We start from the raw sequence: 57,671 nt of genomic DNA on the forward strand, positions 1-57,671 counted from the left end.
TTCACGGAGCCCTCCGACTACCCTCGGCCCTTGTATCGGGAGCATGGACATCACCCCGATGTCGCGGGCCGAGACCAACAGGCTCATCCGCGCTGGACCGCCAGTTGCCGGATAACGGTCGGGTCGGACTCGGCGACATATCGGTAACTCTGCGGCGGGTGGAACCGTCGGCTACTTCTCAAGTCACTCAATGGCAGCGGGGAGTTCAAGGGAGCCGGTTTAATCAGGAAAAGCAGACAGGCGATCTCACTCCCGGACAGATAGTCATCGAACTCGCTTCGGGTAATGCCCATCGCGTGTCCGTAACTGCTCCAAGCATCCTCTAGGTGGAGAGTCTCCAACCGCTCGAGCTGCGCGGTTCCCACGACGGCCATCACCGGTGAGCTGGCGTACAGGAAAGAGCAGGGCTAGACGGTTGGGGTGCGGGAGAGAATGAGGCGTGTCTGTAGCCGCACCGCTGGTTTTCCGTCCGGTGATGGTGCCCGTCTTCGTGAGCTGACCCGTTCGTCTACCGCTCCGGCTGGGCATGTACAGCGGGCGCGGATGGTGTTGCTGGCGGCAGAGGGGCTACCCAACGCGGAGATCAGCCGGCGGGTGGGGATGACCCGTCAGACCGTCATCGCCTGGCGTGCCTGGTACGTGGCGGGCGGAATTGATGCCCTGGCCGACCTGCCACGCCCGGGTCGTCTGGCGGTCATCGACGAGGCCGCCGTGGTGATCGCGACCCTGAATCCGCCACCGGCGGACCGGGGCATCACACACTGGTCGGCCAGAACTTTGGACGACCAGTTGACCAGGCAGGGCGCGCCCATCAGTCTCGCCGAGATCGCCCGGATCTGGCGGGACTGGGGACTGCAAACCCACCGGGTCGAGACCTTCAAGTTCTCCATCGACCCGCATTTGGAGGCCAAGATCCGTGACGTGGTCGGACTGTATCTCGACCCCCCTGTCCAGGATCAGATGTAGCGTCTGCCCTGGCCATCGTCCGCACAGGCTCTTGCGGAAGGCAAGGAACTCGAGCGAGCCCCTTCTCCATTTTCGGTCCAGCGCGTCGAAACCCTGCTCGTTGAACGCGTGGATCACATCGCGATCTGGCCCCTCCCCTTTTGCGCGATACATTGGGCTCGGAGGTCGTTCTCACCTTCCACCTATCGCCGAATGCAACCTACATGCTCAGCCAGCACCTTGTGAGCGCGCCCTGATAAGGGCGGCAAGGAATTGGTGCTGCAGATCGTCAATGTCGATCGTCAGCCGCTCACGGATTGAGGTCTCCTCCCGCTCATCCATCCATCCCGGACGGATTGAGACAACCCGCAACTCCGGGAAGTGCTGGGCGATCTGCTCCTCAGACTCGGCTACGATGTATGCCCATACACCCCCCGTGCCGTAGTCATAGACCACTAGAAATTCCTGTTTCATGACGCCGGAATCGGGTGCCACGGTAGGCCGAACACATCGATGGGAGTGTCGGTCCAATATTCAACGCCTCCGCCGCTGTTCGATCCCGGTGGCCATGCTCGAACCACCTTCGGCCCGCGAGGATTCCTAATTCGATCGATCGGGATTTTGAAATATCCCGTCGACCTTACCCGAGTCATAGCCAATGCTGACTGCGCTTCGGCCGTGGTGGAATAGCGATCCGGGGACAGATAGATTTCGCCTTCACCCTCACCCACAGGTCGGATCGTACCACTTAGTGTAATACCTGCACCGCCGGCATCATCCGTGTAGTGGTATAGAAACTCTGGGTCGTCGCCACAGTTGGAGTTGTGGGCCAGGACCGCCGTGTTGCCGGCGACCACATAATACGTGTGAATGTCGTCGACGGTCAGGTTGTAGACGGTGGCCGTCTCGGTCCAGCGCTTTATGGCGGTGATCTGAACCCAGGTACCGGCCGCGGTCTGGACGAGCTGGCCAATCTGCAACTCAGTCGCCGGCAGCCATGCCTTCAGCTCCGGGAGCCAGAACGGGTGCCCGGCCGTCGCCACCACTTCGCCAGTGGCCCCGCCAGCCGCACCGTCGAGATCAACGGAGATCTCGACCAGTTTTTTCACACCCTGACCGACAATCGTGGCCACAACTGTCTTGACCGCCGTCTCTCCGGTCTCCGGGTCGGTTGCGACGACCTGATCGCCAACCTTTACCTCATCGATCGGCTTTGAGGTCCCATCGGCCATACGAACCCGACTGCCGCCGGTGAAGCTGTTGCTCTCGCACGAGCCACCACTCTTGCCGCCTTTTCGGCCCCCGCTCTTGCCGCCTGCTCCTCGACCAGAGCCGGTGCCGAATTCCTCCGCGTTCGCAATAGCATGCAGCTTGATAATCTGCCATTCATAATCGCCGCAATCCATTGCGCCACAAGCAATCATAAGGACGCTCGTGGCATCCCAGGAACATTCGAAGTTGCAATAGTCGCCACCATACATTCGGTAGTACGTACCCTTGGCCTCCCGGTATGCCTCTTCGAGGCCCGGAGGCGCCCCTGGCGGAATTCGCAAGCCGTCGAACGGCACGGGCACCTTTGTTTCAGCCCGGTCCTGGCGCCAGGTGGCCTCGCGAAGCCGCCGCTTCTGCTCGTTGATCCGCTGCCGGCGCTTCCGATCCCGCTCCGCGGCGATCTTCGCACCGTTCCGGTAGTGCTTCTTGTACGGGCTGTTCGAGTACGACGCCGCCTCCAGCGAGCCGATCCGACCGGCGTACACGTCGTCGGGCAGCAAGCCTGTCGGGTCGGAACGGGTTACCGGGTCGTTGTTGGCATAGCTGTAGCCGTTCCACTGCTGCGGATCCATCAGGTCCTGCACGGGGTCGACGCTGATGAACCGGCCGATCGCCGGGTCGTACTCCCGGGCCCCGAGGTGGGTGAGACCCGTGGTGGAGTCCTGGGTGCCGCCAACGAAGCCCTTCTCCGTCGGCCAGCTCGTGCTCGGTGGCTGCACGCCGCGCGGACCGCCGAACGGCGTCGACCTGCGGTGAATGATGCTCCCGTCCTCGGCCACCACCGCCTGCCCGGTACCGTGCTGATCCGCGGCCAGGTACGACAGCCCGTCGACCTTGCGTACGATCGAACCACCGCCCGGCACCGGGTAGTACCGGGTACCGTCGACCGCCCTCGTCGCGTGGTCGAGCCGCAACTCCATCCCCGGCAGGTAGAGCGTTGTGGCGTCCGGCTCCTTGCGCAGTATCCGCCCACCGTCGACGTCGTAGAGGAAGCTGGTGGTCCGGCCGGCCTTGGTGACCGACTCGACCCGCCCCTCCGGGTTCCAGACGAGGTTCTGGTCTTCGCCGACGGCGGTACGCCGGGTCGTGTTGCCCGCGTCGTCGTACTCGTAGGTGTGCAGCCGATCTCCGGCCGAGGTCCGCTCGGTCACCTGGGTCAGCGTGTGTGGCTGCGGCTGGCCCGGTTCCGGGTACTCGTAGTCGCGCTCGACCAGAGACGAGCCGCCCGCCGGATGTTGGGTCTCGGTTGTCCGGTTGCCGACCACGTCGTAGGTGTAGGAGTGGTGGTACGGCGCGACTCCGCCGACCCCGCTGGTCGCCGGTCCCCCGGCGCACGGATCGGTCGCGGTGCTGGCCGTGGCCCACGCCCGGACGAGCTGGCGCAGGTAGTCGTAGTTGAAGCACTGGATGTCACGAACCCCGCTGGGCGTGTCCGCGATCGACGTGACGTTGCCGGCCGGATCGTAGCCGTAGCGGGCATCGATGTCGACGACCGGTGCGGTGCTCCGGTGCAGCCGGTGCCGGCTGAGCCGCTTCGAGCCCTGCTCGTACTCGTAGGTTGACCACACCAGCCCGGATCCGAGCGCGATCTGCGACTGGAGTACCTCGCCGGTCGACGTGTAGTCGACGGCGGTCAGGTACGGCACGACGCCGTCGGTGCCGATGAGTCTCCGCAGGCTGTCGTACTCGTTAACGACGACCTCGAACGGTAGGCCACCGCCGTCGGTCATGCCGATCGACTGGACAGTGCCGTCCCAGTTGTATTCCGTACCGAAGCCGTAGGACCCGGCCAGTTCCGCACCGGCCGCCGCAGGCACGTCGTACCAGGTCTGGTGCGGCCGGTAGAACTCGTCGTAGTCGGTGTAGTAGGTGGTGTACTCGGCACCGTCGGCGTGTCGGGTGGTGCTGGCGAGTTGCCCCAGCGTCGGGTCGTCGTATCGCCACTGGCTGAGTAGTTCACCGGTCTCGGCCGCACCGTGGTAGGTGGCGGTCTTGCGGCCGATCTCGTCAAAGGTGTGGCTGATCGTCTTGCCGGCGCCGTTAGTGCTGCTGACCAGCCGGTCGAGGTCGTCGTAACGGTAGGTCGAGGTGCCGGCGTCCGGGTCGACCGTCTCGATCTTCCGGCCCCGCTGGTCGTATGTGTGGCGCCAGATGTTGCCCGCCGGGTCCTTCATCGTCGCGAGGTGGCCGGCCGACGTGTAGGTGTACTCGGTCTTGTCGGCGTCGCCGGATGGACCGCTGCCCTTGTACTGGCGAATCTCGACGACCTTGCCGAGGGCGTTGGTGACCGTGGTGCGCGGCGTTCCGCCTTCCGGCGGGTCGACGGAGACCCAGTCACCTCCGTAGGTCGTCGTCGTGCGCCATTTCTCCACTCCGGCGACGGCGAAGATCTCGTGTCTGACCCGGTCCGCGCCGTCGTAGACGAAGAGGGTCTGCCCGTCCACGTCGCCGTTGTTGACTGGAAGTATCTCGGCGCGTGGGGCACCGACCGCCGGGTATGGGTCGTAGGTCTTGTCGACCTGCCCGGTAGACGTGTAGAAGGTGTCGGCAACCAGGCGGAGCGTGCCCGGTCCCACGGTCTGGGACTGCCTGGCCGGCAGGAACCCGTCGTACAACTGGTAGCTGACCCGGTAGGTGGCGTCGACGCGCCGCTCCTCCGACTTGACCGCGACCGCCTTGTCGGTCTCGATCAGATAGGTGTACTTGAAGTTGGGCGCCAGTCCCGGCACCGTGCTGGTGTTTGGAAGCCACACCTTCGCCAGCCGGCCGAGCGGGTCGTACTCCGAAAGCGTTTGGTAGTCGTTCGGATCCTGCACGCTGATCTGGGTGCCCCAGGCCGGGTGGTAGTCGGTGACGGTCTCATGCTCCAGCGGATTGACCTGGACAACTTTCGTCGTCAGGCCGTGCGTCTCGGTATAGGTGGTGCGGGTTACCTCACCGAGCGCGTTGGTCGCGATCAGTGGCCGACCGTAGCTGTCGAACGTCCCTTCGGCGACCCGCACGTAGGTTGGAGTGGTGCCGTCGTGGCTGGCGAGCCGTTCGGACCGGGTGGGATTGCCCGTCGTCGGCGGGATCCCGTAGGCCTTGCCGTCGTACCAGGTCCGGATGTCGTTGAGGACCTGCGTCCGGCGGTCCGGTGTGGCCGAGCACAGCACCGACACCGTCTCGGTCCGAGCGATGAGGGAATAGAGGTGGACCGCTGGGTTGTCCACGTAGGTCGACCGGGTGCAGTCCTCGTCACCGTCTTTGCTGACGTCGCCCTCGTTCTCGCTCTGGACGATCCGGCCGTAGGTCGTTTCGAAGACCGAGGAACTCCTGGTCTCCCGCCACTGGCCGGAGCCCAGTGCGGTCAGGCTACGGGTGGCGGTGGTGTTGACGAAGTACGCCCGCTTGGTCATCCCACTGTGCGACTCGGTCGCGGTGTTGTGTCGCCACGGCGTGCTGAGCGACTTCGTGACCTCGGTCGAGCCGTCGAACGACTTGCTCTCGTACTCGAAGCCGGAGTACTCGTCGTGGTCGGCGTGAGCGGTCCCGGTCGAGTCGGTGACGGTGACCGAGCGGGTTCCGCCGGCCGGGTTCTTGTCGCCGTGCATGCCGCGCAGGTAGTAGTACTCGTTCCTGGTGGTCATGGTCTGGCCGCTGCCGCTGGTCACCTCGACCCGGCCGTAACCGCGCCACTCGCTCCAGGTCAGGTCCTCGGCCTTGGTGATCCCGTCTGGCTCGCTGTGCCGCCAAGCCGCGTCGCCGTGGTACCTGTAGCGGGTGACCATGTCCGGGGCGCCACCGGTCCGGTCGGTGCCGATCACCTCAGCGACAACGTACTTGTGGAACCAGTCGGTGATGTCGTTCTCGGTACCGGTCGGATCCCACTTCACCGGATAGCAGCGTCGGGTGCTGTTGCCCGGGGTCGGGAGGTTGCCCTCGTCGCAGTCCTCGTCCGCGTAGGTGATGTCGATCTGGCCACCGGTGTCGGTGTAGACGGTCGCCAGCCGGAACCGGACCAGTGGCGCGACCTGGTCCCCGGTCTTGTCGATCCGGTTCGGCTTCTGTAGGCCGGCGAATTCGATGTACGGCATGTCGATGCTGCCGTTGACCAGACCGGTGTGGGTCAGCTTGTAGAGCCAGAGGGTCCGGCTGCCGTCGCCGTTGTCGGTGAACAGGTGCTCAATCGACCGGCGTCCATCCGCTGGCTCCCCGGACCTCCGTCGTGACGGCGGTGAGCCGCTTCCGGGTCCAGAACGTCGGACTGACCTGGTCCAGCTTGCACTTGGTGTCCTTGACGCAGTTGCGGTCCCACGGCACGTCGTGCCAGCGTGCGGCGGTGGCATCGGTCAGGTCTTCTGGATCGCAGTCGGCGGGCGTGGAAAGGCACCGCTCCGCGGTGTCGAACCGGACCCGCGCCGGAGCGTTGGTGCTGTAGACGGCGCCGTCCCGCTGGCCGTAGTCGATTCGCTTGAGCCAGCCACCCCGGTGGTACTCGTCGCCGTTGACGTCGGTACGCCCGCCACGCGCGTAATAGTTGCTCTCCCGGCCGTAGAAGTACGAGACGACCTGCCCGTTGCGGTCCTTGACGTAGTCGAGGTTCCACCGCCATGCCTGGTCGCAGTACGACTCGGCGAAGGTGGGCTTCTTGCAGGGGTCGTCGACGCCGTTCACGGTGTCGTCCCCGTAGACCGGCACGGTCCAGGTGGTAGGTTTCTGCCGTGGTCACCGGGCTGGCGTGCCCCATGTCGTGCTGGATCATCTTCAGGTCCACCCCAGCCGCCGAGGCCAGTCCGGCAGCGGCGTGCCGCAGGTCGTGCAACCGCACCGGTGGCAACCCGAGTTGCTTGACCAGCTTCGCGAACCGGTGGGTCAGCCAGTCCGGGCTCACCGGGCGGCCATTCGCGTGCACGAAGACCCGTCCCTTCGGTGTCACCCCGCCGTTGCGGCGCCGCTGCTCGTGCCACAACTCCCACAGCAGTTTCACGGTCGCCTCGTCGAGAGCCAGGGTTCGCACCCCGGCTGCCGACTTGGGTGGGCCGATGTGCTCCCTTCCGCCGATGACGATGACCTGTTCCCTGATCGTCAGCTCCCCGGCGGCCAGGTCGATGTCCTCCCAGCGCAGGCCCGCCATCTCGCCTCGCCGTGGGCCACGCAAAGCCACCAGCCACCACAGAACGAACATCGGATCGTCGCGTACCGCCTCCAGGAACTGCGCCAGGTTGTTCAGGTCCCACACGGCCACTCGCGGACGCAGGCCGGTCTCACGCCAGACCGCCTCGTGCTCGTCATCCCAGACCACCGCATGCGGACGCGCCCCGTTCGGTAGCCGCAGGTTCCGGGCAGGGTTGTAACCGACGATGTCCTGCCGTCTCGCCTCCGACAACGCGCTGCGCAGGACGGCTCGGATCCGGCTTACGCTGCCCGGCGAGATCAGCCGGCCACCACGTACAACCTGGCGAGAGATCGCGTCCATCGCCCGCTGAACGGTCTTTGTGCGCAGCTTGCTCAACCGGAAGTAGCCCAGGTGCGGGATCAGGTACTTCTCCACGATGCTGCGGTAGTTGAGCACCGTTGTAGGCCGCAACCGGCCGTCAAGCTCAGACAACCAGAAGCGCAGCCACCGTCGCACCGTCCAGGTCCGCGCCACCGCCTCCGGCCCCGGTAACTGCGCCAGTTCCCAGCAGGCCCGCTCCGCCTCAGCCAGGGTGGCGAATCCGCCCCTGCGCGCCCGTTCACGGCCCCCGTCGGGCCCGGGTACCTGTAAAGAGAAGTACCAGCGGCCGTGGCTGAAGTCTGCCAGCCGAGCACAGCCGGCCCCGAACTGCTTACCGGTCACTTCGTCACGGCAGCCGCACCGTCGGTATACCCGACCCGGCCCCTCGGAGACGCGCATCACCGACACCACCCGAAGGCGTCGTCGCACCCATGGGGGAGGTGGCCCCAATCTCTTGGGCTGATCGGGCCTTCAATGGTCCGACCCCAGGAACGGACATTACACTCGTAGTCCTTGATCTCACCGTTTCGCTGCAAAATCTATCCCAACAGTTAGATATACATCTAACTAGGGATCAAAGGCTAGAGATTGAATTCTCTTCGCATGCGCCTTCTCGATCCGCTGCTCGCTGGTGGGATCGACCAGCTCAGCGGGGCTACACCGAGCCTTGTACGTGGGTCACAAGCGTGACTCACACGTGACTCACATTGCCCCAGGAAAGATAGCCGATTGGCTATCTTCCCTGTTCATGAAGGCGCGCCCGAAGGGATTCGAACCCCTAACCTTCTGATCCGTAGATCAGAAAATCTGTCCGGCCGAATCCAGTTCAGGCAGCCAGCGTCCCGCCGCGTCCCCGCAGGTCCATGCCCCTACGGCCCCACGTATCCGCGCACCTCGATCCGTTAGACGCCCTCGTTTCAGCCTTGAATCCGGCCGCATCCCGGTACGTCCGTGCCAGTTCCCCGACGTCCGAGCACCCACGGAGCACCACCTGGTCCCCGGAACACCCGTTCCTTGCCGACGTGTAGCCCGATCGGCCACGTTCGAGTGGCCAACGTGCCTATCCGCCCTGCTTATCGACCAGTGCGACTCACGCCGGCACCCCTCATCCGGGCGGGCGCCCTATGGCTGACGCGCCGCTGACCGCCATCCGTAGCCGCGGATCAATACTCGTCGCCGCCAACGGGGCCTACTAGTGCCGCGTCAGGCAACGTTTGCGACGTTCGTCGTTGACCCTGAGCCGGCGGTAGGGCGGCGTGGCACTGTGCATCGAAGTCGAGCGTTATGGGCGCCGTCCGGTTGCGAACCTGAACGCCCCGAGCGCCGAATCGGTCCCGCGCTCGGTCTGCGGTCTGGTTCGCATCACGACGGTGTTGAGTAGGTGCGATCGGGGCGCCGATGAGAAATGGCGCCGGCAGTGGTCTAAGTATGGACCGGTGAACGCGGGGCGCGCATCAAGGGAGAGCAACGAGATGAGACCACTTCGATACTCGATCAACGTCACGCTCGACGGCTGCTGCCACCACGAGGCAGGGCTCCCGCCGGACGAGGAGTCGATGCGCCACTGGACCGCTGAGATGGAACGAGCCGATGCCCTGCTGTTCGGCCGGGTGACCTACGAGATGATGGAGTTGGCGTGGCGGAAGCCGGCCACGGGCACGTGGCCTGACTGGATGAATGAGTGGCAGATCCCGTTCGCCGAGACCATCGACCGGGCGAAGAAGTACGTCGTGTCGAGCACGCTGAGCGGGGTCGATTGGAATGCCGAGCTGGTGCGAGGCGACTTGGGGCAAGCGGTTCAGCTGCTCAAGCAGGAGCCAGGCGAGGGCTTGTGGGTGGGCGGCGTGACGCTCCCCCTGGCGTTGGCAGATCTGGGACTGATCGACGAGTACGAGTTCCTTGTGCAGCCGGTCCTTGCCGGACACGGGCCGACGTTGCTCGCCGGTCTACGCGAGCGCATCCAGCTCGTGCTCGTGGACCGCCATGCGTTCCGGTCGGGGGCGATCGCCCTGCGATACCGACCCACGCGAGCTCCGGCTTGACGTGATTTGTCCTGGCACGTTGGCCGCTGCCTCGCGACGGAACGACGGCTCGGGGTCGCGTTGCTCCGCGCTGGCCGTGCCCCCGAACGCGCGGGCATATCGACAGGGGACATCGCCCCGAGGTGCCGGTAGCGGACAGGGCAGACGTTGCCTGACGTGGCACTAGTAGCCGGGGCCGACGTTGACGTCGGGGTCCTGGTTCGCGAGACGTTCCTGACGAGTGAGGTCTTCGAGCCGTTGCCGGAAGGTCGGGAAGTCGATGATGGTCCTGGTCGGGTCGGTCCGGAGTGAGAAATCTCGCCGTAACGCTGCGATCTTGATTCTGAGGTCGTCGTGGGCGGCGGAGTCATCGAGGCTGCTCTCGATCTCGCGCAGGCGGCTGTCAGCGACCGTGCGACTTGCCCCGTCGCGGTACAGCGGGTGAATGGTTGGGGTCTGGTCCGGTCGATCGCCTGTGATCAACCACTATGGACGTCCGGTCGGTGTCGATCTATACCTGGGGTGTGAGGTACGCCGATAGTGGTGGCCTGTCCGCTGCGGGACGGGCCAAGCGGGAACAGGTACGGATGCAGGCCGCGCGGTTGTTCGCCGTCGATGTGCCAGTGACGCAGGTCGCGGCCCGGTTGCGGGTGTCGACGAAGTCGGTCTACCAGTGGCGGCGTCGTTGGCGTGCGGGTGGGATGACCGCCCTGGCCTCGACCGGGCCGGGTGGAAACGTCTCCCGACTCTCGCCGGATCAGGTTCTGCGGCTACGCGCCGAGTTGGACCTCGACCCGGCCGCGCACGGCTGGACCGAGGACCAACGCTGGACCCTGGCCCGGGTCGCCACCCTGATCGGCCGGCTGTTCCACGTCTCCTACACCCTGCGCGGCGTGTCCTACCTGCTGCACCGCATGGGCTACACCCCGCAGGTACCCACACACCGGGCCGTCCAGCGGGATGAGGACGCGATCGCCGAATGGCGGGCCACCACCTGGGCCAAGGTACGAGGCTAGCGGCGGCGACCGGAGCGTGGATCGTCTTCGAGGACGAGGCCGGACAGACCCTGCGCCCGCCCAGGGCCCGTACCTGGGCCCGTCGTGGACACACTCCCATCGCGCGGGTGTCGGGCAAGGGCTCGGGCCGGGTCTCGATCGCCGGACTGATCGCCTACAAGCCCGGCCAGCGCGGCCACGTCTTCTACCGCCTGCGTGTTCACCGCAACCGTAGGGGCGAGCGCCGCAGCCTGTCCGAGGACGACTACGCCACCCTGATCACCGCCGCGCACCACCGGCTCCACGCCCCGATCATCCTGATCTGGGACGGAGTCAACACCCACACCAGCACGGCGATGCGCCAACTCACCGCCACCCGCCACCGGTGGCTGACCGTGGTCCAGCTACCCGCGTACGCACCCGACCCCAACCCCGTCGAGGGCCTGTGGTCAACGATAAAGGCCAGCCTGGGCAACCTCACCGTCGACGGCGTGGATCACCTCGCCGCGATCATCCGCAACCGGCTCAAGCGCGTTCAGTACCGACCCGACCTGATCCCCGGCTTCCTCACCCAGACCGGACTCAACCTCGAACCGGAACCGCTATGACCGAAACAGACCCCGGACTTTCAACCGCTTGTAGTCGTCGAGGAATCCACGGACGATGCGGCCCATACGCTTTTCGCGACGGCGTCGGGTTTCGCCGATCGCGGCGTCTTCGAGGAGGTGGGACTGTAAAAAGATCGGCTCTGGCTCACATTCGGTGGTAGCAGCGTGTAGCGTATCGCTCGCGGGAGCGACGATCGTGACCAAATTGGACGAAACGACATAAAGCTTCCTGCGGATCATGGTTGAGTCTTCTCCCTCGAAGCCGACCAGCCTTGAAGAGTCAGCGCCGGAGGCTCGCGAGCACGGCTCGGCGGCGCCGCTACCGACCGTTACCACCGAATGTGAGCCAGAGCCGTTCGTTTGACAGAGCCCTGCTCCACCACGGACAACCCAACCAGCGCCAATCCCGGCCCCCTGACCACGCGATGCCCGCAAACAACACGCGATCAACGAACCAACTCGGGATCATGTCAAGCATCAACTGGGACGCAGGTGTAAAGCATCTACCGGGACAGGACACTGCCGTTCCCGCAGCATGGCGTCAACTGCTCTACGGGATCAAGTACGGCCCGGCAGAGCCGGGCCGCGCGCACGCGCTACGGCTTACGGCTCCGCACGCCCAGCAACACCGGGCCGCCAGCCAAAGCTGGGATGATTCCACCCCGTGGCCGGGACGATCCCTGGACCTGACGCTTGGAGTGGGTGGTTCGGGGGATCGACGCCGCACCCGCTACGCGGCACGCCACCGAACGCCCTGCCCACCTGTCGATCTCGGCGATCGTCCTTTCGTCGACGCATCTACATGCAATGCCGGCACTTGACGGCAACCGTGACGGCAACCCGGGCAGAGTAGGGCCCATCGGCACCTCGCCGTCACGAACTGCGATCGGTTCCACGCCAACACAAGAGCGAGCCAGCGACGCAATACCGTCCAATCTTGCCGCCCAACCCGGGCGCTATTCGCCACTCTTCTCAGCAAAACGGTCACATGCTACTAGGAGCTCCAGGAACTCAACAAAAGAGTCGGCAATTCGCCGAGGGATGCGGTCCTCATCGATGTATATGACGGCGGGCTCGCCTTGAGGTCCAGATTCAGAGTAGTCAAGCATAACCGCATCATGACCAGCCGAGGGCATATCACAAATGACAACGCCGACATCTGGGTAGCCCCACTCAGCAATCATGTCAGCACTTCCGAGACCGGAGTTTGTTTCGATTCCCCACTCTCCACCGATTCCACGAATTGCACTGATCTGAATGTGGTCGGGTGCCCAGGTGGTCCCGAATTCAGTCGGGCAGCACCGGCTCCTTGGAACCCCGCCGTTTCTGCGGTACAGCAGGTCGATGTAGGCCGGAGGAAGCCGCACACCCAGGAGATACTCGGCCCGCTGAACCATCGGAGCCTCCAGTTGTGGGCCAGTGTAGAAGTCGTCTTCCTCGAAAATAATGTTCATAACATCCACCCGCTACTTGAAGCCACCGGTGTGCCCAGTCTTTGCGTGAACGGCTCGATCGATGAGCTGCATGAGCCCCTTGTCTTGATGATGATGCCAAGTGTACCCAGACGGCGTACTGGAGAGCCCAGCCGCCCGATTGGCGAGGGCTTCATCAGTCGAACGATTACCCGAAAGCGTGATCCGAACATCCGGCACAGATGGATGCCGCACGGACGAGAAATCGGGGAAACCGTGCCTGTCGAATGGGATACCAGTGACCGGATGCGTGCTTCCCGCCAATGCCCCGTTGCGGACCTGCGGCACGCCTCCCGTCGCGCATGCACACGTCGACGGATGCCCTTGAACCGAACCACCACAATTGTGCACCAGCACCGGTGTTTGCCGGCGAGCACATAGTACGTGTGTATGGCAGCGACGGTGAGGTTATAGACGGTCTCGGTCCTGTCGCGATTGACCATCGGTCCGATTACAGCGAGGGTTCCGTCCGCCGCCAGCAGCTGGTCGCCAGGGTCGAGGGCGTCCGCTCGTTGCCAGCTCTGGTCAGTGTGGTTCCAGAAGGGATGGTCTTCGGTGGTGGTTAAGCTGCCGCCTTCAACGTCAAGGCGTACGGTGATGTCTTTGTGTACCCAGACCCGCGTGACCTCCCGGGCACCTTGCTCGCCGGTTTCTGGGTCGGTCGCGACAACCTTGTCTCCTGGCCTGATTTCACTTATTGGTTTGGTGCTGCCGTCTGCCATGAGGACTCGGGTGTCGCCGCTGAAACTGCAGAAGGCGTTGGCGGCCTTGTAGCCGAAGGCGTCTACGTCTCCGATCGCCCCCTTGCCCTGCCCTGCGAGGGCTTTCAGTCGGGCGAGGAGGGCGGCTCCTCCGGGGAGGGATTTCAGTCCTCCGACGAGGCCGCGGCCTCCCATGGCCTCGACGCCACCGGCAACGGCGGCCAGGATCTCGCCGCCTTCGATGAGTAGGGCCGGACAAGGGGACAAGCCGCAGTTCCACCTGTAGCCGAGTTGGTTCAGGCAGTTGGTGTTGATGTCACCGCATATCAACCTGACCCACTCGCTGTACGGGTCGTATCCGGCCTTCACCTGGTTGCGGGCGGTTGCGCAGCGTGACGCCATACCGGGGGCCTGGCAGTAGGGGTTGTCTTCGCTGAAGGTTTCCAGGAACAGTTGCTTGTTGCGCTCTAGTACCTCTTCGATGTTGCGGTCGGCTCCGGAGATGCTGCCTGAGCCTTGGTTGGCTGTTCCGCCGGATCCGGTAGAGCCGCCCGTTGACTGGCCGACGTCAGCCCCCCAGCTGGGCGAGCAGTGGCCGTTGTCGCAGGCCTGGCCGCCGCCCGGGTCGAGAGGAGGGAGCCCGGGTCCGTAACGCGAACGGTGGTTTCGGCATCTTTGGTTAGTAGGTCTCGGCGTCCGGCCAGCGGTCACCGAATGTGATGGCGAAGGCGTTGATTACTGGCTTCCAGCGCATCGTCCATCGGGTGCGACCGGTCCCGGTGGGGTCCAGGCTACGGGTCACAAGGTACAGGCACTTCAACGCGGCCTGCTCGGTCGGGAAGTGCCCGCGCGCGCGAACCGCTCGACGGTAGCGGGCGTTCAGCGATTCGATGGCGTTGGTCGAACAGAGCACCCTCCTGATTTCGGTGTCGTAGTCGAGGAACGGAATGAACTCGTTCCACGCGTTCCGCCAGAGCCGGATCATCGCCCGGTACTTACTGCCCCATTTCTCCTCCAGGTCGTCCAGGGCTGCCAGGGCGGCGTCGGCGTTCGGTGCGGTGTAGATCGGTTTGATGTCCCGCTTGATCCCGTCGGCGTCGGCGCGGGACGTCAGCCGAAACGTGTTGCGAACCAGGTGAATAATGCATGTTTGCACGATCGCCTGCGGCCACACTGCCTCGATCGTGTCGGGCAGTCCTTTCAGCCCGTCGCAGACGACGAAGAACACATCTCGTATGCCGCGGTTCTTCAGATCGACCAGGACACTCATCCAGAACTTCGCACCCTCGTCGCCCGTGCCGGCCCACAGGCCCAGGACGTCCTTGCGGCCGTCCACAGTGACCCCGATGGCCGCGTAGACCGGCCGGTTGGCGACCTGGCCGTCTCGAACCTTGACCACGATGGCGTCGATGAACACCGCAACGTACACCGCGTCCAGAGGCCGTGCCGACCATTCGGTCATTTCGGCGACGACCTTGTCGGTGATCCGGGAGATTGTCTCTTTCGACACCGACGCGCCGTAAATCTCCGCGAAATGCGCGGAGATCTCGCCGGTCGTCATGCCTTTCGCGTACAGCGACAGCACGATCTCGTCGACTTCGGTGAGCCGGCGCTGCCGTTTCTTGACGATCCGTGGCTCGAACGTTCCTTCCCGATCCCGGGGCACATCAATCCGCACCTCGCCGGCAGCGTCCGAGAGCACCGTCTTGCCTCGGCTGCCGTTACGCACATTCGTCGACTCGCGTCCCGGCTCGGCCTTGTTCTTCTCATGACCGAGGTGCTCGGTCATCTCCTCGTTCAGCGCCGTCTCGAGAACATTCTTAGTAAACAGCTTCAACAACCCGTTCGGGCCGGTCAGCTCCAACCCCCGCGCCTTGGCCTCGGCCACCATCGCCGCCGCAGCGGCCTGCTCCGGCGTCAACCGCCGCCCCGGATCATCGACCTTCTTCTGTGGACTCACAACGTCCGATGTCATCACTCACAGTGCCCATCCCGCCGGACCTCAGCCCGGCGTGTCGGGCCGAAAACACCGCCCGCGGCACAGTCCCCTCACCACCGCCGCTCAGGTGTTTTCGGTCCGCTACGTCGCGCCCGCGTTCGAGAAGTCGGGTGACGCGGTGCGGGGCATCGACGTCGAGGCGTTCATCGAGGCGGCTCGGAGGGCCTTCCCGAGGCTGCTGCGCCCACTGGTCATCACGCGTTTCGCCCTGGTGACGGTCGGCTCGGCGCTCGTGATCGTCCTGCTGGCGGTTCCGTCGGCGAACGCCTGGTTCCGGTAGGGGTTTACGGTTCGGTGGGCCAGTTGAGTAGGCGGGCGCCGAGGACGGCGGCTTGCAGGGTGAAGCGTTGGGTGGGGTCGTCGGGGTCGTACCCGGTGAGGTGGCGGACCCGGTCGAGTCGGTAGGCGACGGTGCGGGCGCTGATGTGTAGGTGGCGGGCGGTGGCGGTGGTGTTGCCGTGGCAGGCGAAGAAGGTGGTGAGGGTGTCGAGGATCGGTCCGGCGCCGCCGCGGGCTTCGGTCAGTGGCGCGAGGACGGTGTGGACGAGGTCGGTGATGGCGGCGCGGTCGCGGAGCAGGACGGGGAAGACGAGCAGGTCTGCGGCGCGTAGGACGGGGGTGGTGAGGCCGAGCCGGTCGGCGAGTTGCAGGGTGTCGCGGGCTTCTTCGTAGGACTGTTGGATGCCGCTTGGTCCGGGGTGGGGGCGGCCGACCCCGATCTGCCAACGGTTGTCGGTGCCGAGGGCGATGAGGAGGTGGTGGGCGACTTCGCCGGTGGTGCCGCGAAGCGCGGCCGGGGTGATGCAGATCAGCAGACCGTCGTGGCTGGTGATCAGTGTGTTCCGGCTGCCGAATCGGGCGGCGAGTCCCGCCTCAACGCGCTCGAGCACCGGGTCGGCGAACGGTGTAGGCGTGCGGGCGACGATGACCTGGTGCCGGCCGGCGAGTTGGACGGCGAAGCGGTGGGCGCGTTCGGCGAGCCGGCCGGGGTGGCCGTGGCCGTAGAGCAGATCGTCGATGAACTCGCGGCGGGCGGTGTGGTCCCGGCGGGCGGCGTGCAGGTGCGAGCGTTCGTGTCCTTCCGCGGCGGCGTCGAGGAGGCGTCGGGCCGCCGTCCAGACGGCGGTGGCGGCGGCGCGGGCAGCGCTGGGGGTCGGTGCGTCGGCGAGGCCGGGCAGGGTGGGCAGGATGGTCTCAGCGGCGTGCAGGTAGCCGGCGGTGAGGGTGCGCAGGGTGATGTTGAGGTCGGCGGCTCGCTCTCCCTGGCGCCGGCAGTTGTCGAGGTCGGCGCGCTGCGGGCGTCGCCCGGTCGCCGCGGCGGTGGCGACGGCGTCGAGGTAGCCGCGGAGCAGTTCGGCTGGCACGCCGAGCGTGCCGACGTCGGCTATCGGGCTTGACGGCTCGTCACTCACAGTTGGCTCCACGGCGAGAACTGTATGGTCACGGGCGGTTTCCCTTCGTCCCGTGCCGCCGAGCGACCGGCGGCACCGGACGAGACGTCAGACAGCGAGATCGCGTCGCTCGAACGCCGCGTCGGCCACCCCGACAAGGACGGCGATGATGCCGGCCAGGACGAGGAGGTAGCCGACGTGGAAGCCGGTGTGGAGCGGGTCGGCGCCGAGGTAGTAGTGAAACGGTGACAGCCAACGCAGCGGGCGGATGGCGTCGAACTGGTTGCCGAGGGTGTGCAGGAGGTACGTGGCCAGAGCGACGCTGCCGGTGGTGGCCAGCACGACGGGACGGCGTCCGACGAACGCGCTGACGGTCAGGGCGAGGGTGCCGAAGCAGAGCCCGACGAGCAGCAGGCCGAGGGAGGCGGCGCTGATCCTGCTGACGCCGACGTTCATGTCCAACGCGGCGGCGAGGGCGAGGACCAGCAGCCAGGCGACTGCGCCGACGGCGACCACGGCAGCGGTGAGGACGGCGAAGCGTTGCAGCACGAACTGGCGGCGGCTGATCGGGTTGGCCAGCAGCAGGTCGAGCACCCCGGCGTCCTCGGGCCCGGCGATTGCGCGGGTGCCGAACACGATCGCGGCCATGATCAGCAGTAGTGGTACGAACACGGTGTAGATGACGGCCTGCAGGTAGCCGGCGCCGCTGGACAGGTCCTGGAACCCCAGCGCGGTCTGCATCCCCTCCGGGATGCGCTCGGCAGCGGACTCGGCGGCCGCCGGGTCGCCTTTGAACTGCGACCAGGAGGAGACGTAGATGGTGACGAAGACGCCGACGCCGGTCATCCACCCGGCCACCGCTCTCCGGTAGTCACGCAGGGATTTGCGGATCAGGCTGGGGATCACGACGTCGTCTCCTCGGACTGGTGGTAGTAGCTGAGGAAGGTCTCCTCCAGGTCGGGTTCGGCGCTGATCAGGTCGACGACGGTGTACCGGCCGAGTGCCTTGATCAGCGGGTCGAGTTGCCCGTCGACGGTGCAGCGCAGCACCGGTCCTTCCACGCTGACGTCGGTGACGCCCGGCAGGCCGGTGAAGTCGGCCGCCTCCGGCCGGTCGGCGAAGTGCACCTCGACCTGGCGGACGGCTCGCTTGCCCAGCGATTCGACCCGTTCGACGGCGACCAGCCGGCCGGCGCGGACGATACCGACCCGGTCGGCCGCCGTCTGCACCTCGGCGAGCACGTGTGAGGACATGAACACCGTCTGCCCGTTCGCCCGGACCTCGCGGACCATTTCCAGGAACTCCTGCTGCATCAGCGGGTCCAGGCCGGTGGTCGGCTCGTCGAGGATCAGCAGCTCCGGCTCGTGCATGAACGCCTGCACCAGGCCGACCTTCTGCTTGTTGCCCTTCGACAGGCTGCGGATCCTGCGGGACAGGTCCAGTTCCAGCCGCTCCGCCAGCTCTGCGATGCGGCGGGCGGATACGCCGCCACGGGTGTCGGCGAAGAATCGCAGCAGCTCGGCCGCCCGTTCCCGTCCCTCGAACGAAAGCTCGCCGGGGAGGTAACCGATCCGGCGGCGGGTGTCGACGCCGTGCCGGGGGACGGCGCCGAGCACCGTGGCGGTGCCCCGGGTGGGACGGATGAAGTCCAGCAGCAGCCTGATCGTGGTCGTCTTCCCGGCCCCGTTCGGGCCGAGATAGCCGAACACCTCACCCTGCTGGACCTGAAGATCGAGATCTTCCAATCCACGGCGACTGCCGTAGAACTTCGTCAAACCCTGGGTCTCGATCACCGATGTCATGACACACCCCCTCCCTCGGCGGGAGCAGCGCGGAACAGTGACCCGTCGGCCTTGGCGGGCGCGCGGCGGAACTCAACCATGCCGGCAAGCCTCACCCCCACCCCCGCGACTTTCCAGATCGATGTCATGACAGATGCAAGGGCCGTTCGTTGCCGAACTTCGGCAACACCCACTGTCGAGGGACTGTGCCAGGAGCGGCTCTGTCTCACATTCGGCTCTGGCGCATTTCCGGTGGTCGCACACAGTAGTGGACAGGCGTGCGGTCGGCAGTGCGAGCCAAGCTGGTTTGATCTGGGCAAATGGGGACGGCTGATCTTCGGCGCAGTCCCCCGCCCAGGGATCCTCCACCCGAATACCCTGGCCATCAGGGCTCACGGTGCACGAGCGATGCCGCTACCATGTGCTACCACCGGGGCACCAGTGCCCTTAATCGGACAGTCCCGCCTGGGGCGCGGACCAGCCGCCGGGCATTGTGCGTCTCCGTGCCGCAAATGACCTGGCCTCGCCCTGTACCGCTGAAGAGGGGGCGAGTGTGGTTGGCTGGGTCATGGTGCCAGGAGCGCGAGCAGTCTGCTCACGAGATCGGCGGGTGTTGTCGTAGAGCCGTTCTTCGCGAGGTGTCCGCCGAGCGCGAGTTCGATGGCTCCGTGACTGGTCGCGCGGAGCAGCTCGGCGAGCGCGATCGGGTCGCCGGCGGGAAGCTCGCCTGTGCGCTGACTGGCGGTCACGGCGCCCAGCAGTGCGTCGTGGGCGGTATCGGCGGCATCGCCGAGCTGGGCGTCGTCGCTGGTCCATGGTCCGAACACCAGCCGGAATCGGGCCGGATGCCGCAAGGCTCGGTTGAGGTAGGCGGTGAGCGCCGCCGCGATACCTCCTTCGCTGTCCGTGGTGAGGAGGGCCGCGTAGGCGTGGAGTTCACGGGCGGCCACCGCGGCGAGCAGCGTTTCCTTGTCGGCGAAGTGCTTGTACGGGGCATTGTGCGAGACTCCTGCGCGGCGTCCGACCTCGCGCAGCGTTACCGCCGCAGGGCCGCCCTCATCGAGCAGTGCCGTGGCGGCATCGACGATCGCATCACGCGTGGACCCGGCCATCCGAGCCATGCTAGCCGCGCGGTTGACGAGGTCTACCTGCGAGCCCGACGGGTTGACAAAGTCAACCCCCGGGCTCAGTCTGGTTGACAACGTCAACCTGAGGGAGTCGTATGGCCAGCGAACCTACTTCGCGCCGTCCTCGCGCTCGCCGCATCCTCACCCGCCTCGGCATCGTGGGCGCCGCCACCATCGCCGCGCTCGGCGTCGTGGCCTGGCGGCTGACCGTTCCGCCCGGAGAGCCGCCCGACTACTCCGGCGAGCGCCCCGCTCTGGTCGATGACGGCTACGTGAGCGTCACGCACTCCGTTCACGTCGACGCGCCGCCCGAGCAGGTGTGGTCCTCCGGCAACGACCCGAATCTGTCGCTGGAGGACATCGTGCAGTTCGACAACGGCTTCCCGGCGGTCGACACGACCCAGCCGCTGGTCGGCGAGTGGACGCCCGGCGAGCGAGTCGGAGACCGTCGCTGGGTGCGCTTCGAGGACGGGCACTACCTCGTCGAGGAGGTGCTCGCCGACGAGCCGGATGTCTTCCGATACCAGATCTGGGGATTCACGAGCGTGCAGCGTATTGCCGTGCAGCACGCCGTCGCGGAGTTCCGCTACGAACCCGAAGCCGGTGGTACGCGGTTGAGCTGGACGTACTCGTTCCTCCCCACAACGCCGATCCTGTCCGGCATGGTTCAGTCGTTCCTCGACTCGACGATGACACCCATGATGCGGGCGACGCTTGCCGGGCTCCGGGACCACGCAGAGGCCACCACCTGAGCCTCGGCCGCCACGCCCACGCTGAACCAGGTAGGCATTCTCTCCGCACACACCTCCTGGCGTAACCATCTACGCCGCAGTACAGGGCAAGGGACCCGTCCAAGACTCACCCGAGCTCTTGACGCTCCTGACCGCCACGACCCACCAGGCCCGTCACAACGTAACCCGAGGCCGACGACCCTTCGGGCGTATCTGACCGCCCTCCGCGAGCACCGCCCGGCGCACGGACTCATCACTGATGCCCATGCGCCGGGCGACTTGCGCGAGCGTCAGGTCCATCAGACCTTCGAGAGCCGTCTGCGGGGAGCGGTTGTCGAAGGTCCTCGGTCCCGGCCTCTGCCGCTACCGACGACACAGCTACCCCTGACACTGCCGTTGCAGTACTAGGTTCTGTCTCGCGGATCATGAATCGTGTTCGTTAGACAGGTATGGCCCGTGGAGACCTGAACAACGCCGAGTGGGCTGTGCTGGAACCGTTGCTGCCGGCGCAGCCCGCTCGCGGTGGCCAGTGGCGCGACCACCGTCAGGTCGTCAACGCGATCTGCTGGATCAAGCGCACCGGGTCGCCGTGGCGGGACCTGCCTGAACGGTACGGGCCGTGGAAGACCGCCTACCAGCGGTTCCGGCGCTGGGCCGCCGACGGCACCTGGGCCGAGCTGAAGAAGCAGGTCATTGCTCTGGCCGAGGCCGACGGTGACATCGACTGGGACGCCCAGATCGACGCGACGATCGTGTGGGTGCACCAACACGCCGCAGGTGCCCGTAAAGGGGGCTCGACCGCGACGAATCGCGGGCACGCCAAAGCATCGGACGCTCGCGCGGCGGGTTGACCACCAAGCTCCATACCCTGTCTGACGGACGCGGCCGGTCCCTGGCCACCCGAATCACCCCGGGTCAGGCCGCCGACACCCGCCAACTGGCGGCCCTGCTCGATCAGATCGCGGTGCCGCGACCGGGCGGCATCGGTCGACCGCGTAAACGCCCGGACTCGTTGACCGGCGACAAGGCGTATTCATCGCGGGCCAACCGGGCGCTGCTGCGTTCACGGGACATCACCACAGTCATCCCCGAGCCCAACGACCAGATCGCCAACCGGAAGCGGCGCGGCCGCAACGGTGGCAGACCACCGAACTTCGACCGCGCCACCTACCGCAAACGCAACCAGGTAGAGCGCGGGTTCAACCGGCGCAAACACTGGCGCGGACTGGCCACCCGCTTCGACAAGCTGGCCAGTCACTACCAAGCCACCCTCGACCTCGTCGAAGCCCGCGACTGGCTACGCGCTGTACCCGACAGAGTTGATCCGCGAGAGAGGACCTAGGGCTTCCCCTCGCACCTGGAACCGTGGAAGCAGCTCGGTGCAGCCAGGGGCGACGACTTCGAGGTCAGCTGCTGGCTGGTCCTTTCAGCAGAGCGCAGTCAGCGCGAACAGGCTCGCCGCGGCCCCGGTGAACAGGATCAGCAGACGTACGACGTTGGCGCGTTCCCACTGGCGCACAATCTCGCGGGTGCGCTTGCCGGGTTGATCCTCCACGGGTTCGAAAAACAGCATCCGGTTACGGGGGACGAAGTAGATGAGCGTGAACACAGCGGTGGCCACCAGCGACGCGAGCGCGACCACCGCGTACACCCAACTCACGTCGTTGAGCAGGCTCAGGATCAGCGCCGTCACCAGCAGGACGATCGTGGCCGGTGCCGTCACCTGGAAGAAGTGACCGGGATGGCGGGACCGGAACAGTTTCCGGTAGGCCAGCAGCGACTCGGCCTGCCTCCAGTTCGGGGAATGGACGACCGCGTCGAACATCCCTGCTCCCAGGATCGCGGATTGGCATAACGCGGCGAGCGCGAAGACAGCACACAGGGCACTTGACATGCTGTCAAGGCTATGGCAGCTTGACAGTATGTCAAGTGACGGTTCGGTGCCCGACTTGCCCGATTCCCGCACGCGGATCCTTGCCGCGGCACTGCACATCCTGCGCGAACAGGCCGAGCCGTCGATGGGCATGATCGCAGCGAGGGCAGGGCTGTCACGCCAGGCGGTCTACCTGCACTTCGACAGCCGAGATGAGCTGCTGGTCGCGGTTGCGGACTGGGCAAATGCCACAATCGGCCTGCCCGAACGGCTGGACCAGGTCGCGCAGGCAGAATCCGCTCGGAGGATGCTCGGCCTGTTCATCGACGTCGCGGTGTGGCACGCTAGCCAGATCGGACCCGCGATCCGCACGCTCGACCGGATCATGGAAACCGATTCCGCGCTTGCCGAGCGCTGGCGGACACGAAACGGCCGCGCCGCACACGCGGCGAGAATCATCGATTCCTTAGCCAAGCAGCGGCAATTACGCCCCGACCTCAGCACCGTCGAGGCCACCACGCTGCTGGGCGCACTCACCCGACCGGACGTCATCACCGACTTGCTCAACGCCGGGCTGGCCGAAATCACGGCGGCCCAACTGCTGCAACGGGCCGTTGAAGAAGCCGTCTGCAATCCCGGCGGCAGGTAACACGAGTGTCGCCGCCAGCGAGATGGTTCCTTCTCGCCGGGAAAACGCGTTCGGGCAGGTCGCGCAGCGGCCGACCCGGTGCGCTTGATCCAGCAGATCGCGTTGACGACCTGACGGTGGTCGCGCCACTGGCCACCGCGAATGGGCTGCGTCGACGACGATCTCGACCGGGTGCAAGACAGACGCCTGCCAATAGTGGCCAGCAACGCGTACAGCCTGGCGCATTTTTTCCTGATCGCCGGGGTTATCTACAGCTCGCTCGGCATGGGACAGGTCATCGACCACCTGGCCCACCACCGAACCGGGCGGGCCGCCCAGCAGCCGTTGGACTGGATCGTTCTCGTCGCCCTATACGGCGGGGTCGCCGTCTACCTCGCCGGCCGAATCCTGTTCCTCCGACTCGCCGTCCGGTCCGTTCCGCGGACGCAGATCGTCGCCGTCTGCGCGGCCCTGTTACTACTACCCTCCGCCCGGTTCATGCCCGCACTGGCCGCGCTCGGGCTCCTCACCGCCTTCCTCGTCACACTCGTCGGCTACGAGTGGACACGCCGGACCGAGCAGAGTCCCGAGGTAAGCGACCAGCAGTTGTGACCGGGTCCCTTCTGAGTAGCTCCGGCCCCGCTCTGATTCACTCAGCTCCGCCAGTGCCCGGCCGGCGATGAGCGCGGCGTTCTTGAAATAGAGCCACCACAGGCAGACCGCCACGGTGAATGCGAGCAACGCGGCCAGCAGAACCGGCCCATGCGTTACCGCCGACCTGGCCCCCACTCCCGTGGAGAACAGGGACTCGCCGAGCGCGATGATCAGCACCAGACCATGCCGTTCGGTGAAGTGGCTGGCGCTGCGTAGTCGCCACCCGCTGACCGCCGAGGCGACGAAACCACCGCTGAAGTCGATCACGAAGGCGCCTGCCCAGAGCAGGGTCTGCGCGGTGCCGCCGAACATGGCGCCGAGGACGAGGGGTGTCCAGGCGAGGACCGCGGTGATCATGAAGATGCGCAGGGTGGTACGCATTTGCCGGTCGCCCTTCGCGGCATGGAAATAGAGGGCGATGTCCAGTCCGCGTAGCACGATGTAGGCCAAGGCGAGGATCAGGGGTGCGTCCAGGATCCCCGGGCCGTGCCGCCAGGCATCGCGTATCACCAGGGCGGCCACGAAGATGGCCGCCATCGCTACGACCGTGCCGGCGGGGATCAGTCCGATGTCGGCGCGGACCTGGTTGGCCAGCCAGGTGTAGGTCGTCCAGGCCATCCAGAGCAGTAGCAGGAGGATGAGCCCCTGCGTCAAGTTGAGCGGCGTGGGTGCCGGCTTCGCCATGTACGACAGGATCTGGGTGAGGGCGAAGATGAACACGAGGTCGAAAAAGATCTCAAACGAAGTGACCCGGTGTGTCTCATCGGTCAGGATGGGCCGGGGATCGGACGATCCGTCTCATATCCCCATCTTCTTTGCCATTACCTCGGTCTGCCGTGAGATCCGCTCATTTGCGTCGGCGGCGTTCCTCCGCCTCAGAGTTGAACCCGCCACGATCTTCCGGCTGCCCTCGTACGAGCAGACAGCCAGTGCGACGGGCCACAACACACGGCCATCGCCGTTCGCGAAAGCTACGGAAACCCGGAGCCCTTCGGCTCGAAGATCTGGATCGGATTTTGCCCTGCCTTGGCCGACGCGTGGCTGACCGCCATGGCGACGACGAACCCCACGACGTAAATCGAAATCGGAACAATCGGTCTCCAGTTCGCTCCCCGATTTCGTACGGGCCTCATCGACGTTGGCGCCGGGCAACGGCCGGCAGCGGAGGCCGCTCGTGACGGCGTTACCGGCCACTGAGTTCTGGAGGATCTTTCATGAAGGTATCGAGAGGTGCTGGTCGGCACGGATTCCCCCGGTTTGGAGGAACCGTGTTTCAGACATGCCCCAATCCGTCGCTACGCTCACCCTGGCGGTCGGGGCGACCCTCGTCGCCACCGTGACGACCGCAGCGCCCGCGCACGCCGACGGCTGATACAGCCGGGGACGGACGCTTCGGCAGGAATTCCGGTGAGGACGTCCGCCAGTTGCAGATCCGGGTCTCCGGCTACCCCGGCCTGGGCGGGATACTGGCCATCGACGGCGCCTTCGGGCTGGCCACCGCAGCCGCAGTACAGCGGTTCAAGAACGCCTACAACCTCGACAACAACGGGGTTGCCGGCCCGGCGGTGTTCGACAAGATCTACGCCCTGCAGAACAGCGACTGCACCCCGGTGAACTTCAACTACGCCGAGCTTAACGACTGCAACTCCGACTGGTCCGGCGGTGCGGTCTCGGCCGCAACGGCGCGGGCCAACGCGCTGGTCAGCATGTGGGAGCTCCAGGCCATGCGGCACGCCTAGGGTGACCAGCCAACTACCTTGACCGGCGCCTTGCGGAGCCACGCCTGCAACAACGCGATCGGCGGCTCGGCAACCAGCAGGCGCCTCTCCTTACCGTTCGCTGTCCAGCTCCGCCATTGCCGGGGCCCGTACCGCTCACCGGCGGCGGCGCCGGCCGGTACCGCCAGGTCGATCGCGGCGAGGTCGTCGTCGGTCAGCGTCAGGTTGAGCGCGCCCAGCGACTCGGCCAGCCGGTCCGGGCGGCGGGCCCCGACCAGGGGGACGATGCCGTCGCCGCAGCTGAGTACCCAGGCGATGGCGACCTGCGCGACGGTGACGCTGCGCGCGTCGGCGATCGTCTGCAGCGCCTCGACCAGGCCCAGGTTCGCGAGCAGGCTGTCGCCCTGGAAGCGCGGGCTGAAGCCGCGGAAGCTGTGCGCCACCGGGCCTTCCTGTACATCGTCACGATCGACGAATGGCTATCCGCCAACTTCTGGAACGGGCCTGTTGACTGGGAGGAGTTTGTCCAGGGTGATCGGTAGGTCTCGGATGCGGACGCCGGTGGCGTGGTAGACGGCGTTCGCGATCGCCGCTGCTGCACCGACGATGCCGATCTCACCGACGCCCTTGGTCCGCATCGGGTTGACGTAGGGGTCGTCCTCCTCGATCCAGTGCACCTCGATGGCGCCGACGTCGGCGTTGCTGCTGATGTGGTACTGGGCGAGGTCGTGGTTGACGACGTGACCGAACCGGAGATCGAGCACGGTCTGTTCGTGCAGGGCCATGGACAGGCCCCAGGTCATTCCCCCGAGCAGTTGTGAGCGGGCGGTCTTCGGGTTGACGATCCGGCCGCACGCGAATACGCCCAGTTGTCGGGGTACTCGTATCTCGCCGGTTCGCTCGTGTACCCGTACCTCGGCGAACTGCGCGCCGAAACTGTGCATCGCGTACTGCTTGAGGTAGGGGTTGTCCGGTGTGTCGGCGGTGACCTCCAGCCCGTCGGCCGGCACCGTCCCGCCGTGCTCGGTGCTCAGCCGCTGGCGTAGCTGGTCGGCGGCCGCGTGCATCGTCGCGCCCCAGCTGGTGATTCCCGCCGATGCTCCCTCCTCGGCCCCCGGCGGGTATGTGCTGTCACCGAGTCGCAGGTCGACCTGCTCGATGTCGACCTGCAGGGCGTCGGCGGCGACCTGGGTCAGCGCGGTCCGGGTGCCGGTTCCGATGTCCACGGCGGCGATCAGCACGGTGTACCGGCCGTCCGGGCCGACGCGGATGGTCGCCTTCGACCCGGGCAACCGGAGCACGGGGTACGTTGCCGCGGCCACCCCGGTGCCGACCAGCCAGCCCCCGTCTCGACGGGCCCGCGGGGTCGGGTCGCGCGGCTCCCAACCGAATCGGCGGGCACCCTCCCGAAGGCAGGCGACCAGGTTCCGGCTGGAGAACGGTAGCTGGAAGTAAGGGTGCACCTGCGGCTCGTTGCGGATACGCAGCTCGATCGGGTCCAGGCCGCACGCGATGGCCAGCTCGTCCATCGCCGACTCGAGCGCGAACATGCCGGACGCCTCTCCCGGCGCCCGCATGATCGTCGGTGTCGGTACGTCCACCTCGGCCACCCACTGCTGGGTACGCCGGTTCGGCGCGGCGTACAGGCTCGGGGTGGCTCTGGTGCTGTGCTCGGCGAACTGCCTGACCTTTGAGGTCTGCTCGATCGAGTCGTGTTCGATCGCGACCAGCCGCCCGTCGCTGTCGGCACCCAGTCGTACCCGCTGGAACGTCGGCGGCCGGTAGCCGGTCTGGGCGAAGGTCTGCTGCCGGGTCAGGGCGAACTTCACCGGTCGACCCGAGACGAACCGGGCGGCCATCGCGGCGAGCACGACATCGGCCCGCGGATAGACCTTCGACCCGAATGCGCCACCGACGTGTGGCGAGATCACCCGAACCCGCTCGGGCCGGAGCTGGAACGCACCCGCGACCGCCGCCTGGATCCTGGTGACCGCTTGGGTCGATAGGTGGAGGGTCAAGCCGTCGTCGGTCCAGCAGGCGATCGTGGTGTGCGGTTCCAGCGCGTTGTGGGTGTACCAGGGGGTGCAGTAATGCTGGTCCACCTGTACCGCCGCCGAGGCCAGCGCGGCATCGACGTCTCCTTGGGAGGTGTCCATCGGGAAGATCGGCAGCACCTCGTCCGGTACCGTGAGTCTCTCCCGGTGACCCGGCACCTCGCCCCGTAGGTCGAGGTTGTGCGGTCGCTCCTCGTAGTCCACCCGGACCATGCCGGCAGCGTCCCGGGCGATCTCCGAGGTCTCCGCGATCACCCCGCCGACGATCTGGCCGCGGAAGGCGACGTCGTCGGATTGCAGGATGCACAGCTCAGCGTCGTCCGTGCTGAGCCGAGGAGCGTTCTGGTACGTGAGCACGGCCAGCACCCCCGGCTGGGCGCTCGCCTGGCTGCAGTCGATCGCGGTGATCCGACCGACCGCGACGGTACTCTGCACCGCGAACAGGTACGCCGGGTGTTCCACCGGGTGCTCGAAGGCGTACGGAGCCAGGCCGCGCACCTTTTCAACGCCGTCGAACCTGTCCAGCGCCTGGCCGATGGCCGGGGTGGTGGCGGTCATCGCGGCCCCCCGGCCAGATCCAGCAGAGTAGCCACCATGGTGTTGCGGGCCAACGGGACCTTGAAAGCATTGCCGGTTAACGGCCGGGCGTCGGCGAACTCGGCCTCGGCAGCCTGGCGGAACAGTTCCTCGTCGGCCGGTCCGCCGCGCAACAGTTCCTCGGCTCGATACGCTCGCCACGGCTTGTGCGCCACCCCGCCCAGCGCGATCCGCACGTCACGCACCACCCCATCCGCCAGGTCGAGCGCGGCGGCCACCGCGACCAACGCGAACGCGTACGACGCCCGGTCCCGGACCTTACGGAAGTGCGAGCGTGCGGCGAACGGCAGCGGCGGCAGGTCGATCGCGGTGATCAACTCACCGTGCTGAAGTACGGTGTCCCGCTGCGGTTCCGGCCCGGGCAGCCGGTGGAGTTCAGTCATGGGAACAACCCGTTCCCCGCCCGGCCCGTCGGTACGGACCGTCGCATCCAGCGCGGCCAGCGCGACGGCGAGGTCCGACGGGTGGGTCGCGACGCACTCCGGTGAGGTGCCGAGGACGGCCAGGTCGCGGTGATGCCCCTCGATGGCGGAGCAGCCGGTTCCCGGTTCGCGTTTGTTGCACGCCGTGGTGACGTTCTGGAAGTACGGGCAGCGGGTGCGCTGCAACAGATTCCCGGCAGTGGTGGCGAGATTGCGCAGTTGACCGGAGGCACCGGACAGCAGGGCCTGAGAAACCATCGGATAACGCTGGCGGACCAGCGGGTCGGCGGCACACTCGCTGTTGGAAGTACCGGCGCCGATGCGTACACCGCCGTCAGGCAGTTCCTCGATCCGGTCCGAGACCAGCCGCCGTACATCGACCAGCAGGTCCGGCCGGGCCACGTCGAGCTTCATCAGGTCCACCAGGTTGGTCCCCCCGCCGAGGAAGGCCCCCTGCGGCGCCTCGGCGAGTAGTGCCACAGCCCCGGACACACTCTCGGCGCGCTCGTAGCGGAAGGTCCTCATCGCCGGGCCACTTCCTGGACCGCCGGCACAATATTGGCGTACGCGGCGCAGCGACACAGGTTGCCGCTCATCCGCTCACGAACCTCGTCGTCCGTCAACGTCCCCACGATCGGGCCGTCGCCCCCGCCACTGCCCACGCCGGCAGGTTCACCCATGGTCACCGCACTCGGCCAGCCAGCCTCAACCTCGGCCAGCATGGCGACCGCCGAAACGATCTGGCCCGGTGTGCAGTAGCCGCACTGGAAGGCATCGTGGCGGATGAAGGCGCGCTGCAACGGGTGCAGCTCACCGTCCGGCGCCAGCCCGGCCGCCGTCACAACCTCGGCGCCATCGTGCGCCACCGCGAGCGCGAGGCAACTGTTGACCCGCCGGCCGTCCAGCAGCACGGTGCACGCACCGCACTGCCCGTGGTCGCACCCCTTCTTGGCACTGGTGTTGCCCAACCGCTCCCGCAACGCGTCGAGCAGCGTGGTGCGTACATCCACGGCCAGCCGACACGGAGTCCCGTCCACACGGAGGGTGACTTCGACTTCCGTACCCGACGACACTCGACGACCTCCGACAAGATCCAACCAACCCTATAGCCCAACGTTAGCCAGTTCGCCCGGGTTCGTCCCGGGAACAGCGGTCCGTCACGGTATTGGATGCTGTCACCCAGTTCTGGAGGTGGCTCTTGTCGGGCGCTCCGGTCGATCCCGGACAGAGTGCCGTCGAGGATCGCGTAGGCCAGCCGGCAGCGCGGCGGGTGGGCGCGTCGGCTCGTCAACGGGGACCGCGAGCAGGTCCACGGCTTCGCACACGTACCGCCAAGTCACATGGCCGCCAAGTAATTGTCGTGCCGATCGCGAGCCGGCCGCGAGGCGGGGGAGAATGTCGCTGTAGGGCAGGTAGGCCACGCCATCAGCCCTGTTGCCGCGCGGGCAGCTCGACCCGCGCCACGTGGGCTTCCGGCAGGCAGCGCGAGGACCCGCACGATCTGCTCGGCGACGGCGGACCCGCGTCGACTCCGGGCCGGAACAGACTCGCCCTGGCCTCCTCGTTCCGGGCGACCATCGCGTCGAGCGCGGCGTACCCCTGGGCGACGTGCGCATCGGCGGCGTGGTCGGCGTGGGAAGTACTCGGTGCCCTGGGTGAAGGGACCGGGGCATGACGATGATCGTCTCGATGCCCAACTGGCCGACCTCATACGCGGTCACCTGGGCCAGGGCGTCGACGGCGAACTTCGAGGCCACATACGGGCCCAGGAACGGCGGGACGACGACCGACGTGGTACTGCCGACGTAGACCAGCCTGCCGCAACGGCGGTCGCGCATATGCGGGAGCGCAGCGCGGTTGACCCGCTGGATACCGATGGCGTTGATGTCGAACAGTCGCGCGACGTCCTCGGCGGTGAACGCCTCCACGTAACCGACGTAGAGGTGACCTGCGTTGTGCACGACCCTGTCGAGCTGCCCGGCGTCGGTCAGGATGGTCTTGAGTGCGCTGTCGGCCGACTCCTGGTCCTGGACGTCGAGCTCGACGATCCGCAGGTCCAGCCCATCCCGCCGCGCGAAGCCGAGACTTATTCTCCACTATCAAGTTTTGTGCGGCCCGGCCACCACCGGCCAGCGATGCCAGACCGCCACGTGCAGCACGACCCCCATCGCGAGGAAGTTGAGAGAGGCCAGCGCGATCCAGTCGTTCGCGGACGCCCGGACCCAGCTGATCCGCCCGGCATACACCGACAGGACCACGTACAGGGCGACCGCGACCACCGCGACCAGGAGCAGTACGCAGAGCCGACCGAAGGTGGGGCCGAACCGGGTCGCCGGCCAGCCTTCGAAGAGCATCGCGACCAGCAGAGCGCCGGCGATGACCGTGCCGCCGATTGCGGTGATCTGGTCGGGCCGCCAGCCGGCGACCTGAGTCAGCAGCACGAAAGTCCCCGCCGTACCGGCGATCACGCCGGCGTTGCCGAAGAGCAGGCGCGGGCCGCGGCGGTGGAGCCGACAGAACGGCCAGCCCCGCAACGCAACGAAGGGCACCACCTGCCAGACGCCCAACGTGATCAGCAGAGCGCCGTACGTCTGCGCGGAAAGCGGACCTCCGGGGTTGCGCAGGCCGTCCGCCTCGCGAACGGCGGCGGGAACCTCGTCCAGATTGACCACGAGCAGATACGCCGCCACCGCCACCGCCCAACACAGCCCTAACGTGGCCACGCCGGACCGGATCCGGCCGAACCGACGCAACGGCCACCCCTCGGTCACCAGAGTCAGTTGCAGAATCGCGACGAACGTGCCCGCGCCCAGCGCCAGGGTTGTCGGGAAGGTCGCGCCGTGCCCGGGACCGGCATGCGGGTCGAAGACCCCGCGCAGGTCGACCCGGCCAACGATGGCCTGGGCGGCGACGGTGAGGCCCAACCCGCCGACGGCGGCGAGGATCGTGTCGGTCGCGCCGGACCATCCGGCTCGCAGCACGCTGCCCGGCCAGTCCTGCCACCAGAACGCGATCATCGAGATCACCGGCAAGGCGAACGTGGTGAGCGGCCCGAGCACCAGCAACGAGGACTCCGCATCACCCGCACCAAAGGCGAGCAGGAAGAACAGCGGCACCACGAAGCTCAGCCCGGCGAGACCGAGCCTCGGCTGGCGCGGGGACACAGCCGGACGATCAGCACCCTCGGCTGGGTGGTGGCGGGTCGGCGGAACCGGTCCGCCGGTGGCGGTGAGCGTCGAACGTTCGGCGAGCCGCGGCGTGCTCCTCCAATACGCGGCCCGGCGCCGAAACAGGCCGCGAGCGGGCTCGTCAGGCTTCGCACCACCGGTCATCGCATCCGAACCGTCATCAGTTTCCGAGTCGTGACCCGGAGGGCACCCCTGGGCGTCTCGCCGCCGGTTCGCCATATCGACTCATGGTGCGTCGCTCCCGTGGGCTCCCCTAATGATGGGTTCCAGTGGGCAGAGATCCGAGACCGGCCGCTTCTCCCACGCTAGTGCTGTGGCCACGAACGTTCACGGTGTCGAGCGGACGGTAACCTCGGCGCGGTGACGGAGGACGACTTCATGATCAGGCTGAGCCGGGACGAAGCGTTGGTGCTCTCAGACTGGCTTCACCGGATGATGGGCACTGCCGATTTCGACGAGTTGGCCGATCGCGACCGCGCAGTGTGGTCCCCGCTATATCGCATCTCCGGGACGCTGGAGACCTCGCTGGCGGAGGTGTTCAGGCCGGACTATCCTGTCCGGCTGCAGGCGGCGAGGAACCGGCTACTGGATGCGCTCGGCGAGGTGGGACGACCAACCGGCGACGCGTGACGGTCAGGCTGCGCGGGCGGTGGGTTGGCCCCAGCGTCGTTGTCGTTCGCTGCGGATGCGGGCGCGTTCGCGGCGTTGGGCGGTCAGGACGTCGGGGTGGCGGGCGTTGGCGTTGCGCCAGCGCAGGTATTTGTGTAGGTGACGGATCAGTGCCGCGTGGTTGGGGTGGTTCGAGTCGGCGATGACGAAGGTACGTAATGGCCCGAACTGGGCCTCGATCGGGTTGGCCCAGGAGGCGTAGGTCGGGGTGAAACACAGTTCGACCTTGTTCCGGGCTGCCCATGCGCGGATCTTCGGGCCTTTGTGCGCGGACAGGTTGTCCAGGATGACGTAGATCGGTGCTCCGTCGGGTCGCGCGCGGCGGATGGACTTGAGCGCGGCCAGGGTGTTCGCGGCGCTTTTGCGGCGGTGCACGACGCCCCAGAGCTGGTCATCACCGACGGAGTAGCAGCCGTGGAACTGCCGGACGCCGTGCAGCTTGTGATAGTTCGCGGGCAGTCGGCGCGGGTGGCCCTTGGGCGCCCAGCCGGCACCGGCCTGCGGGCGGATGACGAGGGGGCCGAACTCGTCGAACGCGAACACCCGATGCGGGAAGTTGCTGGTGACGTGGTCGATGCGGGCGAGTTTGGCGTCGCGCTGGGGGTCGGTCGACTCTTTCCACGTCTTGGTCCGCTGGAAGGTGATCCCGTGCTTGATCAGCAGTTGCCGCAGCCGTTCCCGCCCGATCGCGATCCGGCGGTCCGGCCGTGTGGTGAGGTAGTCGGCGAGCTTGCGGATGCTCCACCGGGTGAACGGCCGCCCCAGCGCTTCGGGGCGGGTGTTGGCCGTCGCGACGATGAACTGTTCGTCGTCAGGACTGATCAGGCGGGGACGGCCACCCGCCCACCGAGGGTCCAGGCTGGCCATGCCCATCTCGTTGAACCGGTGGATAACCTGCCGGATCGTGTCCTCGTCCGCCTGCACGAGACGGGCGATAGCCGGCACGGTGTTCCCGCCGGCCGAGGCGAGCACGACCATGGCACGCCGTAATCGGATCGGTGAGCCGCTACCTCTGCGAGTGATGCGCAGCAACTGCTGACCCTCCTGGTCACTCAGCCGCCGTACGCGTACAGGATCTGCCACCATCACAGCCTGACCGCCACGACGTCGCCCGGCCGACATGCCAGACGGCGTGTCACCCAACACCGTGAACGTTCGTGGCCACAGCACTAGCGGCCAGCAACGCGCGAAGTGCTCCGACCCGACCCTATCGGAGACAGAACCAGCTGACGCCTGATTCGCGTTGCCCCGATACACCACGCGCCGCCCGACGTGGTGCAGCAGCACAATCTGCTTGCCCTCGAGCAGGCCCCCGTCGACACCCGCGTTCGCGGTGAGATCCGCTCATTTTGCGTCGGCGGCGCTCCTCCGACTCAGCCCCTCGATGCGACTCTGGTCGACTGGCAGTTTGACCAGACGGTTGTAGCGACCTCATCACTGACATCGCCGCACCCCGCAGGGGGATGATGGCCTCGTCGATGCGGCCTTGCCGAGCCCGCCAGCCGGATAACGCAACACCATGGGCTTCGCTTACCAGGTGTCGAGGTCGAGTAGTTCGCGGCGGGTGAGTTATCCGATCTCGCTGTCGGGCAGTCCCTGGCAGCACATGGTGCAGCCGACATGCGATCCCCCGTCATACGCCCATGGGCGGACGGGGAGTTAGGCCATCGATCGAAGTCGCCCAGAACCGTTCGCTGATGGCGGTCGTCGACACCGGCGCGGTGTAGAGACCCACGTCGGCGGGCTCCAGACGACGACGTCGGCCTCCGCAGCACTCGCCAGTGAGGCTCGGCCTCCGGAGGGGCCGGCAACGCCCGTCCCACTATCTGGACATGCAACCGCAGCGGCAGGATGATGATCAAAATGCAGACGGACAGGACCTCGTCCAACCGGACGGAGCGGGACGCGAGGCATCTTCGTCGCACGAGCACCCACCGAGCACCCAACCGACCACAAGGGACAAGAAAGCGAAGGCGCCTGACCTTTACTTCCGCAGGTCAGACGCCTCTTGATCTTGCGCGCCCGAAGGGATTCGGCGAACCCCTAACCTTCTGATCCGTAGTCCGAAGTGAACGCGCCCACTTTTCCAGGCTCGACTCTATCGCAAGATCTGTCCGACGGCAACCGCTTCAGTCCGGCCGTATCCCACCGCGTCCGTGCAGGACCAGGGCCCGCAAGCGTCACGCATGGAGGTTGATCGATGGTTTGGCCCACCTCGTGAGCGGCCAGAAATCCGGCCCCGTCCCGGAGCGTCCGTGTCAGTTCCCCGACATCCGAGCACCCACCGAGCACCCACAGCCCCACCTCAACCTGGCCGATTCGCGGGGGTCGAACTGCAGATCGTGGCCCGCGACGCCGACGTGAAAGGCTTCCAGGTGTTGCCCCGGCGGTGGGTGGTGGAACGGTTTTTCCCTGTTGGGACGGTGCAGACGGTTGGCCCGCGATTACGAGCGCAAGCCCGCGCACGCCGAAGCGATGATCAAGGTGGCGATGATCCGGCTGATGGCCGCCCGCCTGGCCGGCGAGGACGTTGAACCGCAGGGTCCGATCGAGAACGAAGCGACTCGACGTCTCAACGACGATCTCAACCAAAGTAGCCACCCGATTACCCAACACTTTCTCGGGCCGGTGGAGTCTTACCAAGTACGCCATTCATCAGTCAGGTCCTCGCGGGGAACGCCGTATCGGGCGGATAACGCGTCAAGGTCGACGCCCGCCTCGGTAATCGTTCGGTCTATATACTCGCATAGCACGGCGCGCTCACCAGTTGCAATCGCATCGAAATCGTAATCCTCATTTAGCGCGTTTAGCGCATATACCACCTTTTGAATGAGGGCAATGACCTCGCCATCTGACGGAAAGCTAAGCCCGGCTATATCGCGCTCGAAGACATCGAAAATCTCATCGAAACGCTGGAGCAAACCCGGCGGAAATAGCTCCGCCATGACAGCAAACTCCTCCTCCAAGGCACCCTCAGCAACGAGACGTGCCTCTTCCGCGATTCCGTCACGCCATTCACTTGATGGCCTCATTGCCACTTGCCCCACCTACTAACATGTGACGCCGCCGGGGGCTTTTCCGCCGCCAGGACCGCTTCCATAAATCTTGTACATTGTGGGATTATTCGTGTTATAGGGAAGCCCGGCCTTTCCGCCGAATTCGTCGAACACCTCACTTTCAAGCTGGTTCAAGCTGATACCTGCACCGGGCAGCCGAAATTCGACACCCGCAATATTATCGCGGGTGAATCCGGCCTTGGTAAGTGTGCCTCTCGGGCTAAAGTGTTGCCGCCATCGCGTAGCAATGTCTTTCCCTTGGCCAACATACTTCTCGCCAGTGTCCAGCGTAATAATATAGACGCCGGGAGCATGAGGAAGGCCAAACGGGTCCGGCCCAGGAGCGTTGTGCACAAGGACCGGCGTGTCACCGGCCAGCACATAATACGTGTGGATGGCAGCAACAGTAAGGTTGTAGACGGTCTCGGTTTCGTTGCGGTTGGCCATCGGGCCGACCACAACTGGAGTTCCATCCGCTGCCAACAGCTGGTCTCCGAGGTCCAAGGCGTCCGCTCGTTGCCACTGCTGGTCGGTTTCGTTCCAGAAGGGATGGTCTTCGGTGGTGGTTAGGGTGGCGCCTTCAACCTCAAGGCGCACCACAGCGTCCTCGTGTACCCAGACCCGCGTGACCTCCCGGGCACCTTGCTCGCCGGTTTCTGGGTCGGCCGCGACAACCTTGTCTCCTGGCCTGATCTCACTTATTGCCTTGGTGCTGCCGTCTGCCATGAGGACTCGAGTGTCACCGCTAAAGCTACAGAAGGCGGTGACGGCCTTGTAGCCGAAGGCGTTAACGTCTCCGATTCCCCCCTTGCCCTGACCGGAGGCAAGGGCTTTCAGCCGGGCGAGCAGGGCGGCTCCGCCAGGAAGGGATTTCAGTCCTCCGATAAGGCTGCGGCCTCCCATGGCCTCGACGCCACCGGCTACGGCGACCAGGATCTCGCCGCCTTCGATGAGTAGGGCCGGACAAGGGGACAAGCCGCAGTTCCACCTGTAGCCGAGTTGGTTCAGGCAGTTGGTGTTGATGTCACCGCATATCAACCTGACCCACTCGCTGTACGGGTCGTATCCGGCCTTCACCTGGTTGCGGGCGGTTGCGCAGCGTGACGCCATACCGGGGGCCTGGCAGTAGGGGTTGTCTTCGCTGAAGGTTTCCAGGAACAGTTGCTTGTTGCGCTCTAGTATCTCTTCGATGTTGCGGTCGGCTCCGGAGATGCTGCCTGAGCCTTGGTTGGCTGTTCCGCCGGATCCGGTAGAGCCGCCCGTTGACTGGCCGACGTCAGCCCCCCAGCTGGGCGAGCAGTGGCCGTTGTCGCAGGCCTGGCCGCCGCCGGGGTCGAGTCCGTCGGGGTCGGACAGGGTGATGGGGTTGTTGTTGGCGTAGGTGTAGCCGTGGATCTGTTGGGGGTCGGTAAGGTCCATGATCGGGTCGACGGAGATGAACCGGCCGATCTGGGGGTCGTATTCTCGTGCGCCGAGGTGGGTGAGGCCGGTGTTGTCCCGGGTTCCGCCGACGAATCCCTTGTCGTTCGGCCAGGCGGGGTCCGCTCCTCTGGGGGCGCCGAATGGCAGCTGTCGGCGTACTGTCGGGGTTTGGGTGATCGCGGTTACCGCGACCTGGGCGGTGCCTTGTGGGTCTGCGGTGAGCCAGCTGAGTTCGCCGTTGGTGCGGGACGCGACGATGGCGCCGCCGTGTGTGTAGTAGCGGGTGCAGACGTTGGCGTTGGTGGCGTAGGTGTGGCGGATTTCCTGGCCGGGCAGGTAGAGGGTTTTGCCGGTCGGGTCGCGGCGGATGAGGCGGTTGCCGTCGGCGTCGTAGATGTAGCGGGTTTCGCCGGTGTCGTCGGTGCTGGTTTCGAGGTGGCCTTCCGGATCCCAGGTGAGGGTCTGGGCGCCCGTAGAACTGGGCCGGGTGCGGGTGTTGCCGGTGGCGTCGTAGGTGTAGCTGCCGGTTTCGGCGCCGCTGGTGGAGGTGAGGGTGTGTGGTTGCGGGCTACCGGCTGGGGGGTAGTGGTAGGTGGTGGTGGCGTTTCCGGTCGAGTTGTGCGCGACCTGGGTTTGCCGGTTGCCGACTTTGTCGTAGGTCCATTCGTGCCAGTACGGGGCCGGGCCGCCGAGCGTGCTCGCGTCTGGGTTGGTGCATGTGCCGGTGGATGGTGTCCAGGCGTGGCGTAGCCGCTGGTGGTGGTCGTATCGGAAGCACTGGGTGTCGTCGGCCGGGTCTGGGATGGTGTCCTTGATTTGGGTGATGTTTCCGGCGGGGTCGTAGCTGTAGTGGATGTCGGCGAGGCCATGTGCGATCGAGGAGTCGGGGTTGGGGAGGGTCTTGGTGAGGGTTCTGGTGAGCCTGCCGGTTTCGGGTTCGTGGTCGAATGCCTGTTCGGCGCTGCCTCCGGTTCCGGTGTGCAGGATGACGCGCAGGGTTTGACCGAGGGCGTTGTAGTCGGTGCGGGTGACGTAGCTGGCGCTGAGGTTGCCGTAGACCGTGCGGAGGGTGTTGGGCAGCCCTAGGTCGGTGTATCCGTAGGTGAGGGTTTCGTCTGGGAGGTCGCTGTTGGTGCCGGGCATGGCGAGCTCTGCCAGGGAGCCGTCGATGTTCCAGGTGTTGTCGAAGTTGTAGGTGCCGGCGAGACCGGTCTCGGTCGCGGGGATAACGACCTGGGTGCCCGTGGGCTCGTAGGTGTCGGTGTAACCGGTGACCTTGACTTCGTACAGGGTGGAGCCGACCGCCCTGGTCGATCTGCTCAGGTGTCCCTTGGCGAGGGTGTCGTAGAACCATTGGGCACGTGTCGGGCCGCCGGGCTGATTCTCGTATACCACCCGCTTGCGGTTGAGTTGGTCGTACACGTAGGCCAGGGTGTTACCTTCGGCGTCCGTGCTGGTGGTGATCCTGCCCGCGTTGTCGTAGGTGAGCGTGGTCCGACCTTTGTCGGGGTCGTTGGTTTCGGTTTGCCGCCCGCGGATGTCGTACTTGTAGGTCCACTTGTTGCCGGCGGGGTCGGTGACCTCGGTGAGTTGGTCCTTGCGGTTGAAGGCGTAGGCGGTGGTGTCCCAACTGCCGGTGATGGCCGGGGTCGGGGTCGGGCCGTGGTATTGCCGTAGTTGTCTGGTGCGGCCCTGGACGTCGACGATCAGGGAGAGGGCGGTGCCGCCGTCCGGGGGTGTGGAGTCGATGCGGTCTCCGGCGTGGTAGGTGCTGGTGCGCCACCGTTCGACGCCGTAGGGCTGGAAGATCGCGGCGGTGACGCGGCCCAGACCGTCGTATACTTTGCGGTTCTGCGTGGGCACGTTGTGCTTATCGGTGGCCGTCTCCAGCACTGTGCCGGCGGTTCCTGCGGTGTGGTAGGGGCTGTAGGTGAGGACCTCCCGGCCGGCGGTGTCGTAGAAGGTGTCGGTGAGGAGGCGTCCGCCGAATGGGGAGGTGTTCTGGGTCTGCCGGGGGCGTAGCAGGCCGTCGTAGAGGTTGTAGGTGGTGATGTAGTTGCCGGCGGCGTTGAGTCGTGAGGTGGACACGGCGGTGGCGGTGGTGGTGCTGAGGTGGTAGCCGAAGGTGGCGTTGGCGCTGTCGGTGTCCTTGGTTCTGCCGGGTAGCCAGACGGCGGTGAGGCGGCCGAGGCCGTCGTAGGCGAGGTCGGTGCGCTTGCTGTTCGGGTCGACGATCGTTGTCGAGTGACCCCACGCCGGGTTGATGGTCGTCGTGGTGGCGTGCGCCAGCGGGTTGGTGACCTTGGTTGCCGTGACGGGGCCGTCGGATGCCGGGGTGTACTCCGTCTTCGTCTCGTAGCCCATGGCGTCCCAGGACGAGGTCGCCCGGCCGTGGACGTCGTAGGCGGCGCGGCCCTTGGTGGCGAAGGTCGGGGCGCCGGCGTTCCACGCTGTCATCTCGTCGGTTCGGGTCACCAGACCCCGGGATGGCGCCACCTCGAACTCGTGGTTGTCGTAGAAGGTTCGGGCCTCGCCCATGACGTCGTCGTCGGTGAGAGTGCCGGTGGTGGCGGAGCATTGCGTGGCGTAGATCTGGACGCGGTGGACGCGGTCCATCAGCCAGTTGTCGGTGTTGCGGGGGGTGTAGTCGTACTTACTGCACTGTTCGTCGCCGGGAACGCCGTCCTGGCCGAGGTTGTCGACGCTGGTGGCCATGCCGTAGCTGTCGTAGCTGGTGGTGGTCGTGGTGGACCGTTCACCACGGCCGGCGTCCAGGGTGGTGAACTTCTGGACGGTGGCGACGCGGCTGTAGCGGGCGGTGACGGTGTCGCCGTTGATGGTGCGGGTGGCGGTCGCCGGTGACGGCCAGGGGACGTTCGTCTCGCGTGAGACGACGGGTCCGGTCGGGCCGTTGAAGACCTTGGTCTCGCGCGTCATGCCGGCGTACCAGTCTTCGTCGTTGATGCCGTCGACGGTGGCGGTCCGGGTGCCGCCAGACGGGGCCAGTTTGTCGCCGTGCATGCCGCGGAAGTATCGGGTTTCGGTGTAGGTCTGTTCGCCGGGCTCGCCGATGGTGACGGCGACCTTGCCGTAGCCGCGGTAGTCGGACCAGGTCTTGTGTTTCTTGTCGATGAGGCCGTCGTCGTCGGTGTAGTGCCAGGCGGCGCCGTCGGGGTAGTCGTACCGGTAGACGACTCGAGGGCTGCCCTGGGGGTCGGTGCCGCCGGTGTTGTCCTGTTCGTAGATGGTGGTGACGACGTACTTGTGGAACCAGTCGGTGACCGGGTTCTGGTAGCCCTCGGGTTCCCAGATCACCGGGTAGCAGCGGCGGGTGTTGGTGTGCGGGGTTGGCATGGGTTGGCCGGCTTTGCAGTCTTCGGCCGAGTAGTTGACGCTGATGCTTCCGCCGGTTTCGTTGCGGATCTCGGTGATCCGCATCCAGTTCATCGCGGCGGCGAAGTCTCCGGTGGCGTCGACCCGGTTCGCCAGTTGTATCCAGGTGAATTCGATGTCGGGCACGGTGGTGGTGCCGCCGACGAGACCGGCGTGGGAGATCTTGTCGAGCCAGAGGCCGGCTCGGGTGCCGTCACCGGGGTCGGGGAACGAGTGGGTGAGGGTCCATCGTTCGACGTTGGTGTAGCCGCTGCCTTGCCGGACCTGGGTGGTCACCGTCGACAGGCGCTTGGTGGACCAGAAGGTGGGTTGCAGGTCGTCGGTGCAGGATGCGCCGGAGCATTCCTGGTCCCAGGGGGTGTCGGGCCAGCGGATCTCGTTGTGGGCGCCGCAGTCGCTCAGGCAGCGGTCGGCTTCCTGGAAGTCGACCCGCAGGGGTGCGGGGGTGGTGTGTACGGAGTCGACGCCGTTGATCTGGCGGGTGCCGTAGTCGATCCGGTCGAGCCATCCGCCGCGGTGGTAGGTGGCGTCGTCGTTGGGGTCGAGGTTGCGTCCGTACTTGTTCGACTCCTGCTTGTACCAGTAGGAGATCGAGTTTCCGGAGGGGTCGACGACGTAGTCGAGGTTCCACCGCCAGGCCTGCATACAGTCCGAGTCGGCGAACGCGGTGGCGTGGCAGGGCTCGTTGGGCTCGTTGCCGAAGACGGGGACGGTGAGGGTGGAGTTGGTTACCGGCTTGTCGGTGGTCCAGCCGGGCAGCCGGTTGAGGCCGAACCAGTACTGGACGCCGTCGGGGGCGGTGACGACCCAGTGCTCGCCGTTGTTGTCGCCGTTGCTGGCGCCGGTCTCGCGACGGATCCGGGATCCGTCGTCGCTGCGCAGGTGCCAGCGCCCCTCGCTTGCGTTGTAGATGAGTTCGCCGGAGGTGCCGTTGAGCGACAGGACGGCGTTGTCGGTTTCCCAGCACAGGTCCCCGGTCTTACGGTCGTTGTTCGCCGAGGGGTTCGACGAGTCCCTGATGTCCTGGGCGCAGGCTTTGTAGCGGCGCTCGATGAAGCCGCCCGAATCGATCTCGAATCCCTCGCCGATCCAGGAGGGCTGGTTGTTGGAGGCGGCGTGGCGGCCGTCGACCGACTGGGACGAGTAGCCCAGGGCGACGACCGGGGCGGTGCCCCCGGGGGCTGGTGGGGTCCGCATCGGGTACGACCAGGTGAATGCTCCGGAGTTCCCGCCCGCCGTCCAGGTGGAGGAGGCTTGCAGCGAGGTGGCGGAGTAGTCGCCGGCGGGACCGGACGGCGCCGCCGTCAGGGCGAGAAGGGTGTCGGTGGCGCTGACCGGCACGGTCGCCGAGACCGTTCGGGCCGCGACGTTGTTCCGCGACGGCAGCGGCGTACCGACGCACCCTTTGTCCTGGGGTGTGGTCAGTGCGCATGGCGGCAGGGAGATGAGGCGCAGGCGGCTGGCCCAGTCGCCGCCGTATGCGGTGGCGAACGGACGGTAGTCGACCGTGAAATCGGCCTGTCCGGCGGTGGTGGCCCCGTCGGCGCGGGCGACACGCATCAGCAGGCCCTGGACCGATGCTCGGGCGGTCTCGGCCCGGTCGAGGACCTCGACCCGAACCTTTTCCGGTGCCATGGCGGCTTGGCGGGGCTGCTCCGGTGCTGCGATGCGGATCGGCAGGCCGTCGGCCTGTTGCGGCTCGCCGGCCCGGTGGGCGGTGGCCAGGTCGACGACGGTGCGGCCGGCGGCCGGCCAGACGGGTGCCGGTTTGTCGCCCGCTACCGGACCTCGTTTGGATGCGGGTGCGGGGTTGGGCTTGACCTTGGTGGTGGGCACGGTTGGTACCGGTGTCGCTGACCACGGCGTGCGGTCGTCGCCCGGGTCGGCGTGGGCAGGTGGGGCGTGCAGGATGCCCGCGGCGAGGGTGGCGACAACGGCGGCCGCGATTGCGGAACGGCGTGCTTGGGGCCGGTGTGCCAGTTCTCGGGTCGGCAGTGGTCGGGGTTGCGCGGACGGCGTCGACGTCACCGGGTGCCTCCGGGGTGCGGGCTTTGCGCGGGTGGACTGGTGTCGGCGGGTGTCGGGGTGCGGGTCAGGAGGTCGGTGGGGTGATCCGCAGGCCGAGACCGGGTCGCAGGACCGGTTGCCGGTAGGTGTACTGCAGTGCGCGGGTGCCCTCGGCGTTCTCGATGCCGATGGTGGCGCCGCCGCCCTGTTCGAGGAAGGTGCCGTCGTGGTCGGTGTAGGCGATGCTGTAGCCACCGGCCTCGTGGAAGATCACCTGGAAGGTGATCCGGGTCAGCGGGTCCTCGAAGGAGTGGACGTTGCGCCACTCGACGACGTACTCCCGGTTGGGCGCGCTTCCGCGGGTGGTGGTCCGGACGCTCGCGCTGGCGTCGACGACCCAGTCGTGCCAGAACGGGTAGACGGCGGCGTTGGGTTCCTCCGGGCTGTCCGGGGACGGGATCGGCCACGCGTCGGGTGACGGTTCGCCGGGGTTGACGAAGGTGACGAGGCCGTTGGTGTCGATCCAGCCGGTGGTGTACGCCTGCCCGTACAGGCTGATCGGGAACGGCAGGTTGGTCTGGGTGTAGGCGTCGTCGCCGGTGAGGGGCAGGACGGTGGTGTTGGCGGGGGTGTAGGGCACTGGTTGCTCGGTCAGTGTGTAGCCGGCGTTGGCCGGGGTGGCGGCGTTGGGGAAGTCGACGACGTGTTCGGTGTTGGTGCCGACGGTGACCTGCTGAACCGCCGATCCCTTGCAGGTGCCGATCGGCGTGGTGGTGACGACGGCGTAGGTGCCGGCCGGCACGTTGGTGATCTGGTAGGAGCCGTCGGCTGCGCTGGTGGCGGTCAGGCCGGCTGCGGTGATGGTGGCGCCACCGGTAGGAGTTCCCTGGCAGGTGACGGTGCCGGTGATGGTGCCCTGTCCGGGCGGACTCGGGCGGAAGGTGATGCCCTGGCCGGTGGTCAGGCGTTCTTCCCGGTGTAGGTACTGGAAGGCGATGCTGCCGGCGCCGTTCTCGATGCCGACGGTGGCGGTGGAGCCGCGCTCGCGGGCGTTGCCGGCGGTGACGTCGGTATAGGCGAAGGTGACCTGCCCGTTCTCCTGGAAGATCACCTCGAAGGTGGTCCGGGCGGTGGTGTCACCGGCGAGGTGGACGTTGCGCCATTCGACGATCCACTGCCGGTTGGGGGCGGTGCCGCTGGTCTTGGTGGCGATCCGGGCCTGGGAGTCGATGACCCACTTGTCCCAGTGCACGTAGACGGCGGCGTTGGGCACTCCTTCGGCGGCTGGGGAGGGGATGGGGCTGGAGGTGCTGCCGATCCAGCCGAAGTACAAGGGGTCCTTGAATGTCACCAGGCCGCTGGAGGCGATCCAGGCCGAGGTGTACGTCTGCCCGTACAGCTGGATCGGGAACGGCGGGTTCTTCTGCCAGACGGTGTCGGTGCCGGACCAGCCCTCGACGATGTCACCGGGGATGAACGTCTGGGCGCCGATGGTGCACTTGTAGCCGCCTTCGTCGCCGTCGACCATAAGGGACAGGTCGATGTCGGACGTGCCGCCCGGGTGGTTGACGGTCTCCTTGGCGTACTGGCCGGCGCAGCGGTTGTCGCCAGTGGAGGCGGTGATCGTGTATTCGCCGACGGGCAGGTTGGTGAACTGGTAGCCACCGTCGGCGCCGGTGGTGGTCGTCGCGCCGCCCGGGTTCAGCGTCACGGTCGCCCCGCTCAACGGGGTCGCGGTCACCGCCGCCGTGAGGGTTCCGCTGATCGTCCCGTGCGGCGCGGGCGTGAACGTGATCGACGCGTTCGAGGTCAGTGCCGCCGTGTGGGAGGAGTACTGTGCCGCGACGGTGCCGGAGGCGTTCTCGATCCCGATGGTGGCGGCGCCGCCCTGCTCCCACGTGGTGTCCATGGTGCCGTAGTGGAACGCGATCCGACCGTCCTCGTAGAAGATCACTTCGAGGCTGAGCCGGTCGGAGGGGAAGTCGAAGAGCCGGGCGTTTCGCCACTCGATGGCAAAGGAGCGGTTCGGTGCCGTCCCCAACGTCTGCGTCCACATACTGGCCGAGGCGTCGATGTAGAGGTCGTCCCAGAACGGTGCCACGATCGCGTTCGGAGCGGTCCGGTTCGGCATGGCCAGGTTGTTCCACAGGCTGTCCGCCGCTGGGGCCGGGCCGAAGATGACCACGCCCTCAGTGCTCACCGTCGCCGACGAGAAGGTACCGCCGTGCATGGTCACCGGAAACGGGAAGCTGACGGTCGTGGTCGCGGCGTCGCCGGTCAGCGCGAGCGGGTTCGTCGCGGTCACGTAGCCGCCTGCGCTGGTGGAGCAGGCGTAGCCGAGGCCGCCGTAGTCCGGGCCGTACTGGAGGTTGCGGACGGTGTCAGCGGACAGTTCGACCTGGGCCTGGGCGACGTGTGGGCACCGCCCGGTGGTGTTAGAGGTGACGGTGTAGCTGTCCGCGACCAGGTCGTCGAACCGCCACGCTCCGCCGGCGCCGGTCGTAGCCGTCAATCCGGTGGGATCCAAGGTGACGGTGGCACCGACGACCGGGGTGCCGGCGGCGTTGACCAGGGTGCCGGACAGGTCGTACACATCGATCGGGCTGCCGGCCTCGGGATGGTCGAAGCTGATCGCCCGGCCGGCGGCCAGCACCGGCTCGCCCGCGGAGTAGGACAGGCCGTCCTCACCGGCTGGTCCCTCGATACCGACCGCGGCGTGCGCGCCCCGTTCGGCGTCGTTGTCGAGTTGGTCGTAGTTGGTGGTCACGGTGCCGTCGGGGGCCAGGATCACCTCGAAGGTGAGCCGCTGGGTGGGGTTGGCCTTGCGGTGCACGTTGCGCCACTCGATGACGAACCGTTCGTCAGTTCCGGAGCCGCTGGTCGTGGTCCGGACGCTGGCGGAGGCGTCGACGACCAGGTCGTCCCAGAACGGCGCGACGAGGGCGTTCGGGCTGGCCGGTGCCGGCAGCTGGCCGCCGGTGTACGGGTGGGAGCCGCCCGGGTCGTCGAACGACAGCAGCCCGTTGGTGTCCAGCCAGGCGCGCAGGTACGCCTGCCCGTAGAACGGGAACGCGAACGGCAACGCCACCTCGTGCACCGCGTTGTCGCCGGTCAGCGGAACCACGGTGCCGGCGGCGGTGAACGGACTCACCTGCTCGGCGCAGGTGTAGCCCTGCCCATCGCTGTAAGGAAACAGGTAGAGGTCCCACAACACGTCCGGGCCGGAGACGTCGACCGTCGCGGTGCCGGACAGGCCACACCGTCCGCCGTATGTGGCGGACACGGTGTAGGTCCCCGGCTGGAACCCGGAGAACGTATAGCCGCCGGCGGAAGCGGTCACCATCTGCCGCCCGCCCGGTTCCAGGCGCACCGTGGCGCCGACCACCGGCTCGAACGTCGTCCCGTCGATCACGGTCCCGGACAGGCTCGTCGCCGCCGACACCGTGAACGTCGCCCGCGCCATAGCGCCGACCCGGTTACCGTCGTCGACCGCGACCACATGCAGCGGCCGGTCCCCCACGACACTTCCCGCGTTGACCGAAACGGTCACCATGCCGCCCGGAGTCGGCGCCATCACCTCGGTGCCCAGGCCAGCGTCGCCGACGCTGTAGCGGAACTTCGTCACGTTGACGTCGCCGCCAGCGTCGAATCTCACGGCGAGCTGACCACCGGCGGGGGCGTCGGTGCCGTTGGGGAAGGTGACCGCCGGTTGCAGCGGCACCGCCATCTCAGCGATCTTCGCCGAAGTTTCGGCGTAGTTGTAGACCCGGACATCGTCAACCACACCGGTGAAGAAGCTGTCGTCAACGCCGTTCCACCTACGCTTGCCGACCGTCACATTGCTCGTGGCATTGAAGCCGCCGGTCAACGTGGCGGTCGTACTCTGCGCGACACCGTTGACGAACAATGTCAGGGTGCGGCTCGACCCGTCGTACACGCCGGCCACGTGCGTCCACTTGCCCGCTATCGGGGCGGCGTCGGACGATGCCGCGTACAGCGACGGATTGTCCGTGTCAGCGCCGGCCATCGCGAACCGCCAGCGGTTGCTGCTGCCGACGTAACTCAACGAGTACGAGAAGGTGCGCGTCCCGTTGGCGGCGAGCACGACCTGCTGGGCGGTGCCGGTGGGCGAGGTGATCCTGGCCCAGGCGCTCACCGTGAAACTCGCATCCGTACGGACCGGCACCGACGCGCCGGTGTCCGGGTGCGCGGTCATGACGGGCCCGGTCAGGGTCGCGGACGTACCACCGTTGAGGGCCAGCGACGTACCCACACCGGACCGGCCCGGCACCCGCGCCGCGGAAGCGCCGAGCGTGGCCGTGTTGCCGTGCCCGCTCACATCGACGGCGTCGCCGCTGGTCTCCTCGAACGTCCACTGGGCCGCCGGCCCTGCACCCGCCCGCACGCTGAACGTGTAGATCTGCGGCGTGGCGGAGAACCTGCCGGCGTGGTCTTTCGCCCACACCCGCAGAAAGTTGGTTCCGTCATGAGTCGGGCGGATCGTCAGGGAGGCGCCGTAGTCCGTCGTGCGGGCCGGGACCGTCTGCGCCGCGTTCAACACGCCGGAGTCCAGGGTCCACGCGTACTCCTTCACCTCATGCGGACGCGTGGCAGGCGGCGCGATCTCGAACACACCCGGCAGACCGACCGCGCCATGTGGGTTACTCCCAGGCGGGTAGTCGGCCGAGCCGACGTTGCCGGGTATCGGTGGTGGGGTAGCGTCGACGGTGAACTCACACGTTCCCGACCAGCCTCCGTAGTGCGAGCCGTCATAGGTGCGGGACTGCCACACGTACGTGCCGCCGTCGACGAGCTTGCCGGACGGCACCGCCTTCGACACCACCGACGGGTTACCCGAGGCCTGCGACACCTTGTCCGTCTCGTTCCGCGACCCGCCGAGCGGCCACCAGTAGAACCAGGACGTCAGCGACTGCTGCGACGAGTCCGGGTCGGAATGCTTACCAGCCAGAATCGGGGTCGTGGTCAGCACGTACGGCCTGGCGGTACCCGTCGCGCAGGCCTTGCCGTCCGACTTGCGGTCCGCCAGCGCGTTCGGGTCGGTGTTGTAGGTGATCGCAAGCTTCGGCGACGCATGGTTGAACCGCTTCCACTGATTCTTCGTCCCCTCGTCGATCGCCCGCAGACCCAACGTCACCGTGGTCCAGTTACTCGCCGCCGCCTTCGCCACCATCGACGTCGCGTTGAACTCGATGGTGCCCGTTCCGAGACATCCGTGTGCCGCGCCGACCTTCCGGTTCGCGGCAGCCTGCGCGGTGTAGCTGCTGTACCAGCTCGGCTGCTTGTTCCACGTGGTACCCGACGAGATCGACCCGGTCAGCCACAGTCTCGCGTTCGACTTCGGATTACACGTCCAGGCGTGCTTCTGCTCGATCCGGAACTCCGCCCCCAAAATCCGCTTACCCCGCACCGCCGAGGTGTTCATCCGAAACAGCGACCGGATGATGTGATCGGCACAGCCGGAACAGTCCTCGGTACGCCCGACGCCGGCAGAACCGTAGGTCGACCCGTTGGTCAACGCCGACGAGTTCTGCCAGAACGAGCTCGGCTTGTGCTTGCTCCACACCGACGTCCACGCGTTGGAGGAGACACCCCCGGTCCACGACGGGTCGATGAAGATCGGCAGCTCCGTGCGCGGATCGGTGAGCATCTTGCGGTCCGGCACGAGCACCAAACCGTCACCGTCGACGCGGACCGGCATGGCCGCATGCCGTACCGGCTCGGCGGGCCATGCCTGCTGCGGAGTCTCCCCCGGCGTCTGGGTTCGCTGCGGTTTGCGCTGCGCCGGCGGCTGCTCGTCCTCCCGGGGACTGGAGGCGGCCGGCGTCGTGGCATCCACCGTCGAGGAGTCCCACATGAGGGGTGCGGGTGCGGCGAACACCGTCCGGCCAGTCCCGTCACGAGCTGCCAGGCCGCCGCCGTCCGCGGCCGCGACCGTCACATTCCTCGTCGTCAGCCCGAACCTCAGCTCCGCAACCCTCGAACTCGCCGCAGCCTCGCGCGACCGGACCACCAGCACCTCGGAAAACCCCAGCGCATGCGCGGTGACCTGCAGATCCACATCCGGCAGCACATTGCGGTAGACGGCGGTGGAACCCTGCACAACCGGCGCCGGCAGCGACGCCGGCCAGGACACCGCCAACTCCCGATCCCCATCACGCAGACGGGCGAACGGACCACCGCCACCCGCCGAGAAAACCACAGGAAGCACCGAAGCCTTCGGAACCAGCCCTTCCGCCGAACTCTTCAGCGTCGTATCCACCGGCACCCATGACGAGCCCTTCCGAACCCGGACCGGCTCGATCCCCTGCTCCAACGTCCGCGAACCATCAACGTTCAGAAAAGTCTGCGAGTACTCCGTCCGTTCGGAGAGGATTTCCACCCGCCGATCGCAAATTGCGACCATCCGCCGCGCCGTCTCAGCATTTGACTGCTCATCCACGCACCGTGACGGGGCCTGCGGCGGATCCGCGATGGCCGGAGATGCCGCAACCACCATGAAACCCGAACACACCACCCCGACCATCGTCGCCAGTCGCGAGAGTCGCCTGGAACCGGAAGTCAACGAGAAACGGACACGGCCAGCACGCATGGGAACCCCCGCAAGACAACCCACAGCAACGGCGCGATCACTCTACCGACGCGGGAGATCTTGGTCAATATAACGAAGGATCGATGACAAAACGGTCGAGTTACTCCCGAGATCGAATGATTGTGTCGAGCAAGAGGGAACCAGCAGCAAAAGATAGCGACCAGTTATAGGGTGATATGAAGCAGAAGTAACGGGACGCACCCACCCCAACAATCAGCTAACGGACCGGTGCCGGATTGTCGTCAGAACCGCAGGGACGCTGGGCACCTACCTGCCCGCCCACTACCGAGCAGGAGCGTGTGGTCAACACCTCCGACCGGGCCAGGGAGGTCATCGTGGCCGTCGCCACGTCCACCGTGGAAACGGCGGACGAACTGGCTCACCCGGCAGCGGCCCCGAAGGAAATCGACGCCCGTGCAGGAGAAGGGCATGGTCGCGGGTGGCCCCGGGCGAGGCCCGACGGTACGGCTGATGTACGTCACGGGCGAGTTGGGCACGCACCCCTTCCGGCATGGCCCGGGAAGCCCGCAGAGGCTCCATGTCACGACATCCACACCCTGACGTCCCTTTCGATCCAATCCCGGACAAGGTCCAATCCCGGACTACGAACTGAATCGAAGCCTCTTAACGACGCCCAACGACTCGTAGTCGATCAAAATCGTGAACCAACGCGGAAACCGCTTTTTACCCAATCTCCCCGCGTCAGGGTGTAACCACCATCAACAAAGGGAGAAAACGATGAAGAGCCACGGTGCGATCGTAAAGCGGTGCGGCTGCCTGGACCCGGCCACCAGCCGAACGCTGGGCAAGAGTTGCCCGAGGTTGCCGGAGCGTGACCATGGAAGTTGGTATTTCCACTGCTCCACCCGAAATCTGCTCGGACAGACGGAGCGGGTACGCCGGGGAGGCTACTCATCAGAGACGGCTGCGCGGAGGGCCCGCGATGAGTTCCTGCTCCTGTCGCGCGAGCAGCAGGCCGGCCGGTCTTGGACGGTGGCCCGGTGGTTGCGGTACTGGCTGTCAACGAGGACCCGGATCCGACCGACAACGAAAATGCACTACACCCGCGACGTCGAACGCTTCCTCATCCCGCACGTCGGGCACCTTATCCTGGGCGACCTGACCTCGCGGCAGCTCAACACGGCCTTCACGCAGATCGCCACCACCCGCAACCGGTCCGGCCAACCCCAGACGCCCTGCACGCTGCGACACGTCCACACCACACTTCGCGCCGCGCTCAACGGCGCCGTTCATGAGGGCCTGCTCGTGGACAACCCGGCCCGGCGGGTAGAACTGCCCGCCCAGGAGCGACCCCTGGCGCGGCTGTGGACCGAGAACAGGGTCGCTGAGTGGGAAGCCACCGGCGAGCGGCCGTCCGTCGCGGTCTGGACACCGGTCCAACTCGCCGCGTTCCTCGACTATGTCCGCGACGACACCCTGTTCGCCCTGTGGTGGCTGATCGCCCTGCGCGGGCTGCGCCGCGGCGAAGCCGCCGGCCTGCGCTGGACTGAGATCGACCTGCAAGCCCGCCAACTCTCGATCGTGCGGCAACGCACCACCGCCGGTTACGACGTCCACGAAGGCCCACCCAAGTCCGCGACCAGCCGCCGCACCATCGCCCTGGACCGGCACACCGTACGCATCCTGCGCCGGCACGCCGAACAGCAACGCCGCCACCGCACCCGCCGAACCGATGGCGGGAAGGTCTGCCACGACAGCGGCTACGTGTTCACCAGCCCCGACGGGCTGCCCGTCCATCCCGGCTACCTCACCCAACGCCTCCGCCTCCTGGTCGACCGGGCCGGGCTACCGCCGATCCGGCTGCACGACCTCCGCCACGGCGCCGCCACCCTCGCCCACGCCGCCGGCGCGGACCTCAAGACCATCCAGCACCAGCTCGGCCACGCCACGATCCGGATCACCGCTGACACGTACACCACCAGTCTCCCCGCCACCCAGCACAAGACCGCCGAAGCGACCGCCCGCCTCGTCCTCAATGCCGGCAAACCCGGTGCCGAGATGCGACCACCCGCCAGGCGTCGCGACAGCGGAAAGCGACGCCCGACAACAACCGCGAGGACGAAGTCCCTCTCCGAACGGGACCGGCAGGTGCCGCCAAGAGCCGAGGGCAAAATCGACATGCAACCGAAGCCCGCGGGCCGGCGCAGACGCGGAACTCGCTGATCAACCTCGCCCGTTGAACGGCCTGCCCCGAAGCCAGGAACGCTTCGCTTGCTTCTGGGCAGGCCCCACTCAGGGAACGCCCACCTCGGAGATCAGGCTTGGTAGGCCCCCGTCAGGGACGCTCTGACTCGCACATGCTGTAGGAGGAGCTCGGCCGACGCCCGTACCGCCTGCTTGGCCATCTGCTTGAACACGCAGATGTAGGTCTCGATGGTGGTCAGCGGGGTGTAGTGGCCCATGTCCTCCTGGATTTGCTTCAGGTCCACCCCGGCGGCCGAGGCGATCCCCGCGGCGCCGTGCCGCAGGTCGTGCAGCCGGACCGGCGGCAAATCCACATCCTTGACCAGCTTCGCAAAACGGCGGGTCAGCCAGTCCGGACGTACCGGCCGCCCATCCTCGTGCAGGAACACCCGCTGCTTCGCATCGACCCGACCGAACCGCCGACGCTGCCGATGCCACAGATCCGTCAGCAACCGCACACTGAACTCGTCCAAAGCCAAGGTCCGCACCCCGGCCGCCGACTTCGGCGGACCCAACCGCTCCACCCCACGCACCACGACCACCTGCTCCCGGATGGTGAACTCGCCATCCGGGAGGTTGATGTCCTCCCAGCGTAGCCCGGCGATTTCGCCCCGGCGCGGCCCCCGCAACGCCACCAGCCACCACAACGCGAACAGCGGATCGGTCTGCACGGATTCAAGGAACCGGCCGACCTGGTGCAGCCCCCACACCGCCACCCGAGGCCGCACTCCAGTGTTGTTCCACGCCTTCTCCCGTTCCGCGTCCCAGACCACCGCCCGTGGGCGCGCCCCGTTCGGCAGCCGCAGCCCCCGGCCGGGATTCCGGTCGATCACCCCCTGCCGCCGTGCTGCGGACAGCGCGCTGCGCAGCACCGCGCGAATGCCGTTCAGCGTGCCCGGAGAAATCAGCCGTCCGCCCCGGACGTGGCGGTGCGAGATCCGGTCCATCGCCCGCTGAGCATCCCGGGTACGCAACTTCCGCATCCGAACGTGACCCAGCTCCGGAATGAGGTAGTCGTTCACGAGGCCGCGGTAGGTGACCATGGTCGAGGGACGCAACCGCCCCTCGTTCTCCGACAACCAGAACTCCAGCCAGCGCCTCAGCGTCCACATCCCCGCCGCCTCGTGCCCCGGCACCTGCCGCAGGGCCCAGCAGGCCCGCTCAGCCTCCGCCCGGCTGGCGAAACCACCGCGACGCACCCGCACACGCCGATCGTCAACACCGGTCAACTGCACGGCGAAGTACCAACGGCCGTGGTCGAACTCGGCGAGACGCTCGCACCGCACACCGAGCTGGCGACCGGTCTGCTCGCGCCGGCAGCCGCACCGCCGGTACACCAAACCCGCCACGTTAGCCCTAGCCACCCATCCCCCAAGACACCGGGACAGGCTAGACAGCAGGCACACGATGATCATCAACCGATGGGTTCGTCAGCGCCCACGAAAAGGGCGGATTCGCATCATCCGTCCGCGAATCCGCTGCGCATCAACCCCGAAAGCCCAGGCCAACACGACCCCACCAGGTCCGGCATGTGGGTCACAGACGTGACCCACATGTGTCCCACACCAACCCGAAGGGCAGCGGCAATCATGAATATTGCCTGGTGGAGCTTGCGCGCCCGAAGGGATTCGAACCCCTAACCTTCTGATCCGTAGTCAGATGCTCTATCCGTTGAGCTACGGGCGCAGTTGCCGGGCCAGTCTACACACCAACCTCAGCGCGGAGACTCCGGGATTCGAACCCGGGAGGGGCTTTAAGACCCCAACCGCATTAGCAGTGCGGCGCCATAGACCAGACTAGGCGAAGTCTCCCTGTGGTCCCACCAGACCACGTCGGTCGAGGATACAGGGCAGCGACCCGGCGGGGCAAAGCGACTTCCCGGGCAGACCCTGACCCGCCCGGGCCGGCCCCGCCACGCCCCGCGCGGCCGGCGGCACGACCTCCGCCGATTCCTGTTCGGTGCCGATCCGCCACCGAGACTAGGCTCACGTGATATGGAGGAGCAGTCGCCCACCGAGCCGCCCCGCCGCCGCCCGGAGCCGAAGTCGACGCGCCGCTCCGGCCCGACCAAGGCCGCCTTCGCCTCCGCGCCGGACCCTGAGACGGAGACGGCCGACCAGTCCCCGGCTCCGCCCCGCCCGCGCGCCCGTAAGACCCCTCCGACAGTGCTCTTCCAGCCACCTGCTGAACCGGAGCCGCTGCCACCCGGACGGCCTCCCGCCCGCACCGCGCGGTCGTCCGGAGGAGTCACGCAGCCGGATCCCGCCACGGCACCGTCGGCCACGGGCCGGGCCGACCGGGTTCCGCCGGCCATGGCGACGCCGGGCCGCCCACAGACCGCCGACACCGCCCCCACGTCCGACGCCCCGGCCCCGACTCCGGCCCCGGCCCCGGCCCCGGCCCCGGCCCCGGCCCCGGCCCCGGCAGGAGGATCCGACAAGGTGACCACAGCCGGAACGGCCGTCCCGGCAACCGATCCGGCCAGCCCCGCCAGCGCAGAGCCGACCGCCGACACCGCCACGCAGAGTGTGGCCGGAACAGGGCCCGGTTCCAAGATCACCGCTAAGAAGGCCGGCCCGGCGAAGAAGACAGCCGCCAAGAAGACCGCCGCAGCCAAGAAGACCGCCGCAGGCAGGAAAGCGACCACCACGACCAAGGCGGCCGCGAAGAAGACCGGCACCGCGACGAAGGCCACCGCCCAGAAGGCCACCGCTGCGGAGCAGACCACCGTCGCGAAGAAGGCCACCGCCAAGAAGAGCGCCGCGAAGAAGGCCGCCGTGGCTACGGCGGCCGACACGGACTCCGGCGAAGAGACGGCGGTACCGTCCGCCGCCGCGCCGGAAGCAGCGACACCGTCTCCCAACCCCGGCCCCGGCGGCAGCGCCAGCGCCAGCGGCTTCACCAACAGTGCCGAGAGTGAGATCACGGCTCCCGCCGATGCCGGCACCGCCGAACCGACCTGCACGGCAGCGCCGACCCGCCCAGTCCAGGAGGAGACCCACGTCGACGGGCCCGGCGCTCAGGAAGCCGGAGCCGATTCCGTGGCGAGCGGCACACCGAGCGAGTCCACCGGCATCGGTACGTCGTACCCGGTCGGCACGCCGCACGCGATCGTCCCGGCGGATCGGGCGGCTTCGGGGCGTACTCCTGGACCGCAGGCACAACCGTCGACAGTCCGGCAGATTTTCGACCACCCCGGCTACGCACCCGAACTGCTCGCCCTGGCCGCGGTACGCGGACTCGGCCCGGAGGCCGGAGCCTGGGCGGCCTGGGTCCGGGCCGCCTACCCCGGTGCCAGCGCCGAGGGTCTGGTCCGGCTGGCCACCCGGCGGTACGTCCGACTCGCCGCCGCCGGTGGGGCCCTGTCCACGGCGACCGGGATGCTCGCCCCGCTCGCCGAGTTGGCCGCCGTCACCTGGGCGCAGGCCGGCCTGGTACTGCATCTGGCGGCCGCGTACGACCATGATCCGAGCCGGCCGGAGCGGGCCGCCGACCTGCTGGTGCTCACCCGGGTCCACCCGGACGTGGCGAGTGCCCGGGCCGCGCTGGCGGCCGCCGAGGCGGCTGTCGCGGGCCGGCGGGAAGACTCGGGACCGGCCGCCGACGACGGTTCGACGGAAGACGTCGACAACGTCGACGCGGAGCCGGGCCGGCTGGCCGAGGCCGGCTGGCGGCTGGGTGCGCCGATCGTCACCCGGACCGCAAACTGGCTGGCGTTGCGCCTGGCCGTACGGCGACTGCCCGGGGCGATGACGCTGGCCGCCGCGATGCTGAGTTCCGCCAACACCGAACGGCTCGCCGCCCGGACGGTTGGGTACTACCGCTCGGCAGCCGGCTGGTCGAACACCGCCGGACGTCCGGCGGTGACCGTCGGAGGCGAGCCACCCGGCTACAACCAGTCGAACCATTCCGGGGGCAGCAGCGCGTAGCCGACGAAGGCGACCACGTCCAGCAGGGTGTGTGCCACCACCAGCGGCAGCACCCGCCTGGTACGCAGGAAGAACAGCGCGAACACCACGCCCATGACCGCGTTGCCGACGAACGCGCCGAAACCCTGGTAGAGGTGGTACGAGCCACGCAGCAGGGCGCTGGTGGCGATGACGGCACCGATCCGCCACCCCAGCTCCCGCAGCCGGGTCATCAGGTAGCCGACCACGACGACCTCTTCGAGGATCGCGTTCTGCGCGGCCGAGAGGACCAGCACCGGGACCGTCCACCACAGGTCGGGCAGGCTCGCCGGGACGACGTTGGCGTTGATGCCGAGGTGCGCGGCGATCCAGAAGAGGCCGAGCCCGGGCAGGCCGATCGAGGCGGCCAGCGCCGCGCCCCAGGCCAGGTCCCGGCCGGGCCGCCGGCCGTCCAGGCCGAGCACCTCCCGGGCACCGCCCCGGCCCTGGCCGGGCAGCCCGTCGCGGTCCAGCGTCCGGTCCCGGTTCATCAGGTGTACGGCGAGCAGCACCGGCACGAGGGCGAAGAAGATCCCGAGGAGCTGGTACGTGAGGTCGAGCCAGGGCCGCGCCGACTGTGAGGCGTTCAGCGTGGCGGTCTGCTGGGACAGCGGCCGATCGGCGGTGAGCCGGGCGATGATGGTGACCGCCGAGTAGACCGCGGACTGTCCCAGGGACAACCCGAGGACCAGGAGCACCTCGGTGCCCAACACACGGCGGGAAAGCGGGCGGGCGAGATCAACCGTCACTCGACAACTGTGCCCGATCGCGCCGCCCGGCGGGGGCGTCCGCACGGTGTCCCTGACCCGACCGCCCGGTGGAGGCGAACGCCCCGCCCGCGTCGCCGCCCGCACTGCGGCGGCCGCCACCTCACCACCGCCCTCGTCCCAGCCGTACGCGTCCCCGGCGGCAGCACATTCCGGGCCGGTCCGCAGCCATTCCGGCTCCGCCGGAAGTCGGTTCTCCGACAAGGGGCGATTGACCTTCAATCGCACATTCTGTGCGACCAGCACTGACTCACGGTATTCATTCTTATCCGCGCAGTGGCCCCGACCGAGAAGGTGTCATGGACAACCTCGCACAGCTGTTGAAGGAGAGCTGGACCCTCGTCGAAGATCGGCGGGACAAGGTCGCGGGATACTTCTACGCCCGGATGTTCCTGTCCGATCCCGCCCTGCGCACATTGTTTCCGGTGCAGATGGAGAGCCAGCGGGACCGGCTGCTGGAGGCGATCGTGACCGCCGTCCAGACCATCGACGACCCCGAGAACTTCGACGAGTACCTCCGCTCGCTCGGCCGCGACCACCGCAAATACCACGTCAGGCCGGAGCACTACGACACCATGGGCACCGCGCTGCTGGCCGCGCTGCCGGAGGTCGCGGGCGAGCACTGGACCGTCGAGTACGACCAGGCGTGGCGGGACGCGTACCGGGTGATCGCCGAGCGCATGCAGGCCGGCGCGGCCGACGACCCGAACCCGCCGTTCTGGCACGCGGAGGTGATCGGCCACGAACGGCGGGGCAGCGACATCGCCGTACTGACCTGCCGGCCCCTCCAGCACCACCTGCCCTACCGGGCCGGCCAGTACGTCAGCGTCGAGGTGCCGCGCTACCAGCCCCGCCTCTGGCGGACGTACTCGATCGCCAACGCCCCGCGCGCGGACAACACCCTCGACTTCCACGTCCGGGCGGTCGGTGCCGGATGGGTCTCCAGCGCACTGGTTCGCCGGGTCAAGGTCGGTGACCTGCTGCGGGTGGCCGCCCCGATGGGCGCGATGACGCTGGACCGGTCCTCCACCCGGGACGTGCTCTGCGTGGCCGGCGGCGTCGGGCTCGCCCCGATCAAGGCGCTCGCCGAGGAACTGGCCGGATACAACCGCACCCGCTGGATGCACGTCTTCGTCGGCGCGACCGGGCGCGACGACCTGTACGGGCTGACCGAACTCCAGGCGCTCGCCGCCCAGCACCCGTGGCTGTCGGTCATCCCGGTGTGCAGCGCGGATTCCGGCTTCGACGGCGAACGTGGCGAGATCACCGACGTCTTCGCCCGGTACGGCCCGTGGACCACCCACGACTGCTACGTCTCCGGATCGGCCGCCCTGGTCCGCTCCGCGCTCCGCACGCTCGCCGCCGACGACGTGCCCCCGGAGAACATCCGGTACGACGCCTTCGGCGACCTCTAGACACCCTCCCTCTCCCCCCAAAGCCGGGTCTCCGTGTCCTACCCGTAGGGCACGGAGGCCCGGCTCCCGTTCCGGGGGTCGGCCGCCCGCGCTCAGTAGCGCCAGGGGTTGCCGGTGTCCCGGTACTCCTCGATCGGCACCAGTGGGACCTCCGGGTCCATCCGGTCGACGTAGAGCCGACCCTCCAGGTGGTCGATCTCGTGCGCGACCAGTCGGGCCATGGCGAGTTCGAACGACGTGATCATGCGCTTGCCGTCCCAGCGGGCGTGCTCGACGTCGAGCCGCAGCGGCCGGGCGACCAGGCCCCGGAGGTCGAACAGGGAGAGGCAGCCCTCGTACTGCTCGTCGGTCTCCAGGGCGGCGTCGACCACCCGGGGGTTCAGCAGTACGACCGGTTCGGCGTCCCGGTCCGGTGGGCGTACCACGGCGGCGGCCCAGGGCAGCCCGATCTGCGGTGCGGCGAGCCCGACCCCCTTGCTGAACGGGTGCAGCTCGTCGAGGCGTTCCAGGGCGGCCCGGAGCCG

The 57,671-nt window shown here is 67.2% G+C and carries 38 protein-coding genes, 3 tRNA genes and 4 pseudogenes (1 of these 45 cut by a window edge); 15 read left to right on the forward strand and 30 right to left on the reverse strand.

Annotated elements, in window-relative coordinates; translation table 11 throughout:
* The first annotated feature begins 543 nt into the window (after positions 1-543).
* Complete coding sequence (locus tag ACQEVC_RS07875) at positions 544-966, forward strand: helix-turn-helix domain-containing protein (protein ID WP_432874568.1); 423 nt, start codon at positions 544-546, stop codon at positions 964-966.
* Positions 967-1,173: 207 nt separating this feature from the next.
* On the opposite strand, the gene ACQEVC_RS07880 is transcribed toward ACQEVC_RS07875, so the two are convergent.
* The 4 genes and pseudogenes from ACQEVC_RS07880 to ACQEVC_RS07895 form a co-directional block, all read right to left on the reverse strand.
* A complete protein-coding gene (locus tag ACQEVC_RS07880; RefSeq protein ID WP_432874570.1) occupies positions 1,174-1,419 on the reverse strand; it encodes a hypothetical protein in 246 nt (81 codons plus the stop codon).
* Positions 1,420-1,754: 335 nt separating this feature from the next.
* Positions 1,755-6,909 (reverse strand): annotated as a pseudogene (locus tag ACQEVC_RS07885) (polymorphic toxin-type HINT domain-containing protein); the annotation flags it as partial.
* Positions 6,910-6,967: 58 nt separating this feature from the next.
* Positions 6,968-8,095: pseudogene (locus ACQEVC_RS07890) on the reverse strand (site-specific integrase); the annotation flags it as partial.
* 356 nt (positions 8,096-8,451) lie between these two features.
* A tRNA-OTHER gene (locus ACQEVC_RS07895) sits at positions 8,452-8,531 on the reverse strand.
* Positions 8,532-9,168: 637 nt separating this feature from the next.
* Here ACQEVC_RS07895 and ACQEVC_RS07900 point away from each other — a divergent pair.
* Positions 9,169-9,738 (forward strand): dihydrofolate reductase family protein, encoded by a 570-nt coding sequence (locus ACQEVC_RS07900; RefSeq protein ID WP_432874572.1) that lies wholly within the window; start codon positions 9,169-9,171, stop codon positions 9,736-9,738.
* 162 nt (positions 9,739-9,900) lie between these two features.
* On the opposite strand, the gene ACQEVC_RS07905 is transcribed toward ACQEVC_RS07900, so the two are convergent.
* Positions 9,901-10,200, reverse strand: a complete 300-nt coding sequence (locus ACQEVC_RS07905) for a hypothetical protein (RefSeq protein WP_432874574.1) — start codon at positions 10,198-10,200, stop codon at positions 9,901-9,903.
* A 41-nt stretch (positions 10,201-10,241) separates the two neighbouring features.
* On the opposite strand from ACQEVC_RS07905, the gene ACQEVC_RS07910 reads away from it, so the two are divergent.
* Complete coding sequence (locus ACQEVC_RS07910) at positions 10,242-10,733, forward strand: winged helix-turn-helix domain-containing protein (RefSeq protein WP_432874577.1); 492 nt, start codon at positions 10,242-10,244, stop codon at positions 10,731-10,733.
* Complete coding sequence (locus ACQEVC_RS07915) at positions 10,697-11,320, forward strand: transposase (protein ID WP_432874580.1); 624 nt, start codon at positions 10,697-10,699, stop codon at positions 11,318-11,320. The genes ACQEVC_RS07910 and ACQEVC_RS07915 overlap by 37 nt, the downstream gene beginning before the upstream one ends.
* Here the strand turns inward: ACQEVC_RS07915 and ACQEVC_RS07920 are convergent.
* The 4 genes from ACQEVC_RS07920 to ACQEVC_RS07935 form a co-directional block, all read right to left on the reverse strand.
* Complete coding sequence (locus ACQEVC_RS07920) at positions 11,315-11,560, reverse strand: hypothetical protein (RefSeq protein WP_432874583.1); 246 nt, start codon at positions 11,558-11,560, stop codon at positions 11,315-11,317. The two genes, ACQEVC_RS07915 and ACQEVC_RS07920, sit on opposite strands and share 6 nt — an antisense overlap.
* 716 nt (positions 11,561-12,276) lie before the next feature.
* A complete protein-coding gene (locus tag ACQEVC_RS07925; RefSeq protein ID WP_432874586.1) occupies positions 12,277-12,774 on the reverse strand; it encodes an SMI1/KNR4 family protein in 498 nt (165 codons plus the stop codon).
* Complete coding sequence (locus ACQEVC_RS07930) at positions 12,771-14,204, reverse strand: polymorphic toxin-type HINT domain-containing protein (protein WP_432874588.1); 1,434 nt, start codon at positions 14,202-14,204, stop codon at positions 12,771-12,773. Before ACQEVC_RS07930 ends, ACQEVC_RS07925 begins: the two co-directional genes overlap by 4 nt.
* Positions 14,173-15,453, reverse strand: coding sequence for an IS256 family transposase (locus ACQEVC_RS07935; protein WP_432874591.1), 1,281 nt, complete (start codon positions 15,451-15,453; stop codon positions 14,173-14,175). Before ACQEVC_RS07935 ends, ACQEVC_RS07930 begins: the two co-directional genes overlap by 32 nt.
* 106 nt (positions 15,454-15,559) lie before the next feature.
* Between ACQEVC_RS07935 and ACQEVC_RS07940 the strand changes: the two genes are divergently transcribed.
* Positions 15,560-15,772 (forward strand): hypothetical protein, encoded by a 213-nt coding sequence (locus tag ACQEVC_RS07940; RefSeq protein ID WP_432874593.1) that lies wholly within the window; start codon positions 15,560-15,562, stop codon positions 15,770-15,772.
* Positions 15,773-15,776: 4 nt separating this feature from the next.
* Here ACQEVC_RS07940 and ACQEVC_RS07945 read toward each other — a convergent pair whose 3' ends face one another.
* The 4 genes from ACQEVC_RS07945 to ACQEVC_RS07960 form a co-directional block, all read right to left on the reverse strand.
* Positions 15,777-16,904 (reverse strand): PucR family transcriptional regulator, encoded by a 1,128-nt coding sequence (locus ACQEVC_RS07945; RefSeq protein ID WP_432874595.1) that lies wholly within the window; start codon positions 16,902-16,904, stop codon positions 15,777-15,779.
* Between the two features lie 87 nt (positions 16,905-16,991).
* Positions 16,992-17,789, reverse strand: a complete 798-nt coding sequence (locus tag ACQEVC_RS07950) for an ABC transporter permease subunit (RefSeq protein ID WP_432874598.1) — start codon at positions 17,787-17,789, stop codon at positions 16,992-16,994.
* Positions 17,786-18,685 carry an ABC transporter ATP-binding protein gene (locus tag ACQEVC_RS07955; RefSeq protein ID WP_432874601.1) on the reverse strand — a complete coding sequence of 300 codons (900 nt, stop codon included), beginning with the start codon at positions 18,683-18,685 and terminating at the stop codon, positions 17,786-17,788. The genes ACQEVC_RS07950 and ACQEVC_RS07955 overlap by 4 nt, the downstream gene beginning before the upstream one ends.
* Before the next feature lie 545 nt (positions 18,686-19,230).
* On the reverse strand, positions 19,231-19,776 hold the full coding sequence (locus tag ACQEVC_RS07960) for a TetR/AcrR family transcriptional regulator (RefSeq protein WP_432874604.1): 546 nt from the start codon (positions 19,774-19,776) through the stop codon (positions 19,231-19,233).
* A gap of 173 nt (positions 19,777-19,949) precedes the next feature.
* Between ACQEVC_RS07960 and ACQEVC_RS07965 the strand changes: the two genes are divergently transcribed.
* Together ACQEVC_RS07965 and ACQEVC_RS07970 are read left to right on the forward strand one after the other, a co-directional pair.
* Positions 19,950-20,543 carry an SRPBCC family protein gene (locus ACQEVC_RS07965; protein WP_432874607.1) on the forward strand — a complete coding sequence of 198 codons (594 nt, stop codon included), beginning with the start codon at positions 19,950-19,952 and terminating at the stop codon, positions 20,541-20,543.
* A gap of 428 nt (positions 20,544-20,971) precedes the next feature.
* A protein-coding gene (locus ACQEVC_RS07970) for an IS5 family transposase (protein ID WP_432874609.1) occupies positions 20,972-21,864 on the forward strand; the annotation gives its coding sequence in 2 pieces (ribosomal slippage) (positions 20,972-21,332 and positions 21,332-21,864; 894 coding nt in all).
* An 84-nt stretch (positions 21,865-21,948) separates the two neighbouring features.
* Here the strand turns inward: ACQEVC_RS07970 and ACQEVC_RS07975 are convergent.
* Positions 21,949-22,416 (reverse strand): DUF1772 domain-containing protein, encoded by a 468-nt coding sequence (locus ACQEVC_RS07975; protein WP_432874612.1) that lies wholly within the window; start codon positions 22,414-22,416, stop codon positions 21,949-21,951.
* Between the two features lie 28 nt (positions 22,417-22,444).
* Here ACQEVC_RS07975 and ACQEVC_RS07980 point away from each other — a divergent pair, with 28 nt between their 5' ends.
* Both ACQEVC_RS07980 and ACQEVC_RS07985 read left to right on the forward strand, forming a co-directional pair.
* Positions 22,445-23,044: a TetR/AcrR family transcriptional regulator gene (locus ACQEVC_RS07980; RefSeq protein WP_432874615.1), complete on the forward strand. Its 600-nt coding sequence runs from the start codon at positions 22,445-22,447 to the stop codon at positions 23,042-23,044.
* Positions 23,045-23,185: 141 nt separating this feature from the next.
* Positions 23,186-23,635, forward strand: a complete 450-nt coding sequence (locus ACQEVC_RS07985; protein WP_432874618.1) for a low temperature requirement protein A — start codon at positions 23,186-23,188, stop codon at positions 23,633-23,635.
* A gap of 48 nt (positions 23,636-23,683) precedes the next feature.
* Here ACQEVC_RS07985 and ACQEVC_RS07990 read toward each other — a convergent pair.
* Positions 23,684-24,451 (reverse strand): annotated as a pseudogene (locus ACQEVC_RS07990) (low temperature requirement protein A); the annotation flags it as partial.
* 650 nt (positions 24,452-25,101) lie between these two features.
* Here ACQEVC_RS07990 and ACQEVC_RS07995 point away from each other — a divergent pair.
* Positions 25,102-25,416, forward strand: a complete 315-nt coding sequence (locus ACQEVC_RS07995; RefSeq protein WP_432874620.1) for a peptidoglycan-binding domain-containing protein — start codon at positions 25,102-25,104, stop codon at positions 25,414-25,416.
* Here the strand turns inward: ACQEVC_RS07995 and ACQEVC_RS08000 are convergent.
* The 6 genes from ACQEVC_RS08000 to ACQEVC_RS08025 form a co-directional block, all read right to left on the reverse strand.
* The gene (locus tag ACQEVC_RS08000; protein WP_432874623.1) at positions 25,413-25,838 is read right to left on the reverse strand and encodes an aldo/keto reductase; all 426 of its coding nucleotides are present in this window, start codon (positions 25,836-25,838) and stop codon (positions 25,413-25,415) included. The two genes, ACQEVC_RS07995 and ACQEVC_RS08000, sit on opposite strands and share 4 nt — an antisense overlap.
* 36 nt (positions 25,839-25,874) lie before the next feature.
* Entirely contained in the window at positions 25,875-28,007 is a 2,133-nt protein-coding gene (locus ACQEVC_RS08005; protein WP_432874626.1) for a xanthine dehydrogenase family protein molybdopterin-binding subunit, read from the reverse strand.
* On the reverse strand, positions 28,004-29,050 hold the full coding sequence (locus ACQEVC_RS08010) for an FAD binding domain-containing protein (protein ID WP_432874629.1): 1,047 nt from the start codon (positions 29,048-29,050) through the stop codon (positions 28,004-28,006). Before ACQEVC_RS08010 ends, ACQEVC_RS08005 begins: the two co-directional genes overlap by 4 nt.
* Positions 28,990-29,541, reverse strand: coding sequence for a (2Fe-2S)-binding protein (locus ACQEVC_RS08015; RefSeq protein WP_432874630.1), 552 nt, complete (start codon positions 29,539-29,541; stop codon positions 28,990-28,992). The genes ACQEVC_RS08010 and ACQEVC_RS08015 overlap by 61 nt, the downstream gene beginning before the upstream one ends.
* Positions 29,542-29,643: 102 nt before the next feature.
* On the reverse strand, positions 29,644-30,558 hold the full coding sequence (locus tag ACQEVC_RS08020; protein WP_432891148.1) for an SDR family NAD(P)-dependent oxidoreductase: 915 nt from the start codon (positions 30,556-30,558) through the stop codon (positions 29,644-29,646).
* Between the two features lie 9 nt (positions 30,559-30,567).
* On the reverse strand, positions 30,568-31,632 hold the full coding sequence (locus tag ACQEVC_RS08025; protein ID WP_432874633.1) for a hypothetical protein: 1,065 nt from the start codon (positions 31,630-31,632) through the stop codon (positions 30,568-30,570).
* 384 nt (positions 31,633-32,016) lie between these two features.
* On the opposite strand from ACQEVC_RS08025, the gene ACQEVC_RS08030 reads away from it, so the two are divergent.
* Positions 32,017-32,286 (forward strand): hypothetical protein, encoded by a 270-nt coding sequence (locus tag ACQEVC_RS08030; protein ID WP_432874635.1) that lies wholly within the window; start codon positions 32,017-32,019, stop codon positions 32,284-32,286.
* Positions 32,287-32,289: 3 nt separating this feature from the next.
* On the opposite strand, the gene ACQEVC_RS08035 is transcribed toward ACQEVC_RS08030, so the two are convergent.
* Positions 32,290-33,408: an IS630 family transposase gene (locus tag ACQEVC_RS08035; protein WP_432891150.1), complete on the reverse strand. Its 1,119-nt coding sequence runs from the start codon at positions 33,406-33,408 to the stop codon at positions 32,290-32,292.
* Positions 33,409-34,658: 1,250 nt separating this feature from the next.
* Between ACQEVC_RS08035 and ACQEVC_RS08040 the strand changes: the two are divergent.
* Positions 34,659-34,845, forward strand: a pseudogene (locus ACQEVC_RS08040) (transposase); the annotation flags it as partial.
* A 116-nt stretch (positions 34,846-34,961) separates the two neighbouring features.
* Here the strand turns inward: ACQEVC_RS08040 and ACQEVC_RS08045 are convergent.
* The 3 genes from ACQEVC_RS08045 to ACQEVC_RS08055 all read right to left on the reverse strand — a co-directional run bounded on the left by ACQEVC_RS08045 (position 34,962) and on the right by ACQEVC_RS08055 (position 48,603).
* A complete protein-coding gene (locus tag ACQEVC_RS08045) occupies positions 34,962-35,363 on the reverse strand; it encodes a hypothetical protein (RefSeq protein ID WP_432892091.1) in 402 nt (133 codons plus the stop codon).
* Between the two features lie 12 nt (positions 35,364-35,375).
* On the reverse strand, positions 35,376-42,032 hold the full coding sequence (locus ACQEVC_RS08050; RefSeq protein WP_432874638.1) for a polymorphic toxin-type HINT domain-containing protein: 6,657 nt from the start codon (positions 42,030-42,032) through the stop codon (positions 35,376-35,378).
* 256 nt (positions 42,033-42,288) lie between these two features.
* Positions 42,289-48,603, reverse strand: coding sequence for a carboxypeptidase regulatory-like domain-containing protein (locus ACQEVC_RS08055; protein WP_432874641.1), 6,315 nt, complete (start codon positions 48,601-48,603; stop codon positions 42,289-42,291).
* Between the two features lie 870 nt (positions 48,604-49,473).
* Here ACQEVC_RS08055 and ACQEVC_RS08060 point away from each other — a divergent pair.
* Positions 49,474-50,997 carry a site-specific integrase gene (locus tag ACQEVC_RS08060; RefSeq protein ID WP_432874643.1) on the forward strand — a complete coding sequence of 508 codons (1,524 nt, stop codon included), beginning with the start codon at positions 49,474-49,476 and terminating at the stop codon, positions 50,995-50,997.
* A 92-nt stretch (positions 50,998-51,089) separates the two neighbouring features.
* Here ACQEVC_RS08060 and ACQEVC_RS08065 read toward each other — a convergent pair whose 3' ends face one another.
* The 3 genes from ACQEVC_RS08065 to ACQEVC_RS08075 form a co-directional block, all read right to left on the reverse strand.
* The gene (locus ACQEVC_RS08065; RefSeq protein ID WP_432874645.1) at positions 51,090-52,223 is read right to left on the reverse strand and encodes a tyrosine-type recombinase/integrase; all 1,134 of its coding nucleotides are present in this window, start codon (positions 52,221-52,223) and stop codon (positions 51,090-51,092) included.
* A gap of 408 nt (positions 52,224-52,631) precedes the next feature.
* Positions 52,632-52,704 (reverse strand) — tRNA-Arg (locus tag ACQEVC_RS08070).
* Between the two features lie 34 nt (positions 52,705-52,738).
* Positions 52,739-52,829, reverse strand: a tRNA-Ser gene (locus ACQEVC_RS08075).
* A gap of 630 nt (positions 52,830-53,459) precedes the next feature.
* Between ACQEVC_RS08075 and ACQEVC_RS08080 the strand changes: the two genes are divergently transcribed.
* The gene (locus tag ACQEVC_RS08080) at positions 53,460-54,947 is read left to right on the forward strand and encodes a hypothetical protein (protein ID WP_432874646.1); all 1,488 of its coding nucleotides are present in this window, start codon (positions 53,460-53,462) and stop codon (positions 54,945-54,947) included.
* Here ACQEVC_RS08080 and ACQEVC_RS08085 read toward each other — a convergent pair.
* A complete protein-coding gene (locus tag ACQEVC_RS08085; RefSeq protein ID WP_432874649.1) occupies positions 54,908-55,714 on the reverse strand; it encodes a CPBP family intramembrane glutamic endopeptidase in 807 nt (268 codons plus the stop codon). The two genes, ACQEVC_RS08080 and ACQEVC_RS08085, sit on opposite strands and share 40 nt — an antisense overlap.
* A gap of 317 nt (positions 55,715-56,031) precedes the next feature.
* On the opposite strand from ACQEVC_RS08085, the gene ACQEVC_RS08090 reads away from it, so the two are divergent.
* Positions 56,032-57,147 carry a globin domain-containing protein gene (locus ACQEVC_RS08090; RefSeq protein WP_432874652.1) on the forward strand — a complete coding sequence of 372 codons (1,116 nt, stop codon included), beginning with the start codon at positions 56,032-56,034 and terminating at the stop codon, positions 57,145-57,147.
* A gap of 92 nt (positions 57,148-57,239) precedes the next feature.
* Here the strand turns inward: ACQEVC_RS08090 and ACQEVC_RS08095 are convergent, their stop codons facing one another.
* Positions 57,240-57,671, reverse strand: the 3' portion of a protein-coding gene (locus tag ACQEVC_RS08095; RefSeq protein WP_432874655.1) for a peptide deformylase. It continues 1,095 nt past the right edge of the window; 432 of the gene's 1,527 nt are visible here — the last part of the coding sequence; its start codon lies off the right edge, out of view — the gene reads right to left on this strand; the stop codon is at positions 57,240-57,242.

Origin of the sequence: Plantactinospora sp. CA-294935 (assembly GCF_050936445.1) — a bacterium.
Taxonomy (GTDB): Bacteria; Actinomycetota; Actinomycetes; order Mycobacteriales; family Micromonosporaceae; genus Plantactinospora.

Bases quoted from the DNA above. Each gene is read 5' to 3' on its own strand.
- ACQEVC_RS07875 (WP_432874568.1), top strand. From the start codon at position 544: ATGGTGTTGCTGGCGGCAGAGGGGCTACCCAACGCGGAGATCAGCCGG.
- ACQEVC_RS07880 (WP_432874570.1), bottom strand. From the start codon at position 1,419: ATGAAACAGGAATTTCTAGTGGTCTATGACTACGGCACGGGGGGTGTA.
- ACQEVC_RS07900 (WP_432874572.1), top strand. From the start codon at position 9,169: ATGAGACCACTTCGATACTCGATCAACGTCACGCTCGACGGCTGCTGC.
- ACQEVC_RS07915 (WP_432874580.1), top strand. From the start codon at position 10,697: ATGGCGGGCCACCACCTGGGCCAAGGTACGAGGCTAGCGGCGGCGACC.
- ACQEVC_RS07920 (WP_432874583.1), bottom strand. From the start codon at position 11,560: ATGATCCGCAGGAAGCTTTATGTCGTTTCGTCCAATTTGGTCACGATC.
- ACQEVC_RS07925 (WP_432874586.1), bottom strand. From the start codon at position 12,774: ATGAACATTATTTTCGAGGAAGACGACTTCTACACTGGCCCACAACTG.
- ACQEVC_RS07955 (WP_432874601.1), bottom strand. From the start codon at position 18,685: ATGACATCGGTGATCGAGACCCAGGGTTTGACGAAGTTCTACGGCAGT.
- ACQEVC_RS07960 (WP_432874604.1), bottom strand. From the start codon at position 19,776: ATGGCCGGGTCCACGCGTGATGCGATCGTCGATGCCGCCACGGCACTG.
- ACQEVC_RS07975 (WP_432874612.1), bottom strand. From the start codon at position 22,416: ATGTCAAGTGCCCTGTGTGCTGTCTTCGCGCTCGCCGCGTTATGCCAA.
- ACQEVC_RS07980 (WP_432874615.1), top strand. From the start codon at position 22,445: ATGTCAAGTGACGGTTCGGTGCCCGACTTGCCCGATTCCCGCACGCGG.
- ACQEVC_RS07985 (WP_432874618.1), top strand. From the start codon at position 23,186: ATGGGCTGCGTCGACGACGATCTCGACCGGGTGCAAGACAGACGCCTG.
- ACQEVC_RS08005 (WP_432874626.1), bottom strand. From the start codon at position 28,007: ATGACCGCCACCACCCCGGCCATCGGCCAGGCGCTGGACAGGTTCGAC.
- ACQEVC_RS08090 (WP_432874652.1), top strand. From the start codon at position 56,032: ATGGACAACCTCGCACAGCTGTTGAAGGAGAGCTGGACCCTCGTCGAA.